Origin of the sequence: Methylocapsa aurea, assembly GCF_000746085.1 — a bacterium.
GTDB classification, from domain to species: Bacteria; Pseudomonadota; Alphaproteobacteria; order Rhizobiales; family Beijerinckiaceae; genus Methylocapsa; species Methylocapsa aurea.
Window position 1 is genome coordinate 1 of record NZ_JQKO01000013.1, and the last position, 56,623, is coordinate 56,623.

56 protein-coding genes (1 of these 56 cut by a window edge) are annotated in these 56,623 nt (G+C 62.2%); 38 read left to right on the top strand and 18 right to left on the bottom strand.

Annotated features, from left to right (window positions below):
- The 10 genes from yidC to DL86_RS10225 form a co-directional block, all read left to right on the top strand.
- The coding region (gene yidC / locus DL86_RS10180) for a membrane protein insertase YidC (protein ID WP_036260934.1) at window positions 1-477 on the top strand (477 nt) is incomplete at its 5' end.
- 55 nt (window positions 478-532) lie between these two features.
- Window positions 533-1,192: a ribosome biogenesis GTP-binding protein YihA/YsxC gene (gene yihA / locus DL86_RS10185; protein ID WP_036261125.1), complete on the top strand. Its 660-nt coding sequence runs from the start codon at window positions 533-535 to the stop codon at window positions 1,190-1,192.
- A gap of 146 nt (window positions 1,193-1,338) precedes the next feature.
- On the top strand, window positions 1,339-2,223 hold the full coding sequence (gene argB / locus DL86_RS10190; protein WP_036260935.1) for an acetylglutamate kinase: 885 nt from the start codon (window positions 1,339-1,341) through the stop codon (window positions 2,221-2,223).
- Between the two features lie 107 nt (window positions 2,224-2,330).
- Entirely contained in the window at window positions 2,331-3,083 is a 753-nt protein-coding gene (locus DL86_RS10195; protein ID WP_084572846.1) for a pyrimidine 5'-nucleotidase, read from the top strand.
- A gap of 137 nt (window positions 3,084-3,220) precedes the next feature.
- Window positions 3,221-4,078 (top strand): 2,3,4,5-tetrahydropyridine-2,6-dicarboxylate N-succinyltransferase, encoded by an 858-nt coding sequence (gene dapD, locus DL86_RS10200; RefSeq protein ID WP_036261130.1) that lies wholly within the window; start codon window positions 3,221-3,223, stop codon window positions 4,076-4,078.
- On the top strand, window positions 4,078-4,557 hold the full coding sequence (locus tag DL86_RS10205) for a hypothetical protein (protein WP_036260936.1): 480 nt from the start codon (window positions 4,078-4,080) through the stop codon (window positions 4,555-4,557). The genes dapD and DL86_RS10205 overlap by 1 nt, the downstream gene beginning before the upstream one ends.
- A gap of 173 nt (window positions 4,558-4,730) precedes the next feature.
- Window positions 4,731-5,630 (top strand): chorismate mutase, encoded by a 900-nt coding sequence (locus tag DL86_RS10210; protein ID WP_051953148.1) that lies wholly within the window; start codon window positions 4,731-4,733, stop codon window positions 5,628-5,630.
- 25 nt (window positions 5,631-5,655) lie between these two features.
- Window positions 5,656-6,777 (top strand): pyridoxal phosphate-dependent aminotransferase, encoded by a 1,122-nt coding sequence (locus DL86_RS10215; protein ID WP_036260937.1) that lies wholly within the window; start codon window positions 5,656-5,658, stop codon window positions 6,775-6,777.
- Window positions 6,770-7,717, top strand: a complete 948-nt coding sequence (locus DL86_RS10220; protein WP_036260938.1) for a prephenate/arogenate dehydrogenase family protein — start codon at window positions 6,770-6,772, stop codon at window positions 7,715-7,717. Before DL86_RS10215 ends, DL86_RS10220 begins: the two co-directional genes overlap by 8 nt.
- 154 nt (window positions 7,718-7,871) lie before the next feature.
- A complete protein-coding gene (locus DL86_RS10225) occupies window positions 7,872-8,186 on the top strand; it encodes a hypothetical protein (protein WP_036260939.1) in 315 nt (104 codons plus the stop codon).
- A gap of 259 nt (window positions 8,187-8,445) precedes the next feature.
- On the opposite strand, the gene DL86_RS10230 is transcribed toward DL86_RS10225, so the two are convergent.
- Complete coding sequence (locus DL86_RS10230; protein ID WP_036260940.1) at window positions 8,446-9,264, bottom strand: transglutaminase-like domain-containing protein; 819 nt, start codon at window positions 9,262-9,264, stop codon at window positions 8,446-8,448.
- A 511-nt stretch (window positions 9,265-9,775) separates the two neighbouring features.
- Here DL86_RS10230 and mgtA point away from each other — a divergent pair.
- From mgtA to DL86_RS10260, 6 genes are all read left to right on the top strand, one after another.
- A complete protein-coding gene (gene mgtA, locus DL86_RS10235) occupies window positions 9,776-12,385 on the top strand; it encodes a magnesium-translocating P-type ATPase (RefSeq protein ID WP_245276335.1) in 2,610 nt (869 codons plus the stop codon).
- A 96-nt stretch (window positions 12,386-12,481) separates the two neighbouring features.
- Window positions 12,482-12,808 (top strand): LPS translocon maturation chaperone LptM, encoded by a 327-nt coding sequence (gene lptM, locus DL86_RS10240; RefSeq protein ID WP_156964574.1) that lies wholly within the window; start codon window positions 12,482-12,484, stop codon window positions 12,806-12,808.
- 14 nt (window positions 12,809-12,822) lie between these two features.
- Window positions 12,823-14,091, top strand: coding sequence for a diaminopimelate decarboxylase (gene lysA / locus DL86_RS10245; protein WP_036260943.1), 1,269 nt, complete (start codon window positions 12,823-12,825; stop codon window positions 14,089-14,091).
- 183 nt (window positions 14,092-14,274) lie between these two features.
- A complete protein-coding gene (locus DL86_RS10250) occupies window positions 14,275-16,989 on the top strand; it encodes a TIGR02302 family protein (RefSeq protein ID WP_245276336.1) in 2,715 nt (904 codons plus the stop codon).
- A 298-nt stretch (window positions 16,990-17,287) separates the two neighbouring features.
- Window positions 17,288-17,476 carry a twin transmembrane helix small protein gene (locus DL86_RS10255; RefSeq protein WP_036261140.1) on the top strand — a complete coding sequence of 63 codons (189 nt, stop codon included), beginning with the start codon at window positions 17,288-17,290 and terminating at the stop codon, window positions 17,474-17,476.
- Window positions 17,477-17,495: 19 nt separating this feature from the next.
- A complete protein-coding gene (locus DL86_RS10260) occupies window positions 17,496-18,083 on the top strand; it encodes a cob(I)yrinic acid a,c-diamide adenosyltransferase (protein WP_036260945.1) in 588 nt (195 codons plus the stop codon).
- Window positions 18,084-18,238: 155 nt separating this feature from the next.
- Here the strand turns inward: DL86_RS10260 and DL86_RS10265 are convergent, their stop codons facing one another.
- The gene (locus tag DL86_RS10265; protein WP_342585864.1) at window positions 18,239-19,861 is read right to left on the bottom strand and encodes a peptide ABC transporter substrate-binding protein; all 1,623 of its coding nucleotides are present in this window, start codon (window positions 19,859-19,861) and stop codon (window positions 18,239-18,241) included.
- 10 nt (window positions 19,862-19,871) lie between these two features.
- Window positions 19,872-20,693, bottom strand: coding sequence for a carbon-nitrogen hydrolase family protein (locus DL86_RS10270; protein WP_036260947.1), 822 nt, complete (start codon window positions 20,691-20,693; stop codon window positions 19,872-19,874).
- A 308-nt stretch (window positions 20,694-21,001) separates the two neighbouring features.
- On the opposite strand from DL86_RS10270, the gene DL86_RS10275 reads away from it, so the two are divergent.
- Window positions 21,002-22,237, top strand: a complete 1,236-nt coding sequence (locus DL86_RS10275; RefSeq protein WP_084572830.1) for a M4 family metallopeptidase — start codon at window positions 21,002-21,004, stop codon at window positions 22,235-22,237.
- Entirely contained in the window at window positions 22,234-22,512 is a 279-nt protein-coding gene (locus DL86_RS10280; RefSeq protein ID WP_036260949.1) for a protealysin inhibitor emfourin, read from the top strand. The genes DL86_RS10275 and DL86_RS10280 overlap by 4 nt, the downstream gene beginning before the upstream one ends.
- A gap of 193 nt (window positions 22,513-22,705) precedes the next feature.
- On the opposite strand, the gene DL86_RS10285 is transcribed toward DL86_RS10280, so the two are convergent.
- On the bottom strand, window positions 22,706-23,389 hold the full coding sequence (locus DL86_RS10285; protein WP_084572831.1) for an alpha-ketoglutarate-dependent dioxygenase AlkB family protein: 684 nt from the start codon (window positions 23,387-23,389) through the stop codon (window positions 22,706-22,708).
- Window positions 23,390-23,466: 77 nt separating this feature from the next.
- Entirely contained in the window at window positions 23,467-24,087 is a 621-nt protein-coding gene (locus tag DL86_RS10290; RefSeq protein ID WP_036260952.1) for a 2,3-bisphosphoglycerate-dependent phosphoglycerate mutase, read from the bottom strand.
- Window positions 24,088-24,200: 113 nt separating this feature from the next.
- Here DL86_RS10290 and DL86_RS10295 point away from each other — a divergent pair, with 113 nt between their 5' ends.
- Genes DL86_RS10295 through DL86_RS10305 form a run of 3 tightly spaced genes read left to right on the top strand, consistent with a single transcriptional unit; the run spans window position 24,201 to window position 27,232 of the window.
- On the top strand, window positions 24,201-25,388 hold the full coding sequence (locus tag DL86_RS10295) for an acetyl-CoA C-acyltransferase (RefSeq protein WP_036261146.1): 1,188 nt from the start codon (window positions 24,201-24,203) through the stop codon (window positions 25,386-25,388).
- A gap of 53 nt (window positions 25,389-25,441) precedes the next feature.
- The gene (locus DL86_RS19235; protein ID WP_084572832.1) at window positions 25,442-25,822 is read left to right on the top strand and encodes a DUF6460 domain-containing protein; all 381 of its coding nucleotides are present in this window, start codon (window positions 25,442-25,444) and stop codon (window positions 25,820-25,822) included.
- A gap of 33 nt (window positions 25,823-25,855) precedes the next feature.
- On the top strand, window positions 25,856-27,232 hold the full coding sequence (locus DL86_RS10305; RefSeq protein ID WP_036260954.1) for an MATE family efflux transporter: 1,377 nt from the start codon (window positions 25,856-25,858) through the stop codon (window positions 27,230-27,232).
- Here the strand turns inward: DL86_RS10305 and DL86_RS10310 are convergent.
- On the bottom strand, window positions 27,151-28,269 hold the full coding sequence (locus tag DL86_RS10310; protein ID WP_280948992.1) for a quinone-dependent dihydroorotate dehydrogenase: 1,119 nt from the start codon (window positions 28,267-28,269) through the stop codon (window positions 27,151-27,153). The two genes, DL86_RS10305 and DL86_RS10310, sit on opposite strands and share 82 nt — an antisense overlap.
- Before the next feature lie 478 nt (window positions 28,270-28,747).
- On the opposite strand from DL86_RS10310, the gene DL86_RS18690 reads away from it, so the two are divergent.
- Entirely contained in the window at window positions 28,748-29,338 is a 591-nt protein-coding gene (locus DL86_RS18690) for a 4'-phosphopantetheinyl transferase family protein (protein WP_162180419.1), read from the top strand.
- 85 nt (window positions 29,339-29,423) lie between these two features.
- On the opposite strand, the gene DL86_RS10320 is transcribed toward DL86_RS18690, so the two are convergent.
- The 4 genes from DL86_RS10320 to DL86_RS10335 all read right to left on the bottom strand — a co-directional run bounded on the left by DL86_RS10320 (window position 29,424) and on the right by DL86_RS10335 (window position 32,096).
- Window positions 29,424-29,705, bottom strand: a complete 282-nt coding sequence (locus tag DL86_RS10320; protein ID WP_051953152.1) for a YodC family protein — start codon at window positions 29,703-29,705, stop codon at window positions 29,424-29,426.
- 165 nt (window positions 29,706-29,870) lie between these two features.
- Window positions 29,871-30,785, bottom strand: a complete 915-nt coding sequence (gene hemF / locus DL86_RS10325) for an oxygen-dependent coproporphyrinogen oxidase (protein ID WP_036260956.1) — start codon at window positions 30,783-30,785, stop codon at window positions 29,871-29,873.
- Window positions 30,786-30,974: 189 nt separating this feature from the next.
- The gene (locus DL86_RS10330; protein ID WP_156964575.1) at window positions 30,975-31,580 is read right to left on the bottom strand and encodes a hypothetical protein; all 606 of its coding nucleotides are present in this window, start codon (window positions 31,578-31,580) and stop codon (window positions 30,975-30,977) included.
- A 63-nt stretch (window positions 31,581-31,643) separates the two neighbouring features.
- Window positions 31,644-32,096: a tRNA (cytidine(34)-2'-O)-methyltransferase gene (locus DL86_RS10335; protein WP_036261156.1), complete on the bottom strand. Its 453-nt coding sequence runs from the start codon at window positions 32,094-32,096 to the stop codon at window positions 31,644-31,646.
- A gap of 260 nt (window positions 32,097-32,356) precedes the next feature.
- On the opposite strand from DL86_RS10335, the gene petA reads away from it, so the two are divergent.
- The 6 genes from petA to DL86_RS10365 all read left to right on the top strand — a co-directional run bounded on the left by petA (window position 32,357) and on the right by DL86_RS10365 (window position 38,187).
- Window positions 32,357-32,878: a ubiquinol-cytochrome c reductase iron-sulfur subunit gene (gene petA, locus DL86_RS10340; protein ID WP_036260960.1), complete on the top strand. Its 522-nt coding sequence runs from the start codon at window positions 32,357-32,359 to the stop codon at window positions 32,876-32,878.
- A 64-nt stretch (window positions 32,879-32,942) separates the two neighbouring features.
- Window positions 32,943-34,217 (top strand): cytochrome b, encoded by a 1,275-nt coding sequence (locus DL86_RS10345; RefSeq protein ID WP_036260962.1) that lies wholly within the window; start codon window positions 32,943-32,945, stop codon window positions 34,215-34,217.
- A 34-nt stretch (window positions 34,218-34,251) separates the two neighbouring features.
- A complete protein-coding gene (locus DL86_RS10350; protein ID WP_036260963.1) occupies window positions 34,252-35,139 on the top strand; it encodes a cytochrome c1 in 888 nt (295 codons plus the stop codon).
- Between the two features lie 159 nt (window positions 35,140-35,298).
- On the top strand, window positions 35,299-37,023 hold the full coding sequence (locus DL86_RS10355; RefSeq protein ID WP_036261158.1) for a lysine--tRNA ligase: 1,725 nt from the start codon (window positions 35,299-35,301) through the stop codon (window positions 37,021-37,023).
- A gap of 24 nt (window positions 37,024-37,047) precedes the next feature.
- A complete protein-coding gene (locus DL86_RS10360; RefSeq protein ID WP_036260965.1) occupies window positions 37,048-37,692 on the top strand; it encodes an alpha/beta hydrolase in 645 nt (214 codons plus the stop codon).
- Window positions 37,693-37,842: 150 nt separating this feature from the next.
- On the top strand, window positions 37,843-38,187 hold the full coding sequence (locus DL86_RS10365; protein WP_036260967.1) for a DUF952 domain-containing protein: 345 nt from the start codon (window positions 37,843-37,845) through the stop codon (window positions 38,185-38,187).
- Window positions 38,188-38,332: 145 nt separating this feature from the next.
- Here the strand turns inward: DL86_RS10365 and DL86_RS19795 are convergent, their stop codons facing one another.
- Window positions 38,333-38,599 (bottom strand): hypothetical protein, encoded by a 267-nt coding sequence (locus DL86_RS19795; RefSeq protein WP_156964576.1) that lies wholly within the window; start codon window positions 38,597-38,599, stop codon window positions 38,333-38,335.
- Between the two features lie 87 nt (window positions 38,600-38,686).
- Between DL86_RS19795 and DL86_RS10370 the strand changes: the two genes are divergently transcribed.
- The 5 genes from DL86_RS10370 to DL86_RS10390 all read left to right on the top strand — a co-directional run bounded on the left by DL86_RS10370 (window position 38,687) and on the right by DL86_RS10390 (window position 42,192).
- Window positions 38,687-39,241, top strand: a complete 555-nt coding sequence (locus DL86_RS10370; protein ID WP_036260968.1) for a histidine phosphatase family protein — start codon at window positions 38,687-38,689, stop codon at window positions 39,239-39,241.
- A gap of 93 nt (window positions 39,242-39,334) precedes the next feature.
- Window positions 39,335-40,126: an NAD kinase gene (locus DL86_RS10375; protein ID WP_036260970.1), complete on the top strand. Its 792-nt coding sequence runs from the start codon at window positions 39,335-39,337 to the stop codon at window positions 40,124-40,126.
- A 3-nt stretch (window positions 40,127-40,129) separates the two neighbouring features.
- The gene (locus DL86_RS10380; RefSeq protein ID WP_051953157.1) at window positions 40,130-40,744 is read left to right on the top strand and encodes an NUDIX domain-containing protein; all 615 of its coding nucleotides are present in this window, start codon (window positions 40,130-40,132) and stop codon (window positions 40,742-40,744) included.
- A 15-nt stretch (window positions 40,745-40,759) separates the two neighbouring features.
- Window positions 40,760-41,266 (top strand): MaoC family dehydratase, encoded by a 507-nt coding sequence (locus DL86_RS10385; protein ID WP_051953159.1) that lies wholly within the window; start codon window positions 40,760-40,762, stop codon window positions 41,264-41,266.
- A gap of 38 nt (window positions 41,267-41,304) precedes the next feature.
- A complete protein-coding gene (locus DL86_RS10390) occupies window positions 41,305-42,192 on the top strand; it encodes an HpcH/HpaI aldolase/citrate lyase family protein (RefSeq protein ID WP_036260973.1) in 888 nt (295 codons plus the stop codon).
- A 31-nt stretch (window positions 42,193-42,223) separates the two neighbouring features.
- Here DL86_RS10390 and DL86_RS10395 read toward each other — a convergent pair whose 3' ends face one another.
- Both DL86_RS10395 and DL86_RS10400 read right to left on the bottom strand, forming a co-directional pair.
- Complete coding sequence (locus DL86_RS10395) at window positions 42,224-42,586, bottom strand: HesB/IscA family protein (protein WP_036260976.1); 363 nt, start codon at window positions 42,584-42,586, stop codon at window positions 42,224-42,226.
- A 119-nt stretch (window positions 42,587-42,705) separates the two neighbouring features.
- Entirely contained in the window at window positions 42,706-43,665 is a 960-nt protein-coding gene (locus DL86_RS10400) for an AraC family transcriptional regulator (RefSeq protein ID WP_036260978.1), read from the bottom strand.
- Window positions 43,666-43,819: 154 nt separating this feature from the next.
- Here DL86_RS10400 and DL86_RS10405 point away from each other — a divergent pair, with 154 nt between their 5' ends.
- Both DL86_RS10405 and DL86_RS18695 read left to right on the top strand, forming a co-directional pair.
- A complete protein-coding gene (locus DL86_RS10405) occupies window positions 43,820-44,227 on the top strand; it encodes an MAPEG family protein (protein ID WP_036260980.1) in 408 nt (135 codons plus the stop codon).
- A 170-nt stretch (window positions 44,228-44,397) separates the two neighbouring features.
- A complete protein-coding gene (locus DL86_RS18695; protein WP_051953161.1) occupies window positions 44,398-45,054 on the top strand; it encodes a glutathione S-transferase family protein in 657 nt (218 codons plus the stop codon).
- A 23-nt stretch (window positions 45,055-45,077) separates the two neighbouring features.
- On the opposite strand, the gene mfd is transcribed toward DL86_RS18695, so the two are convergent.
- Entirely contained in the window at window positions 45,078-48,596 is a 3,519-nt protein-coding gene (mfd, locus tag DL86_RS10415; RefSeq protein WP_036260982.1) for a transcription-repair coupling factor, read from the bottom strand.
- A gap of 63 nt (window positions 48,597-48,659) precedes the next feature.
- The gene (locus DL86_RS10420) at window positions 48,660-48,956 is read right to left on the bottom strand and encodes an FAD assembly factor SdhE (protein ID WP_036260985.1); all 297 of its coding nucleotides are present in this window, start codon (window positions 48,954-48,956) and stop codon (window positions 48,660-48,662) included.
- A 297-nt stretch (window positions 48,957-49,253) separates the two neighbouring features.
- Here DL86_RS10420 and recG point away from each other — a divergent pair, with 297 nt between their 5' ends.
- Window positions 49,254-51,353, top strand: coding sequence for an ATP-dependent DNA helicase RecG (gene recG / locus DL86_RS10425; RefSeq protein ID WP_036260986.1), 2,100 nt, complete (start codon window positions 49,254-49,256; stop codon window positions 51,351-51,353).
- Between the two features lie 51 nt (window positions 51,354-51,404).
- Here the strand turns inward: recG and DL86_RS10430 are convergent, their stop codons facing one another.
- The 3 genes from DL86_RS10430 to DL86_RS10440 form a co-directional block, all read right to left on the bottom strand.
- Window positions 51,405-52,145 carry a class I SAM-dependent methyltransferase gene (locus DL86_RS10430; protein WP_036260989.1) on the bottom strand — a complete coding sequence of 247 codons (741 nt, stop codon included), beginning with the start codon at window positions 52,143-52,145 and terminating at the stop codon, window positions 51,405-51,407.
- Window positions 52,146-52,215: 70 nt separating this feature from the next.
- Entirely contained in the window at window positions 52,216-52,683 is a 468-nt protein-coding gene (locus DL86_RS10435; protein WP_036261165.1) for a DNA polymerase III subunit chi, read from the bottom strand.
- A gap of 32 nt (window positions 52,684-52,715) precedes the next feature.
- Window positions 52,716-54,365: a leucyl aminopeptidase gene (locus DL86_RS10440; RefSeq protein WP_036260992.1), complete on the bottom strand. Its 1,650-nt coding sequence runs from the start codon at window positions 54,363-54,365 to the stop codon at window positions 52,716-52,718.
- 602 nt (window positions 54,366-54,967) lie between these two features.
- Between DL86_RS10440 and lptG the strand changes: the two genes are divergently transcribed.
- Window positions 54,968-56,053 (top strand): LPS export ABC transporter permease LptG, encoded by a 1,086-nt coding sequence (gene lptG / locus DL86_RS10450; protein WP_036260997.1) that lies wholly within the window; start codon window positions 54,968-54,970, stop codon window positions 56,051-56,053.
- A 143-nt stretch (window positions 56,054-56,196) separates the two neighbouring features.
- Window positions 56,197-56,623: the beginning of an LPS-assembly protein LptD gene (locus tag DL86_RS10455; protein WP_051953163.1), read on the top strand. It continues 2,225 nt past the right edge of the window; the window shows 427 of its 2,652 coding nt (coding positions 1-427); its start codon is at window positions 56,197-56,199; its stop codon lies off the right edge, out of view.

Consider the following 56,623-nt stretch of genomic DNA (forward strand, 5'->3'; position numbering starts at 1 on the left):
GGCTGCCTGCCGATCCTGATCCAGCTGCCGGTGTTTTTCGCGCTCTACAAGGTCTTGTTCATCACCATCGAAATGCGGCAGGCGCCGTTTTTCGGCTGGATCAAGGATCTCTCGAAGCCCGACCCGACCAATGTCTTCACCCTGTTCGGCCTGCTGCCGTTCGATCCGACCGCGCTGCCGGTGTTCGGCTCGTTCCTGGCGCTCGGCGTCTGGCCGCTGATCATGGGCGTCACGATGTTCATCCAGATGAAGACCAATCCGGAGCCGGCCGACGAGCTGCAACGGAAGGTCTTCACCTGGATGCCGGTGGTCTTCACCTTCACCCTCGGCAGCTTCCCCTCCGGCCTCGTCATCTACTGGACCTGGAACAATATCCTCTCCGTCCTCCAGCAGACCATGATCATGAAACAGGCCGGCGTCAAAATCGAACTCTGGGACAATCTCGTCAATACATTCCGAAAAAAAGCCGCAAGCTGAAATGACCCAAGCCCTGGACCAGCCAGCGGGACAGCGCTTGGACCCCGCGGCGGAAATGCAGCGCGCCGGCCCCGACTACGACGAAATCGGCCGCAAGCTTTTTGCCGAGGACTGCGCATTCATGTGGGCGGCGGCGGCGATCGGGCAATTGCCGCCGCCGGGCGCGCCGGAGATCGCTTTCGCCGGGCGCTCCAATGTCGGCAAGTCCTCGCTCCTCAACGCGCTGACCAATCGCAAGGCGCTGGCGCGCACCTCGAATACGCCAGGGCGCACGCGAGAGCTCAATTTCTTCGCCCTTGGCGGCGATGCGGAGGCTTCCAAGCTTCGCCTTGTCGATATGCCCGGCTACGGCTATGCCGCAGCCTCCAAGACGAAAATCGCTTCCTGGACCGGCCTGATGCAGGATTTCTTGCGCGGCCGGGCGCGCTTGCTGCGGGTTTTCGTTCTGATCGATGGCCGCCACGGCTTGAAGCCGGTCGACCTCGAAATGCTGGATCTCCTCGATCGCTCGGCCATGTCCTATCAAATCGTTTTGACCAAGCGCGACGAGGTCAAAGGAGCCGAGCAGAACGAGCGCATCGCGGCGACGCTCAAAGCGCTGGATAAGCGCCCGGCCGCTTTCCCGGAGGCGATCTTCACCTCATCCCAAACCGGCGAGGGCATCGGCGCGCTTCGCGCGGCGATCGCAAGGCTGCTCGCCGAACGCGGAAATTGACGGCGCCAGCCCCTCCTCCGCCGCCAAAAAGACCGCGCGGCTCCGCGTTGAGCCTGTCACAACGAGCGGATAGATAGAGCAATGGATTCAAGCTGGACGTTTCAGCCCGGACGTTTCACCGTGAAGGTTTCACTGGACGAGAATCAATGAACGACGCGACTGACTCCCGCGCCCAAGCGAAGGCTCAAGAACAGGCCGCGATCTTGATGCAGGCCTTGCCGCATATGCTGCACTATGACGATGCGATCGTCGTAGTGAAATACGGTGGCCACGCCATGGGCGATGACAAGGTCGGCCGCGATTTCGCCCGCGATATGGTTCTGCTCGAACAATCCGGCGTCAATCCGGTCGTCGTTCATGGCGGCGGCCCGCAGATCGGCGCGATGCTGCGCAAGCTCGGCATCAAGTCCGAGTTTTCGGACGGTCTGCGGGTCACCGACAGGGCGACGATCGAGATCGTCGAAATGGTCCTCGCCGGTTCGATCAACAAGCAGATCGTCGGCTTCATCAATGCCGAGGGCGGCCGGGCGATCGGCCTTTGCGGCAAGGATGGCAATATGGTCATCGCCAATAAGGCCCCGCCGACCAGCGAGGCGGTCGATCTCGGCTTTGTCGGCGAACCGGCCAAAGTGGACACCACCGTGCTCGACCAAGTGCTCGGCCGCGAGCTTATTCCGGTCCTCGCGCCGATCGCGCAAGGCGACGACGGCGAGACCTATAATGTGAACGCCGACACCTTTGCCGGCGCCATCGCCGGCGCGCTCAAGGCCAAGCGACTGCTGTTCCTGACCGACGTGCCTGGCGTTCTCGATCAGAAAGGGAGCCTGATCAAGGAATTGCGCGTCGAAGAGATCCATGCCCTGATCGCCGATGGCACCATCACCGGCGGGATGATTCCAAAAGTTGAGACCTGCATCTACGCCCTAGAACAGGGTGTCGAAGGCGTCGTCATCCTCGACGGCAAGAGCCCGCATGCGGTGCTGGTCGAGCTTCTTACCGACCATGGCGCGGGAACATTGATCAAGAGGTGAGCAAAACGAAACGGTTCTTGGACGATCCATCAGAAGCGGCGCTGTCGGACGAGCGGAACGCCGCGCCAGGTCCGGAGCGCGAAGCTGCGCCGGACGCCGATTCCCCTGTGCCCGTCGATCCTTCTTCGACCGTAGAGACATACGCGCGGATCGATGCGTTCGCGCGGATCGACACTTGGGTGTTCGATCTCGACAACACCCTCTACCCGTCCGACAGCGACCTTTGGCCCAAGATCGACGCCCGCATCACCTTGTTTCTCGCCCATCTCCTCGGCCTCGACGGCATGTCGGCCCGAGCGCTGCAAAAATACTATTATCAACGCTATGGGACGACATTGCGGGGCCTGATGCAGGAACACGCCGTCAGCGCCGAGGAATTCCTGGAATTCACTCATGACATCGACCGCTCTTCCCTCCTGCCCAATCTCGCGCTCGCAAGCGCCATCACGGCGCTGCCGGGGCGCAAGCTGATCCTGACCAATGGATCGCGCGATCACGCTCTGCGCACCGCGCATGCGCTTGGCCTCCATGCCATGTTCGAGGATATTTTCGACATCGCCGCCGCCGATTTCGTGCCCAAGCCGGAGGCCGCGACCTATGAGCGGTTCTTCGACAAACACGCGGTCGATCCGCGGCGGGCGGTGATGTTCGAGGATCTCGCCCGAAATCTGATCGTTCCGCACCAGAGGGGAATGACGACGGCCCTTGTCGTACCCAAACCCGGCCAGAAGGATCATCGCGAAGCCTTCGAGATCTCCGGCGACGTCGCGCCGCCCCATGTCGATTTCGTCACCAGCGACCTCGAAGCCTTTCTGATCGAGATCATGGCCAATATGCCGATCGACGAAAGCAATGGGTGAATGCCGAAAGCCCCGCCGAAACAGTTACGCTGGAGCGTTGCTGGCGCATTGATTACTTTGATCGAAACCCTTAACCCATGGATCGTCCGCAGAAGGCCGATCCGCCCCAACAAATCCGCCGAACGAAAGACCAGCCGATGACGCATACCGCCCTCGAAACCATCATCGACGCCGCCTTCGAGGATCGCGCCGCCATCAATGCGCAGACCCAGGGCGACATCCGCAAGGCGGTCGAAGCGGCCCTCCATCTGTTGGACGCGGGAAAACTCCGGGTCGCCGAGAAAATTCCCAGCGCGGAGGGGCCAAATTCCTGGAAGGTCAATCAATGGCTGAAGAAGGCCGTGCTTTTGTCTTTCCGCCTCAACGACATGGCGGCGATTTCCGGCGGCCCCGGCGGCGCCTCCTGGTGGGACAAGGTGCCCTCCAAATTCGACGGCTGGGGACCGAAGGAGCACGCCGCGGCCGGGTTTCGGTCGGTGCCCAATTGCGTCGTGCGCCGCTCGGCCTATATTGCGCCGGGCGTCGTCCTGATGCCCTCCTTCGTCAATCTTGGCGCCTATGTCGACTCGGGAACCATGGTCGACACCTGGGTGACGGTGGGCTCCTGCGCCCAGATCGGCAAGAATGTGCATCTTTCCGGCGGGGTCGGCATCGGCGGCGTGCTCGAACCCTTGCAGGCCAATCCGACCATCATCGAGGATGATTGCTTCATCGGCGCGCGGTCGGAAATCGTCGAGGGCGTGATCGTTGGGCAAGGCGCGGTGGTCTCGATGGGCACGTTCATCTCAGCCTCGACCAAGATCGTCGACCGGACCAGCGGCGCCATACACATCGGCTACGTTCCGCCCTATTCCGTCGTGGTCTCCGGCAATCTGCCAGGCAAGCCCTTGCCCGATGGCGCGCCTGGCCCCTCGCTCTACTGCGCCGTGATCGTCAAGACCGTCGACGCGCAGACCCGCTCCAAGACCGCGATCAACGAGCTTTTGAGGGATTGATGGCGCAGCTTCCAGCGGCGGAGCGCGCGCGCTTTCTGTTTCGCACCGATCAAGGCGTGATCGATGCGAAAACATGGCGTCAAGGCACGGCGCTGCTCGGCGCCATCCTCGTCCTTCTCACCGCCATCTGGCTTGTCGTCGCGCCCTTCACGCAGCGCGACCTCGCCGCCACGCCGTTCTTCGCCTGGGCGACCATCGCCGCCTTCGTCTATCTGCTGTTTTACGCTTTCACGATTCTCCTGATCGCGATCAGCCATTATAATCTCAGCGCCAAGCGCTGGCGCGATCGCGGCCGGCCCGCGGGGCTGGCGGGACTCCTGCCGTTTTTCGCGCTTTTGAGCGGCGCGGCGCATTGGCTGCAGCCGCGCGTCGCGGAAACACTGTCCTATTGGTATGTCGCGGGGCTCGACGCCTTGCTCGTTGCGATCATCATCTGGAACGTCGCCGAACTCGGGTTTTGCGGCCGCCGCGCGGATTAGAGCGCTTTCCGATCGAATGGAATCGTTCGATCGATCAGAAATCGCTCCAGTTGCAAGAACCTGAGCATGCGCATGGAATCCGAGCGATTCCTCCCGGTCGCGCAACGCTCTAATTGCAACTTCGCCAAAAAATGCTCTAAGACAGGTCAACGCCCCTGCGAGCCAGCGCGAAAATGACAAGTTCATCCCGTCGCGAGACCTTGGCCGATCTCAGAATTGAGATCGATCGAATCGACGCGGACCTGCACCGGCTGCTGATGGAGCGCGGCGAGATCATCCACCGGCTCATCGAAGCCAAGGCCCGGCAGGGCGGAGGGTCGGCGTTCCGGCCCGGCCGCGAGGCGGACATGATGCGCGGGTTGGTCTCCCGGCACGAGGGACTGCTGCCGCTCGACACTGTCGAGAGCATTTGGCGGATCATCATCTCGACCTTTACCTTCGTTCAGGCGAATTACAGCGTTCACGCCGATATTTCGGGCGGCGACGCGGCGATGCGCGATTGCTGCCGATTTCATTTCGGCTTCACGGTTCCCTATGTGGTCCATCTGGGCGCCGCCAGCGTCATCGACGCCGTCGCCAATTCCAGCGGCGATCTTGGCATGGTGCGCGTCGAAGGCGGCGCCGCGTCGGGGCCATGGTGGCGCAAGCTCATCGATCCGCGGGCGCCGAAGATCATCGCCCGGCTGCCATTCGTCGAGCGTCCGGATCATCCGGCCGGCATGCCGCTCTTCGTGATCGCCCAGCCCCTTGCGGAGGCCGCCGTGCGCGACGTCGTGCTCTACGCCGTGACGCTGGAGCGTTGGCTGGACAATCTGCCCTCCAGTCTCGGCGCGCTCGGGGCCGAGATCGTCGGCAACGCCGCCGATGGATTTGGCCTCTCGCTTCTGGTCGCGACGAACCGAGGCGGCGGACCGGAGGCCTTGCGGCAGGCTCTCATTTCCGCCGGCGCGACCGAGCCGAGGATCGCCGAAATCGGCAGCCATGCGGCGCGTTTCGATATGTCCGAGGGCCAGCATTGCCTGGATTGCGGCGCGGCAAGTCGCGACCAGTCGGATCGAGGCGAGGCGGCGTAATCACTCTTTTTCGGAGTCTCATTGCATGACCAAAATCGAGCCCGCCGCGCGGCCGCGCCCGCTCGAAGGCGTTTTCAGCATCGATCCCTATGTCCCAGGCAAGAGCGCGGCGCCGGGCGCCGCCAAGGTTTTCAAGCTGTCTTCGAACGAGACGCCGCTTGGTCCATCGCCCCGCGCGCGGGAAGCCTTTCGCGCCTTCGGCGACCGGCTAGACATCTATCCGGACGGTTCGGCGAGCGCTCTGCGCGCGGCGATCGGGGCAAGGTTCGGGGTCGACCCGGAAAAAATCGTCTGCGGCGCGGGATCGGATGAAATCATCCATCTTCTGGCGAGCGCCTATATCGGCCCTGGCGACGAAGGCATTTTCACGGAGCACGGTTTTCTCGTCTATAAGATCGCCATTCTCGCGGCTGGCGGCGTTCCCGTCGTCGCGCCAGAGAAGAACCTTACGACCGATGTCGACGCCATTCTGGCCAAGGTCGGCCCGAAGACCAAGATGGTCTTCATCGCCAATCCGAACAATCCGACAGGAACCTATCTGCCCATCGCCGAAGTCGAGCGGCTCAAGGCGAGCCTGCCTTCCGACGTCGTCCTTGTGCTTGACGCGGCCTATGCCGAATATGTGACCCGCGCCGATTATTCGGCCGGCCTGGAGCTTGTCTCGGCAAGCGAAAACGTGGTCATGACCCGGACCTTTTCCAAAATCCATGGTCTGGCCGGCGTCCGGCTCGGCTGGTGCTATGCGCCGCTCGACATCTGCGCCGCGATCAATCGGATACGCCCGCCGTTCAACACCAATGGCGCCGCGCTCGCGGCCGGGATCGCCTCGCTGCAAGACGCCGATCATATCGCCAAGGCGATCGCCCATAACGCGGAATGGCTCGCCTGGCTGACGAGAGAAATCGGCGCGCTTGGGATCGAGATAACCCCCAGCGTCGGCAATTTTCTCCTGCTCCATTTCAAGGACGAAGCCGAGGCGCAGGCCGCCGATCAATTTCTCACCGCGCGCGGGCTGATCCTGCGCGCGGTCGGGTCCTACGGCCTGCCGCATTGCCTGCGCCTCACCGTCGGATCCGAGGAAGCCAATCGCCTCGTCTCCGCCAGCCTTCGGGATTTCGTCCAGTTAGGAAACCCCGCGCGTGCCTGATGGTCTTGGGGCTCCGCTGAGCGAGCCATTGTTTGAACGGGCAGCGCTCATCGGCATCGGACTCATCGGCTCGTCCCTGGCCCATGCGTGCCGCCGCAAAGGGCTCGCCCGCGCCATCGTCGCCGCCGACGCATCCCCCGCCGTCCGCGAAACGGTGCGCAAGCTTGCGATCGCCGACGAGGTCGCGGAAACCGCCGCCGCGGGAGTGGAGGGCGCCGATCTCGTCATTCTCTGCGCGCCGGTCGGGGCGATGGGCGCAATCGCCGAAGAAATCGCGCCCCATCTCAAGCCTGGCGCGATTGTCTCCGACGTCGGTTCGGTCAAGGCGTCGATCATTGGCGCGGTCGCGCCGCATCTGCCCTTGGGCGTTCACTTTATTCCCGGCCATCCCGTGGCTGGCACCGAGCAGTCCGGCCCGACCGCCGGGTTCGCCACCCTCTTTCTCAATCGCTGGACAATTCTGACCCCTCCGGAGGGAACCGATCCGAAGGCGCTCGCGCGGCTTTCGGCCTTCTGGACCGCGGCCGGGGCCAATGTCGAAGTCATGGCGCCGGCGCACCATGATCTGGTGCTCGCGATCACCAGCCATGTGCCCCATCTCATCGCCTATAATATCGTTGGCACAGCCGCCGATCTCGAAGAAGTGACCCGATCGGAAGTCATCAAATTCTCCGCCGGAGGGTTTCGCGACTTCACCCGCATCGCCGCATCGGATCCAACAATGTGGCGCGACGTTTTCCTCAACAACAAAGAGGCGGTGCTCGAAATGCTCGGCCGCTTCAACGAGGACCTGACCGCGCTTCAGCGGATGATCCGGCGCGATGACGGTCAAGGCCTGTTTGATCTGTTCACCCGCACAAGGGCGATCCGGCGCGGCATCATCGAACAAGGGCAGGAAACCGCCGCCCCCGACTTCGGCCGCCGGACTGGGGAGAACTAACGCCGGCTTTGGCGCGAAGCCAAACCGATGGCGGAGATATATGATGCTCCGGCGCGCGCGATGGTATATTCAAGAAGGCGGCACGCGTTCGTTGAAATTCCGATTGCTCGGCGCATCTCTCGGCGGATAGACGCCGAATGAAAGTTGGCGCATCATGACCGAAAAGACGATCGACCTCGACGGTCGACGCGGCATGGCGGCGCAGAAGGCGACCCAAATCCGCCGTCTGATCGCGGCTGTCGAGGCGGACCATGTTGCGCTCCGCGCGCGACAGGATGAACTGGAGCATTTTCTTGGGGCTGCTCCCGCCGCGCATTGGCAGGACGCCGTCGCCAAGGCCCGCTACCTGCTGACCCTGTTCGCGCAGACGCCCGCTGCGGAAGATCCAAGGCGGGTCAAGCTGATCGCGGATGTCCTGGCCGATTTCGAACGCCTGCTTGCAGAACCGGAACACCCGCCGATCGGGTGATGCTATGCTCGCAGCCAGCGAGCCTCCTTGAAGGAGAATGACGATGGCCAAAGGTCAAGTTCGCGGCAACCGGGAAGCCAAGAAGCCCAAGAAAGAGAAACCGAAGGAAACGGCCGCCGCCCCCTCGCTCTTGAAGATCGCGACTCCGCCCAAGAAAAAATAAAGCGAAAATAGCGCGATAAGTACCGGGAGAAGCCTGCCAGAGCGCCCCAGCAGGAGGGGCGAGAATTATTCGCGTCGTCCGGATCCAGCCCCCGGCTTACGCCGGCCCCTCCGCAATCTCGTCTGTCCAGACCCGGAAGCTGGTCAGCGTGTTGGGGCCGAAGGTCGTGGCGATGGCGACGTCGGCGGCGTCGCGTCCCCTCGCCAGCAGCACCCTTCCGATGCGCGGCGTATTGTTCCTCGCATCGAATGTATGCCAACGGCCGCCAAGATAGGCCTCGAACCAAGCCGCGAAATCGCCCGGCGGAAAGGGCGGCGGCGTGCCGACGTCGCCAAGATAGCCTGTGCAATAGCGCGCCGGAATGTTCAAGGCCCGGCAGAAGGCGACGGCCAAATGCGCATAGTCGCGACAGACGCCGCGCCCTTCCTGATAGGCCTCGGAAGCGGTGCGCGTCACCCGCGCATGTTCGTAGCCAAATGCGATGCGCTGGTGCACGTAATCGCAGATCGCCTGGACCCGCGCCCAGCCCGGCGCGGTATGGCCAAACAAGGTCCAAGCTAGATCCAGCATCCGATCGCTGTCGCAGAACCGGCTCGCGAGAAGAAAGACGATGGCCTCCTCCGGAAGCTTCTCGACCGCGATCTGGGCCGCGTCGAGCGCGATCTCATCAGGCAGGCCGGAATCCGTCACGATAGCGTCAGTCGACAGGCTCATATGGCCCGCCGGGGCGACAATGCGGCTGCACCAATTGCCAAACCCGTCGCGATAGCAGGAAATCGGAACCGAGGGGATGATCACGATATGATCAGGCGCCGCGAGGTCGGCCACGCGGGAGTAATGGATATTCAACATCGCAATCAGGGGCGTGGGTTGCGGAAATTCATATTGCAATTCATAGCCGACCCGAAGTTTCACTAATGCTCTCCGCGCGCCTGGGAAGCCCGCCCATAGCCGTTGATTTCTGCATCGGGCGGCTGACAACGTATTTTGGCATTCATATCACTTGGAGCGCTCAAAAGAACTGGCAATAATTCAGCCCGACGACTCACTAAATACTTTGCGCCGGACCACCGAGACATTGATCTGCGCTGCTGCCTGGCGCCAGTCTAGCGCTGGAGCGCTTTCCGATCGAATGGAGTCATTCGATCGATCAGAAATCGCCCCAGTGTTAAAAAGTCTGAGCATATTCTCGCCGAACAGATCGAACCAATCTGTTCGGAATATGCTCTAGAGCGCTTTTAGTTTCGGCGGAATCAGAAAGCAGCTCTAGGTCTTTGTTTTGTCGCATTTTCTTAACGCGACCCGGTATCCACTTCGCTCGAAAATGCTCTAGACGAGCGCGACATTGGAGAAGACACGTATGAATCGTCCAAGCTTCTTAGATCGCTTGAACTTTCAACATGAGGACTCCGATCGCCACGCACGCATGCGCGATGCCGACATTAGTCTCTCGCGCGAAATTCTCGAGTTAAGCCGGGCGGACCAGAAAGCGATCTGGACAATGCTCCGCGCCTCCCCAGACGGGCTCGACGCCGCCGAGGCGAAAGCAAGACTGGCTTTGGTCGGTCCCAACATCATAGCCAAGGAGGGCCGCCCCAGCGTTGTGAAGGAAATATGGGGGTGCGCCAAGAGCCCCTTGAACGCCTTGCTGCTCTCTCTCGCCGTCGTGTCCTATTTCCTTGGCGACTTCCGCGCTGCTGTCGTCATTGCGATCATGGTCGTCCTGGCGGTCACGACGGCGTTCATCCAGGAGCATCGCTCCAATAACGCCGCCGCGAAACTCCGCGCCATGGTGAAGACGACGGCCAGCGTCAAACGGCGCGGCGCCGCAATCCCCGCCGGAGAGGACCTATCTCAGGGCTTCAGCGAAATAGCGATGGATCGTCTGGTTCCCGGCGATATCGTCCGGCTCTCCGCCGGCGACATGATCCCAGCCGATCTGCGGCTCCTCAGCGCCAAGGACCTTTTCATCAACCAGGCGGCGCTGACCGGCGAGGCCATGCCATCGGAAAAATCGACGGCGTTCCATGTTGGGGAGATCGACGATCCTTTCGACCTGCCAAACCTTTGCTTCATGGGCGGCAGCGTCGTCAGCGGTTTTGGGACTGGAGTGATAGCGCATACAGGCGCGAAAACCTATTTCGGCCAGCTTGCCGACAAGATCGCCGGACAGCGCGAGGAGACAAGCTTCGACAAGGGAATCAACCGCTTCACCTGGCTGATGATCCGGTTCATGCTCGTGATGGTTCCCGCGGTCTTTCTGATCAATGGCTTCATGAAAGGCGATTGGCTCGAGGCGCTTTTATTCGCCGTGGCCGTCGCCGTCGGCCTGACGCCGGAAATGCTGCCGATGATCGTCACCGTGAATCTCGCCAAGGGCGCGATCGCCATGTCGAAAAAGCGGGTCATCGTAAAGCGCCTCCACGCGATCCAGAATTTCGGCGCGATGGATATTTTGTGCACGGACAAGACCGGCACGCTGACGCAGGACCGCATTATTCTCAAATGGCATCTCGACATTCGCGGCAATGACTGCGAACGGGTGCTGGAATTTGCTTATCTGAATAGCCATTATCAGTCCGGCTTGAAGAATCTGCTCGATGTGGCGGTGCTGCAGCATGTCGAGATCGGCAAGAACCTTCACTTGCAGCATCAATACCAGAATATCGACGAGATTCCCTTCGACTTCGCGCGGCGGCGCCTGTCCGTCATTCTGTCGCGGGAGGACGGCACGCATGTCCTCATCTGCAAGGGCGCGGTCGAGGAGGTTTTTGCTGTCTGCGACCGCTATGAGCTCGGCGAAGAGCTTGGAGCCTTGGATGCCAGCCATCTCGTCCAAGCGCAGGCGGAGACGCGCGAGCTCAACGAGGACGGGTTTCGAGTCGTCGCTGTCGCGTATAAGGAAATTGCCGCACTCAAGCCAAGCTATAGCGTCGATGACGAATGCGACCTGACGCTGCTTGGCTATATAGCCTTTCTCGATCCGCCGAAGGAGACCGCCGGCGCCGCCATCGCCGCCCTCAATCGGTCCGGCGTGATGGTCAAGATCGTCACCGGCGACAATGAAGTCATCACCCGCAAGATCTGCCGCGAGGTTGGTCTCAAAGTTGAACGCGTCGTGCTCGGTCCGGAGATCGAAAAGATGAGCGACGCCGCCTTGGCGGATCTCGCGACATCGGTTGCGGTCTTCGCCAAGGTCTCGCCGGCGCAGAAAGCCCGGGTCATCGCCGCCCTTCACGCCAAGGGCCATGTCGTCGGGTTTCTCGGCGACGGCATCAATGACAGCCCGGCCCTAAAAGCCGCCGATGTCGGCGTGTCGGTCGACACCGCCGTCGACATCGCCAAGGAAGCGGCGGACATCATCCTGCTCGAGAAGAATCTGCTGGTTCTTCAAGAAGGCGTTATCGAGGGGCGCAAAGTCTTCGCCAATATCACCAAATATATCAAGATGGGCGCAAGCTCCAACTTCGGCAATATGTTCAGCGTGCTTGGCGCCAGCGTCTTCCTGCCGTTTCTGCCGATGCTGCCGATCCAGGTTCTCACCAACAACCTGCTCTACGATTTCTCACAAACGGCGATCCCCACCGACAATGTCGACGAGGACTATCTCGCAGCGCCGCGGAAATGGGACATCGGCAATATTTTCAAGTTCATGGCGTTCATTGGGCCGATCAGCTCGATCTTCGACTACGCCACCTTCTTCACCATGCTCTATGTGTTCGACAGCTGGACCAATCCAACCTTGTTTCAAACCGGCTGGTTCGTCGAATCCTTGCTGACGCAAACGCTCATCATCCATATCATCCGCACAGCCAAGGTCCCTTTCGTCCAAAGCCGGGCCAGCCCGGCCCTCATCGCGACGTCGCTGATCATCTGCGCGATCGGCGTCGCGCTGCCCTATACCCCGCTCGGGGAAGCCCTAAAATTCACGCCCTTGCCGCCGCTTTATTGGCCGATCGTCGCGGCGTTCCTGTTGAGCTACGCAACGCTGACCCATCTCGTTAAAACCTGGTTTGTCCGCCGCTGGGGCATGTGACGCCTAGAGCATATTCTGAGCACCCACGCCAATGATCGGACATTTCGTTTCCATCCGCGCCTCGTCTATAGTGGCCTCCCCTCCTGGAGCCGGTTCGTGACTTTCTGTTTGCGCTCAAACCTTTACGCCGCCGCGGTTGTCGCCGCGCTCGCCTTGTCTCTGTCCGGCTGCGGACGGCGCGGAGCGCTTGAGCCGCCGCCTGGCGCTCCCCACTCGAATGCGCCCCTCACAGGCCGGCCGGATGAATATCGCGCCCCCACAAATTTTGTGGATTTTCCGAGAGCAAACATGGTGGGGGCCGCAGGGACGACGGGCGCAGCAGGGGCGCCGCCGCTGCCGCCGGACCCGGAGGAGCCCGACAAGCCTAGCGCGCCCGTGGCAAAGCCGCCCCCAAAGCCCTTTCTGCTCGATCCCTTGCTCTGACGCAGTATCAGCCAATGCATCATTTTGAGACGAAAGACGGCGTCCTGCATGTCGAGGATGTCGATATTTCCGTCCTCGCGGCCGAGGTCAAAACTCCCTTCTATTGCTATTCGAGCGCCACGCTCACGCGCCACTATGAGGTCTTCAAGGCGGCGTTCGCGGATGTTCCCAGCCTCGTCTGCTATGCCGTGAAGGCCAATTCCAACCAGGCCGTGCTGACGACCCTGGCGCGGCTCGGCGCGGGCATGGACGTCGTGTCCGAGGGCGAATTGCGGCGGGCGCTGGCGGCGGGGGCGCCGGCCGAAAAGGTCACCTTTTCAGGCGTCGGCAAGACGCAGGCGGAAATGGCCTTCGCGCTCGATCAGGGAATTTTCTGCTTCAATGTCGAATCGGAGCCCGAGCTTCGCGCCTTGTCCCTCCTCGCAACCGCCAAGAACACGGTCGCGCCCATCGCCATTCGCGTCAATCCGGACGTCGATGCGAAAACCCATGCAAAAATCTCAACCGGCAAGGCCGAGAATAAGTTCGGCATCCCGCTCACGCGCGCGCGTGAGGTCTATGCCGAAGCCGCCAGCCTGCCCGGTCTCAAAGTTGCTGGCGTCGATCTTCATATCGGCTCGCAGATCACCGATCTTGGCCCTTTCGACGACGCTTTCAGCCTCACCGCCGAGTTTGTGCGCCTACTGCGCGCGGATGGCCACGACATCGCGCATATCGACCTCGGCGGCGGCCTCGGCATTCCCTATCGCGAGGGCGATGACCCGGACAGCTATCACCCGGAGCGCTATGCGGATGTCGTCAGGGCCCAGCTTGGCGGCCTCGGCTGTCAGCTTGTTTTCGAGCCGGGCCGGCTGATTGTCGGCAACGCCGGGATTCTTGTGACACAGGTTGTTTTCGTCAAGCGGGGCGAGGCCAAGACTTTCGTCATCGTCGACGCGGCCATGAACGACATGGTCCGCCCGACCCTCTATGACGCGCATCACGACGTCCAGTCCGTCCGCCCCGCGCCTGGCGCGCCGACGATCACCGCCGATATTGTCGGACCGGTCTGCGAAACCGGCGATTATCTGGCGCTGGCGCGAAAGATGCCCGAGCCGGCGCCAGGCGATTTCCTGGCGATCATGTCGGCTGGCGCCTATGGCGCGGTTCAGGCCAGCACCTATAATTCAAGGCTGCTCGCGCCCGAAGTTCTTGTCAATGGCGCAAGCTACGCCATCGTGCGCCCGCGTCGAACCTACGAAGAATTGATCGGGCTCGACAAGATTCCGGCTTGGTTGGACTAGATATGTCGAACGCGCGCTGGCGCGCGACCGCCATCGTGCTAGCTTTGCCATATCGCGCTCGAGCATTTTCAAGCGAAGCGGCAACCGGTTCGCGTTAAGAAAATGCGATAAACAAAGACCGACAGTTGCTTTCTCATTCCATCGGATCTGAAAGCGCTCTAGCATTTCCAAAATGCGAATGGCTTGACCGCCGCGCTTCTGGAGACAGATTTGCTGAGACTGGGACGCCCAAAGCCTTCAAGGCGAAATGGCCCTTCGCGTGACGCCGAAGCTGGCGGGGCGCCGATCTTTGGCGCGTCGGCGGCAAATTCGCGGCTGGAGCGGCTTGTCGCGAAAGCCTATGCGGTGCTCCTCTTCGAGCGGTCATGGCGCCTTATCGCGCCGCCGCTGTTCGTACTTGGCTTTTTTGTCTGCCTCTCATGGACCGGCCTATGGCTGGCGGCCCCGCATTGGGCGCGCGCCTTAGGGAGCCTTTTCCTCGCCGTCGGCGTCATTCTGGCGCTGCTCCCGCTGCGCAAATTCCGTCTCCCCTCGCGGAGCGAGGCCCTGGCCCGGATCGATCGCATCTCCGGCCTCGGCCATCGTCCGGCCGCGGTTCTGGAGGACCGGCTCGGCAATGGCGGCGCCGATCCCGCCACGCGCGCCCTATGGAGCCTGCATCGCCGCCGCGCCGAGCAAATAGTCGCCGCGCTGCGGACCGGCCTCCCCTCGCCGCGCATGGTCGATCTCGATCGATACGCCTTGCGCGCCGCCATCCTTATCGGCCTTGTCGCGACCGGCTTCATCGCCGGCCCAGAGAGATACGCGCGCCTCGCTGCGGCCTTCGATTGGCGCTTCGACGGCTTTCATGGCGAAGACGCCCGCCTCGACGCCTGGATCGATCCGCCGGCCTATACTGGCAAGACGCCGATCGTCCTGAATCCTCGCGCGACCGGCCAGGACGCGGCGCACAAAATCGAGGCGCCGACCGGCTCCGTTGTCATTATTCGCTCGTCCGCCGGCAAGGCGACCCTCGAGGCGACCGGCGCTTTAGTCCCGGCCGCGCAGGACAAGGAGACGGCGGCTGCGACCTTGGCCGTTCCGGCCGCGACCCCGCCAAAAGGCGATAATGAAACGCGGCTGGTTCTGCGCGGCGACGCTTCTCTCGCGCTCGCCGCCGGCGGGCGGTCCGCCGCCTTTGATTTACGCGCCATTCCCGACGCCCCCCCGACGATCGCCCTCGCCGATGCGCCTAAGGTCAACGCACGGGGATCCCTCGCGCTCGCCTATGAGATCGCTGACGATTACGGCGTCGTTAACGCGGAGGCGCTCTTCGCCAATCCCTTGCTTGAAAATGGAAAGCCCTCGAAGCGTTCTCTCGTGGACCCGCCGCGGGTCGCGCTCGCCTTACCCTCCGCGGGCGAGCGCTCCGGCGAGGCTGACGCGACCATCGATCTTTCCGAACATCCCTGGGCCGGCGCGCGCGTCGAGATGACTCTCGTCGCGCGCGATGAGGGCGGCAATGAAGGCAAGAGCGCTTCGATCGAAATCGTCTTGCCGCAAAAGCCCTTCGCCAAGCCTCTTGCCCGCGCCCTCGCCGAACAGCGCCGCAATCTGATTCTCGCGCCCAGCGACGCGGCCCGGGTGGCGACCGCGATCAAGGCGCTGATGATCGCGCCCGAGGCTTTCGGCACAAGCGCTGGCGTCTATCTCGGACTGCGCGCCGCCTCGAATCAGCTGGCGGCGGCCCGCCACGACAGCGATCTCGTCGAGGTCGCCGACCTCCTCTGGGCGATGGCGCTCCGAATCGAGAATGGCGATCTCTCCGAGGCCGAGCGCGATCTTCGCGCCGCCGAGCAACAATTGCGAGAGGCGCTGCAGCGCAATGCGCCGGAGGAGGAAATCAGCAAGCTCAGTGAAAATCTCCGCGCCGCCATGGATAAGTTTTTGCGCGAATTCGCCGCGCAGCAGCAGCAGAACCAGACCGGGCAGAGCGATCCCGCGGCCGGGAAGAGCCGGAACCGCGCGGTCAATCCGAAAGAGCTTCAAGCCATGCTCGATCAAATGCAGGAGATGGCGCGTTCGGGCAATGTCGCCGATGCGCAGAAAATGCTCGAGCGCCTGCAAAACATTCTCGAAAATCTGCAAATGGCGCGGCCCCGCAAGAGCAATCCGCAAGCCCGCGAGATGAGCCGCGCCCTCGACGAACTAGACCAGATGACCAAGGAGCAGCAGGACCTTCGCGACGAAACCCATCAAAGCCGCGAAGCTCAAAAAAGGCGGCAGCGGCGCCAGTTTGGGCTGCCGAACCAACCCGGTTTAGGCGAACTGCTGAACCAGGACAGCGGCGACGATCAGGACCCGGAAAGCGGCGAAAATGGAGCCGATGTCCAAATCAGCGAAGCCGAACTCGCCAAGCGCCAGCAGGCGTTGCGTGATCGCCTCGAAAAAGCGCAAAAGCGCTTGAAGCAGGCGGGACAGGCGGGCGCTGGCCTCGACGATGCGCATGGCGCGATGAAGGAGGCCGAAAAAGCGCTTGGTCAAGGTCCAGGCGGCGGCGACGAGGCGCTGGATGCGCAGGGCCGCGCCCTCGAGGCCCTGCGGCGAGGGACGCAGGAGCTCGCGGAAAACATGCGCGGGCAAGGCGAGGGCGAAGCTTCCGGCGAGGCCGACGGCGAAGGGGAAGACGGAGAGGGTCAAGGCCCAAACGGCCAGTTCGGCGAGGAAGGCGCCGATCCGCTTGGGCGTCCGAGCGGCCGCGAACGGGCGTTCAATCCGGGAGCGCGTTTCAACCCGTTGGGCGTTCCGGCGGCGCAGCGCGCCCAGCGCGTGCTCGAGGAATTGCGCCGCCGGCTCGGCGAGCCTGCGCGCCCGCGCGACGAAATGGATTATCTGGAGCGCCTTCTTCGGCGCTACTAAGGCGCCGGCGCTGTTTCCTGTCTGACCAAAAGGAAGCCGCCAAAACGTGATCTTGTCCAAGAAATTGCGGCATTCTTGGATAAGATCACGCTCATCACAAAGAGACAGAGAGCACAATCGATTCCGCAAAAAAGATAAATATGCTTTAAGTTCCAAATAGTTGGAGCATGTTCCCGTCGGAAAAGTCAGTCAACTTTTTCGGAGCACGCTTCAGCATCGAGTCCGCCGGAAACGACCGCTCTCTGGCGCTGCGCCAAACTCCGCCGGCGCCCCTACCCTCATCGAGGATCGCAACAACATGCACTCCGCCAGCAATCTTCTAGTCGCCATCGCCGTCGGCGCCGTCGTGATCGTTCTCATTGCGGGCCTCGTCAACCTGCTTCGCGGCGGCAGCCCTAACCTGTCGCAACAGCTGATGCGTTGGCGAATCGGTCTCCAGTTCCTCGCCATTTTGATCATTATCGGCGTATTGTGGTATCGCGCCTGAAGCTTCGGATCACACCGCCATGGTCGTCTTGAACAAGATCTATACCCGCACCGGGGATGCCGGGACCACTGCGCTCGGCACCGGCGAACGGCGCGCCAAGAACGATCTTCGCTTCGAAGCGATCGGCGCGATCGACGAGGCCAATAGCATGGTCGGCCTCGCCCGCGTCGCGACGGCGAACGATCCCGACTGCGCCAGGGTCGACGCCATGTTGCTTTGCGTGCAGAATGACTTGTTCGATTTTGGCGCCGATCTCTGCATGCCGCAGGCGGATGGGACGCCGGATCGCGACGCGCTGCGGATCGTCCAATCGCAAGTGGATCGCATCGAGCGCAAAATCGACGAATTGAATCGCGAACTTGCGCCTTTGCTGAGTTTCGTTCTGCCCGGAGGATCGGCGGCGGCGGCGGCCCTGCATCTGGCGCGCACCGCGACCCGCCGCGCCGAGCGGCTGATCGTCGCCTTGGCCAACGCGCCGGGCGAGCAGGTCGGAGAACCCGCCCTCAAATACATCAACCGGCTGTCGGATTTCCTGTTTGTCGCGGCGCGCTATGTAAACCGCAAAGGCGAAGGCGATATTTTATGGGTGCCTGGCCAAAACCGCTAATGCGTTGGGCGCAGGAGCGGCGCTATTTGTCTTGGCGCGGACCTTAGAGCGCTTTCGGTTTCGGCGGAATCAGAAAGCAGCTATAGCTCGTTATTTTGTCGTACTTTCTTAACGCGAACCGGTATCCACTTCGCTCGAAAATGCTTTAATTCCACCTAAGGCGCGATCGAAATATAGCGGCCATGATGGGCGTCGAGCGCATTCTGCTCCCATCCCCGCAATTTCGGCGACACCAGATTGGTCGATCGATAGGTCATCAGCACCAGATAGGGCTGTTCGTCGAGAATCAAGGCCTCGGCCTGATGCAGGATGGCGCTGCGGCGCTCGGGCGAAAGCTCGCGCCGCGCCGCATGCATCAAGGCATCGTAGGCCTCGTTGGCGAAGCTCGCAACATTGAGCCCCTTGTTGTCGCTCTCGCCAAGAAATAGGAAATTCTGCGCATCGGGAAAATCGGCGAACCAGCCCGACCGAGCGACATCGAAAGGGCTTTTCTCCCGTAAGAAGGCGTAATGGCTAGCGGCGTCGACGCCAAGCAGCCGGGTCTCAACCCCCAGCGCTTTCCACATATCGGCGATCGCCACGGCCGTCGCCCGATGATTTCCCCCCGCGTTGAAGCGCAGCTCCACTTCGAGCGTTTGGCCTCCCTCGCCAAAGCCCGCTTCGGCCAGCAAGCGCTTGGCCTCGTCCTCCCGCTCGAAAAGGCTTAACTGCCTCCATGCGACGGAGGCGGGCGCGCCATAGCTCGAAATGCCCGGCGGCACGAAGCCATAGCTCGGCTCCATGGCGCCGCCCCAGATGCGCTCGGCGAGGAACTCGCGATCGATCGCCATCGAGAGGGCCTGACGCACCCTGCGGTCTGCGAAGGGCTCGCGGCGGGTGTCGAAGGCGTAGAAATACCCGCCAAGACTCTGGGTGACTTTGAACGCCTGGGCGAGATGCTTGCGCACGAAGGGGATCTGTTCGGCCTGGACATCGTCATAAGAGTCGATTTCGCCGGCCATGAAGCGGCGCAGCGCGGCGGCGCGGTCCTCCAAGGGCGTGACGATTTCCGCGTCGAGAGCGACATGGGCCGCGTCGTGAAAATGTGGATTCTTGACGAGGACCAGCCGGTCGTTGGGCGTGAACTCCTTCAGCATGAATGGGCCATTGGCGACCACATGGGCTGGGCGCACAAAATCCGACCCATAGGCTTCGATCGACTTGCGATGCAGCGGCAGGGCGGTGAAATGGGCCAGCTCCGCGATGAAATAGGGCGTCGGCTGTTCGAGCGTGATTTCGAGCGCGGCGTCGCTTAGCGCGCGCGCGCCCAAGCTCTCTACCGGCTCCTCGCCCTTGTTGATCTTTTCGGCATTCTTCAACGTGTAGAGAATATTGGCGTAGGGAGCGCCGGTCGCCGGATTCATCAGACGGCGGAAGGCGAAGACGAAGTCCTCCGGCGCGACGCGATCGCCATTCGACCATTTCGCATCGCCGCGAAGCTTGAAAACATAGACCGTGGCGTCGGCGTTCGCGCTCCAGCTCTCCGCGACGCCGGGGATGAGTTCGCCGCGCGCGTCGCGGCTGACGAGGCCCTCGAACAATTCAGAGAGGACATTGCTTTCGATCAGGGTCGTGGCCTTGTGCGGATCGAGCGATCCAGGATCGCCAAGCGCGCCGCGCCGCCAAACCATCGCCGCCTCGATGGGGCTCGCGAGCAGGAGGCTTGCGAAAAGGCTGGCGATAGCGGCGCGATGGATGAGGCGACGCGCCGCCTCAAAATGAAAAATCCAGCGCATCATGTTCGAAGGCTCAAGCAAACCCGACCTTGTGCCGCGCGACTGGAATTTGTTCGCGCACTTTCTTGACCATCGCGCGATCGATCCGCGTCGAGACGATCCCCGTCCCGTCGGAGGCCTTGGCGGTGACATGGCCCCAGGGATCGACGACGAGGGAATGGCCATATGTATGCCGGGTTTGATTGCCGGCGACATGGGCCCCGGTCTGCGCGGCGGCGCAGAAATAGGTCTGCGTCTCGATCGCCCGCGCCCGGCAGAGAACCTCCCAATGGTCCTTCCCGGTCTGCAGGGTGAAAGCCGCCGGCAAGGCGATCATTTCCGCGCCTTTGGCGACCAGGGCCTGAAACAGCTCCGGAAACCTGATGTCATAGCAGATCGAACAGCCGACGATCATATCATCGCAAAGATAGGTCACGACCGCTTTGCCCGGCGCGAAGGCCGCGCTCTCGCGATATTCCGTTCCATCGGGCGCGGTAATGTCGAACATATGGATCTTCCGATAGCGCGCGATTTCCGCGCCGTCGCGATCGAAGACCACAGTCGTATTGTGGATGCGCTCGCTCTCTTCGGCCTTTTCCAGGATCGATCCGGCGTGGATGAACACCTTGCGCTTGCGCGCAAGTTCTTGCATCGCGCGATAGGCTGGCCCGTCGGGAAAGGTCTCGGCCGCCGCCATCTTGTCCGCCCGATCCCCGCCGAGAAAATCGAAACATTCCGGCAGGCCGATCCAATCCGGATTTTCCTGCGCGACGGCCAGCTCGATCAGCCTGACGGCGGCGGCGATATTTTGCGCCTTGTCGCTGATCGAATTCATCTGGATCAGGGATATTTTCATTCAGCGCTCCCGCATGGGACAGTTCTCTTGGAACATGCTCCAACCTTTGAAATCCGAGCGGTTCCTTCCTGATCGGATCAACCGATCAGGAGGCGCTCGCAGCGCACGGATCGCGCAGCGTCCCCCTGGCTTCACGTTAGCCGCGCCCTATGTTCATTGCTATTGGCGTTTTTCGCTCCGCCGCACGCCGCGCAGCTCAAGCCGGGGGGACGAGAGCCGGAAGCGCAATCTGCAAATACCGGCGCCAGACCGGGCATTAAGGGAACCTTGCTCCGAACGCAGTTTCCAACGAAAATAGGAGGAAAGTCATGCGACAAAATCGTTTCGATTTGAGACAGGCGCGCTGTCCCTGCTGTTTTATCGTTCCGCCGGAAATGTTGCGCCGCCTCGCGACGAGCGGCGATCCGGAACTCGCCGCCGCCGCCGGCCACACCATGAGCCTTACCAATGGCATGCGGGCTTTTCGCGCACAGCTCAGCACGGGCGCGCCCTCGCCAATGGCCAGACGGCGCCAGGGCCGCCGCCGCCAGATTTTCGACTGCAAGAACTTTACTGACCTCCCCGGCGATCTCGTCCGGTCCGAAACCGGCTCCGACCCCAGCCCGGACGTAACCGTGAACGAGGCGTTCGACTATTCCGGCACGACATGGGACTTCTACAAGACCGTCTTTGGACGCGAGTCCATTGATGGGAATGGGCAGACGCTGGTCTCCTCCGTCCATTACAGCCAGAACTATGACAATGCGTTCTGGAATGGGCAGCAGATGGTTTACGGCGATGGCGACGGCGTCGTCTTCCGCCGCTTCACGATCTCGCTGGACGTCATCGCCCATGAGTTGACTCATGGGATCACCCAGTTCACCGCCCAATTGCCCTATCAGGACCAATCCGGCGCGCTCAATGAATCGATGTCCGATGTCTTCGGCTCGATGATCAAGCAATGGGCGCTCGGCCAGAACGCCGCCGAAGCCGACTGGCTGATCGGGGCCGGCCTCCTGACGCCCGCCGTGAATGGAAGAGCCTTGCGGGACATGGCCCATCCCGGCACCGCCTATGACGATCCAAGGCTCGGCAAGGACCGGCAGCCAGGGCATATGAGGGATTTCATTGAAACCGAGCTGGATAATGGCGGCGTCCATCTCAACTCCGGAATCCCCAACCGGGCTTTTGTGCTCGCCGCCAAGGCGATCGGCGGAAACTCCTGGGAGAAGGCGGGACGGGTCTGGTACGTCACATTGACGGAGCGGCTGACCTCCAGCGCCGATTTCCCCAAATGCGCGGCCGAGACCATTTCCGTCGCGCGCGATCTCTTCCCCGACGATCCGACGATCGCGGCCAAGATCGCGCAGGCTTGGGCCGACGTTGGGCTCGAATCGCCGATGGCGGTCGCGGCCTATATGCCGGCGGCGGGCGGCGCTCGCGCTTCCCTGGAGGCGGCTGGTTTACGGACCGCCGCCGCGGCAAGCGAGACGCCAGCGGCGGCAAAGCCCCATCATGGCGCGCGAAAGAAGAAGGCCGAGAACCATCGGCCGCATGCCCGATGAAAATCATTGTTGAACGCTCGGGCGGTTTTGCGGGCGCCATCTTGCGCGGAGAACGCGATGGCGCCGCCTTGTCGCCGGAGCAGCGACAGGCGCTGGAGCGGATGCTCGACGAGGCCCCCCCACGCGTCCCTCCCGGCACCGGTCCTGAGCTGCAGGCGGACCGGTTCGTCTACAAAGTCGAAATGCAGGACGAGACCGGCGTCCGCGTCATGACCGTTCCCGAAGCGCGGATGCCGCCCTGCCTTGCGGGCATCGCCGCCCGTTCAAAAGATTAACGCATGGTCTGAAAGGATCATGAGTCAACAGAGTTGGACAGATGCGTAAGTTCATCCGCCCTTTTGAGCCTTACAAAGGCAAGATCACGGTGCTTTTAGATGGAAACATCCAAAAGCATGAAACGTGATCTATTGTTGAGAAGAGAGCGGGATTTAACGCGAAAAACCGGAGTCTGCTTTTTCGCATCCCGCTCTAAGGTCGCGTCACGCGCCGCAAGGTGAGGTTGATCCTCCCGCCGCCCGGCAGAAGCGCGGATGCGCCGCCAAGAATTTTATCGACGCCGTGAAACAGAAGTCGCGCCGAGCCCCCCAGCGCCAGAACGTCGCCGGAGTGAAGGCGCAGCCGGCTGGCGGGATCCGCGCGCTTTAGCCCGCCGTAGCGGAAGACGCATGCATCGCCGAGCGAGATCGAAACCACCGGAGCGGCGAACTCCTCCTCGTCGCGATCCTGGTGGAGGCCCATCCGCGCCGAGACATCGTAGAAATTGATGAGACAGGCCTCCGGCGGATGCGGGTATTGGGCAATCTCCCGCCAGACGTCTAGGACGCGCGCGGGGATCGCCGGCCAAGCCTGTCCGGTCACCGGATGCGTCGGCTGATAGCGATAGCCGCCGTCTTGATCCGACACCCAGCCAAGCGGGCCGCAATTGGTCATCTTGACCGAAAAGGGGCGGCCGCTGCGCGGCATTCTTGGCGTGAACCAGGGGGCCTGCGCAATCACCGCGGCGATATCGTCGGCAAGGGCGCGTTGCGCGGCCGCGTCGAGATAGGCCGGGAAATGTGCGAGCCCCGGCGGCAAATGCGCGGCAGGCTCCGTCGGAGCTCTTCCCGGTTCAGCGGAATGACAAAACAGGTTTAGTTCTTGTGTTCGTCGCATTTTCTTAACGCGAACCCATGTCTTTTTTTAACGCGAACCCGCATCCGCTTCGCTCGCCGGCGGAGCCAGACGAGCCGTCACGGGATCAGAACATCCTTGGTTTCGACGGTCGAGTCGGGCTTCAGCCGATAGACGAGCGGAATCCCGGTCGCAATCTCCATCGAGGGAATGGTTTGCGGGCTCAGCTGGTCGAGCACCATCGCAAGGGCTCGGAGCGAATTTCCATGCGCCGAGACAAGAACGCGCTCGCCGCGCAGCACCGCCGGGAGAATGGTCTGGCAATAATAGGGAAGCACCCTGGCCACGGTATCCTTCAAGCTCTCGCCGCCTGGAGGTTGGATGTCGTAGGAACGGCGCCAGAGGTGAACCTGCTTCTCGCCCCATTTCTGCCTCGCTTCATCTTTGTTGAGGCCGCAAAGCTCGCCATAGTCGCGCTCGTTTAGAGCCTGATCCCGCAGGGTCGGAAGATCCGGCGCGCCGAGTTCGGAGAGCATGATTTGCAAGGAGTGCTGGGCGCGCATCAAATCGGATGTAAAAGCGCGGTCGAAGGCGAGGCCGCGCGCCTTGAGGCTGCGCCCCGCCCACCGCGCCTCCTCAACGCCTTTTTCGGTGAGACCTGGATCCTTCCAGCCAGTGAACAGGTTTTTCAGATTCCATTCGCTTTGGCCGTGGCGCACGAGTACGAGAATGCGGTCCATATCTCATCCTTGTCGAGTGTCGAGGCGCCGCCGCCCGGCAGCCGCCGCCTGCCTTTGTTATATAGCCCCCGTTCATGGCGCAACGCTGGCGCCCGGGAGATTGGGATAAAGCCATGCCCGAGCAGGATCCGATCGTCATCGTCGCCGCCGCACGCACGCCGATCGGCGGCTTTCAAGGCGATTTCAAAGGTCTCGCGGCCACCGACCTCGGCGCCGCCGCGATAAAGGCGGCGGTGGCCCGGTCCGGCTTGAGGCCCGAAGATATCGATGAAGTGATTCTTGGCTGCGTCCTGTCCGCCGGACAGGGCCAGGCCCCCGCGCGTCAGGCGGCGCTCAAGGCAGGCCTGCCAGAGGCAGCGGGTTGCGTGACGATCAATAAAATGTGCGGCTCGGGCATGAAGGCCATCATGTTCGGGCATGACCTGCTGCGCGCCGACAGCGCCGCGATCGTGCTGGCCGGCGGCATGGAGAGCATGACCAACGCGCCCTACCTCCTCGATCGCGCCAGGGCCGGCTATCGCATGGGGCATGGCAGGATCATAGACCATATGTTCCTCGACGGGCTCGAGGACGCCTATGGCCAGCGCCTGCCGATGGGCGCCTTCGCCGAGGACTGCGCCGAGGCCTTTCAATTTACCCGCGCCGCCCAGGACGCTTTCGCGCTTTGTTCGCTGGAGCGGGCGCAAAAGGCGATCGCGGATGGCAGTTTCGAGGCCGAAATTGCGCAGGTTTCCGCGCCCGCCGGCAAGATCGACCGGATGATCGCCGAGGACGAACAGCCGCTTAAGGCGCGGATCGACAAGATTTCCACGCTGAAGCCGGCCTTTAGGGACGGCGGAACCGTGACCGCGGCGAATTCGAGTTCGATTTCGGATGGCGCAGCGGCGCTCGTCCTCATGCGCCGTTCGGACGCGGAGCGGCGCGGCGCGTCGGCGCTGGCGATCATCCGCGCCCATGCGACCCATGCACAGGCCCCGGATCAATTCGCCACCGCCCCTATCGGCGCATTGCGCAAGCTGATGGACAAGACCGGCTGGTCCTTGCCGGACGTCGACCTATTCGAAATCAATGAGGCCTTCGCCGTCGTGACGATGGCGGCGATGCGCGAACTTGCGCTCCCGCATGAGAAGGTCAATGTGCATGGGGGCGCCTGCGCGCTTGGCCATCCCATTGGCGCTTCAGGCGCTCGGATCGTCGCGACGCTCCTGGCGGCATTGAAGAAATATGGCTTGAAACGCGGCGCCGCCGCCCTTTGCATCGGCGGCGGCGAGGCGACGGCGCTCGCCATCGAGATGACTTGAAGCGCGCTGTCGCCTAAACTTTCCAGTCAGCCAGATTCTCCACGAGGTTTTCCATGAGCGACGATCACCGGTCCGCGCCAGACGCGCCTCCCCATTGGCCAGGCGCGTCCAGCGGGCCAACCGAGCCGCATTGGCGCCAGGACGAATCGCGAGCGCGAAAAGACGAGCCTCCCCTCAACCGTTTCCTCGGCGGCTCGCCCGGCTCGGTCTTCCTGCGCCTCCTCTTCGTATCCCTGATCGTCGGCGCCTTCCTGATGTGGTTCGACATCCGGCCGCAGGATATTTTTCGCGGGGTGATCGACCTCATCAATCGCATCTGGGCGCTCGGTTTCGACGCCATCCGGGAGGTCGCGAACTATATCATCGTCGGGGCCGCGATCGTCGTTCCCGTGTGGCTGGCGCTGCGGCTCCTGAACATGCGCGATGGCCGCTGAATTTGACTGACTTTAACTTGGGCCGTCTCTGACGTGGGCGCTGAACCGACCGTCAACCCCGTCGAGGTCAGCCATTCGCGCGTGATCCGGCTCGCGCTGCCGATGACGCTCGCGCATTTGTCGACGCCCTTGCTCGGCGTCGCCGATGCGGCGATCATCGGCCGGCTCGGCGAGGCCCATCTTCTCGGCGCGATCGCCGCGGCGGCGGTCATTTTCGATTTTATCTTCTGGAGCTTCGGTTTCCTGCGCATGGGAACTGCGGGGCTCACCGCGCAGGCGCTGGGCGCAGGCGACCGCGCCGAGCAGCGCGCCACTTTTCTACGCGCCCTGATCATTGGCTTTTGCATTGGAATCGGCCTGATCTGCCTGCAAGCGGCGATCGCGGGCGCGGCTTTCGCCGCGCTTGACGCCAGCCCGGAAGTGACCCACGCGGCGCGGCTCTATTTCGATGTCCGGATCTGGTCGGCGCCTTTCGTTCTTGTCAATTACGCCGTGCTCGGCGCGATCACCGGACGCGGCAGGACCGATGTGGCGCTCGCGCTTCAGGTCGGAATCAATCTCGTCAACATCGCCTTCAACTTAGCCTTCGTTTATGGCCTCGGGCTCGGCGTGCAAGGCTCCGCAGCCGGAACGCTTTTGGCCGAGGCCTTGGGCGCCCTCGCCGGCTTCTTGGTCGTCCGGCGCATCTATGGCGATCTCTTCCCAATCGACCGCGGCCTCATTTTCGAGCACGAAAAACTTGCCCGAATGTTTGCGGTCAATGGCGACATCATGATCCGCACAATGGCGCTTCTCTTCGCCTTCGCCTTCTTCACCGCGCAAGGCGCGAAGGGCGGCGACGCCACGCTCGCCGCCAACGCCATTTTGCTCAATCTGTTTCTCGTCGCCGCCTATTTCCTCGATGGCTTCGCGACCGCCGCCGAGCAGATGTGCGGCCAATCCTTCGGCGCCCGCGACGGCGCCGGCTTCGCCAAGGCGGTGCGCCTCACCGCCTTCTGGTGCCTCGCTTTTTCCGCCGCCGTGTCGCTGGCGGCGCTCGCGGGCGGCGGCGCGTTCATCGATTTTCTGACGACCAGCCCCGAAGTGCGCGCCCTCGCGCGCGAATATCTCTTGTTCGCCGCGCTGACGCCGCTCGCCGGGGCGCTCGCTTTCGAATTCGACGGGGTCTTCATCGGCGCGACATGGACGCGCGACATGCGCAATATGATGCTCGTCTCGCTCGCGCTCTATATCGGCGGCTTTTTTCTGCTGCGGCCTTTCGGCAATGCCGGGCTTTGGTCGGCCCTGCTGATCTTTCTTCTCGCTCGCGGCCTCACGCAAGCATGGCGTTACCGGATGCTGTCCGCCGCCGCCTTCCCACTGGCCCAATCTCCCGCGCCGGAGCCGATCGCATCGACAAGCCGGGGATAGGATTTCTGCTCGATCAGGCGGAGGAGGCCGCGCTTGATCTCAGCGATCAGGCCGGAGCCCTTGAACGCCAGCGCCGAATAGAATTGCACGAGACTCGCACCCGCCTCGATCTTGGCGAAGGCGGCATGAGCGCTATCGACGCCGCCGACGCCAATCAAGGGAAACTGGTTCTCGACCCGCAGATAGGCGGCGGCCAGCATTTGCGTCGAAAGCGGAAACAGCGGGAGGCCCGAAAGCCCTCCCTCCTGCCGCGCCAAAACGGTTTCGATGAGCGTCGGCGGCCGCGAGAGGGTCGTATTGGACACGATCAGGCCATCGATTTTCCGCGCGCGCGCGCATCTGACTATGGCGTCGAGGCCGTTGAGCGAGAGGTCCGGCGCGATCTTCACCAGCACCGGCTTGCGGCCGAAAGCCTCGGCCGCCTTGTCGCGGGCGGCGAGCGCGCGGGCGAGAAGATCATCCAGCGCTTCGGCTGCCTGCAAGTCCCGCAATCCCGGCGTATTGGGCGAGGAAATATTGATCGCGAAATAATCCGCGACATCGGCAAAGGCCTCGATACCGCGCACATAGTCGCCCGCCCGATCGGCCGAGTCCTTATTCGCGCCAATGTTCACGCCGACAAATCCCAGCTTCGCCGCAAGCGCGCGCTTGGCGAGGCGCGCGTGAACCGCGCCATGGCCCTCGCTGTTGAAGCCAAAGCGATTGATCACGCCCTGGTCCCGCGCGAGGCGAAACAGGCGCGGGCGCGGATTGCCGGCCTGCGACAGCGGCGTGATTGTTCCGACCTCCGCAAAGCCAAAGCCCAGTCGCAGCATGGGGTCGACGACTTCGCCATTCTTGTCGAAGCCTGCCGCGAGCCCCAGCGGGTTTCGAAAGAGAAGTCCAAAAGCGCTGACCGCGAGGCGCGGATCGTCCGGCGGGGGAGAGGCAAGCGGAAGACTGGCGAGCGCCTTGATGGTCAACCCATGCGCCATCTCGGGATCGACGCGGAACAGGAGCGGACGGGCGAGCGCGCCCAACAGATTGGCCCAGCCCACCTGAAACTCAATTTTCGGAATTGCCGAAACTCCTTTGAATCATCGTGAAGCCCGATCTATCACTAGAGCCGGATGATTTTGGACGGAATCGCAAGGCGATCTCGTCCAAAATCTGAATCCGCCTCTCATCAAAGAGTTAGAGCATGATGTCGTCCGAAAACCGGTTTCCACTTTTCGGCATCATGCTCTAGAGCGCTTTCCGATCGAATGCAGTCATTCGATCGATCATAAATCGCTCCAGTGTTAAAGCGTCGGAGCATATTCCGAACAGATCGAACCAATCTGTTCGGAATATGCTCTAATGTCCCTTGGCCCCTTCAAAATCGCCGTCGCGCCCATGCGAGAAACAGCATTCCAAAAGCCCGCACCTCAATGCCCGCTTGGCCTGGCGGGTCCGGCGCAGCGCATCGGGACCACGGACAGCGCCAACCTCTGGCTCGTAGGCGTCTCCAACGAAGATGGCCCCCCGCCCGGCCAAATGAGCCTTCTTTCCCAGGACGAAAGGGATCGCGCCGACAGGTTCCACTTCGCCGTGGATCGGACCCGTTTTATCCTGGCTCGCGCCGCCTTGCGAACCCTGGTCGGGCAAGCCGCCGGCCAGGCGCCGGAGGAGATCGAATTTTCAACCGGGCCTTATGGCAAGCCCGGCCTCAAGGGCAGGCCAGACCTCCATTTCAATGTCTCCCACTCCGGCGCGCTGGCGCTGATTGGGATTTCATCCGAGCGTCCGATCGGAGTCGACATCGAAATCATCCGAGAAAATATGGACGAACTCGCTTTGGCGCGGACTTTTTTTTGTGAAGACGAATTTGCTTTTCTCAGTGCGCTTGATGCGCCGGCGCGGCTGCGCGCCTTCTACAAAATATGGACCTGCAAGGAAGCGGTCCTGAAAGCGTTCGGGGTCGGGATCTCCACCAATTTGAAGGATTTTTCCGTCGAATTGACGCAAGACGGAGTCAAGATTCACCCTACATCCGCCTGTTTCACGCCAGCTCTCGCCATGACCCGGATCGAGCCGATCGAAGTCCCGGCGGGATATGCCGGGACCCTTGCCTTGGCGGGGCTTTAGTCCGCAAGCTCGATTTGCGGGACCAGCGAACGAATCGCGCTGCGACATCCGCGGGGGGGGCGCCGTCCGGTTTGAGAAGGGAGCGTCAGCCGTCGCCGTGACGTTTCTTCTTGCCGTCTCGCTTCTTGCCCCTGGAGTCGTCATCATCCTCGTCGTCATCATTGTCTTCGTCGTCGAGGATGGTGATGGATTCGAGGCTGATGGCGGGAAGCGTGCTGGTTTTCACTTCATCGCTTAGCTCCGCGTACCACAAGCAATGCACGCCCTCTCCTCCGACGGCGACGACCGTCATCGCCGGCCCCCCGGATTTCAACTGAACAATGTCGCCGGGTTTGAAATCCGTCGGTTGGCTGCTCGATTCGGTCATGGATTCGCCTCTCGCTCTTGGCTGAGTGTCTTGTGGCCGATGTTTGGCGGCGCACGGCCAAGCAATAGCCAGAAAGCGCGCCGATCCTCAGGAACAGCCTGTGTTTAGGCAAGGAGTATGACAGGCGCGTATCGGCATCGCGCCAAAAGTCGGGTCACGCCCTGTTCAGGGCCACATCACCAGCGGCGGCAGAGACGACAGGATTGCCTCGACATTGCCGCCGGTCTTCAGGCCGAAGATCGTGCCTCGATCATAGAGCAGGTTGAATTCAACATAACGGCCGCGCCGCACCAATTGCTCCTCGCGATCGGCCGACGTCCAGACAAGCGCCATATTGCGACGCACAAGTTCGGGATAGATCGAAAGGAAACCCATCCCGACGGCGCGAGTGAAAGCGAAATTTTTAGCAAAGACCGGATCGTCGCCTGCTGGACAATCGAGATAATCGTAAAAAATCCCGCCGATCCCGCGCGGCTCCGAGCGATGCTTCAAATAGAAATATTCATCACACCATTGCTTATATTTCTCGTAGTCGGCGGCGGGGTTCTGGGCGTCGTTGCAGGCGCGCTTCATCGCGGCGTGGAAATCCTGGGCGTCGGGATCGCTTTGCGCGCGGCGGCTGTCGAGCACCGGGGTCAGGTCGGCGCCGCCGCCGAACCATGCCCTGCTGGTTTCCACATAACGCGTGTTCATATGCACGACCGGAACATTCGGGTTCCACGGGTGAGCGATCAAGGAGACCCCCGAGGCCCAGAAGCGCGGATCCTCTTCCGCTCCGGGAATCTGCTTGGCGAATTCCGGCGGGAAGGCCCCGAAAACCGTTGACGTATGAACCGCCATTTTCTCGAAGACGCGGCCAGCAAGCAAAGCCATGCGGCCGCCGCCGCCATCGCCCCCGGTCTCGTTCGTCCTGCGCCAGAGCTTTGTCGAGAAGCGCCCGGCCGCCATGTCCGGCTTGGCGAAGGGGCCCTCCGCCTCCTCCTCCAAAAGCTCGAAGGCGGCGATGATTTTTTCCTGCAGCGCCACAAACCAGGCGCTGGCCTCGTCTTTGCGGCGGTCGCTGATCGTTGGGTCAGGCATTCAATGGCGCTTTCGAGGCTCGAGCCGGGTTGGCGGCGGATGATTTGCGCCGCGAGAATATGTCGGTAAACAAGGATTGAGATTGCGGCAAATCAACCCGCTGTCTGGACCATTCGGCAAATTTCGATCATTCGAATGCGCGCGCCTTCTAGCTGAGTCGTAGCCGCAGGAGCGCCGTTTCCAAAACCCCTATTTCATCGCGACCAAGCTGTTTCCGGCCGGCGAAATGGCTTTGAACGCCGGCGCCAAATTCCTCACGATCACGGTCTTCACATTGGCCCCGAGCGCGGTGAGCTTCATTTTATAGCAGTCGCGCGGATCGCCATTTTCCAGGACCTCTCCGCGCGCGGCCATCTCGGCGCGCTGGCGCCGCACCGAGTCCAGAAGCGCGGGACTTGATTCGATCGTTGTCAGGCCCTCGGCGCTCAATCCGTAGTCGAGGGCGATGTCGGTGCGCATTTTGGCCGAAGCGCGGTCGTAGTCGCACAGATTGTCAAGCTGGCCAACGCTCATCAGACGGACGAACGCGTCGGAACTGAGGCTATGGATCTTGTCCAAGACCGGCTTTTGCTCATCAACGGGCACATTATCCATTTCGAGCCCCAGCGCCACGGCGCTTGGAGTGAAATCGACCTTGAAGCCCGCGAATTCGAGCGAGGATGGCGGCGAGGCCCGCTGGAGCAACCGCTGAGCCGCGGTTTCGATGTCCGAGAATGCGCCCAGGATCAAGGTCAAAAAAACGAGACCGAACGCGATTTGCAAGAATCCCTTGAAATAATCGATGGCTTTCGACATGACGCCCTCCTTCAAGCAATGCAGGAAGGATACGAAAATTTAACCCGGGCCGGCTGTGCGCGCTCACACGAGATCCAATTGCCGCAGAGCTTCCCCCGCGACCATGGCGGCAGCGACGGCGACGTTCAGCGACCGCATCGGCTCTTTCAACGGGATGACGAGGCGCGCGTCCGCCGCCGCATGGATGTCGGCCGGCACCCCGGCCGATTCGCGGCCGAGGAGCAAAATGTCGCCATCGCCAAAGCTGAAACGCGTGTAGGCGAGGCTCGCCTTGGTCGAGAGCAAGAGCAGGCGGCGGCCGCGCGCGCGCCGCCATGCCTCGAAAGCGGTCCAAGACGGGTAGCGCGCTAGGTCGACATGCGAAAGATAATCCATGCCGGCGCGGCGGAAATGCCGGTCGCTCACGGGGAAACCGGCCGGTTCGATGATCGCGGCGGCCAGGCCAAGGCAGGCGCACATGCGCAAAATTGTTCCGGTGTTTTGCGGAATGTCCGGCTGAAAGAGCGCGAGCATCAGCGGCGGCGTAGCTTGGTCAGGCGGCATGTTTGCGATAGGACCCATCGGATGAACGTCGAGAGCGGAGGAATTTCAACGATGGGCGCATCACATTCGCGCGGCGCGGCTCGCCGGCTCATGGCCTGCCCGCCCATGGCTGCGCGGCGGCGGCGGGGCGGCGAAGCGCCCTATCGCGCGGCAATGCGCACAAAATAAAGCATATTGATTCTTTTACGCCGCTTGAATAGTTCGTAAGGGCGTCGCTCCAATTCGAGGGTTCAATGGTAGCCAGCACGATAACGGACGAACCGACCCGAAGGGATTTTCTGTTTATCGCGACGGGCGCCGTCGGCGTTGTCGGCGCCGCCGCCGCTGTCTGGCCTTTCCTCAGCCAGATGAGCCCCGATGCGACGACCTTGGCGGCCGCGTCCATCGAAGTCGACATCGGCAATATCGCGCCGGGTCAGATCGTCACCGTCAAATGGCGCGGCAAGCCGGTCTTCATATCGCACCGGACGCCAGCGGAAATCGAAGCCGCCCGCGCAACTCCCTTGAGCGAACTGCCCGATCCGGCCACCGACGAATCGCGCGCGCCCAATCCCGAGTGGCTGATCGTCGTCGGCATTTGCACCCATCTCGGCTGCGTGCCGATCGGCAACGAAGGTCCCTATAACGGCTATTTTTGCCCTTGTCATGGCTCGGTCTATGACGCCTCCGGGCGCATCCGGCAAGGTCCGGCTCCCTCCAACCTTGCTATTCCACCCTATAAGTTCGCAGGCGACGCCAAAGTCACGATAGGCTAGCCTTCAGCCGCGCTGGTTTATACGCCGAGCTCGCCGACCCAATCCCCCGAGCAGAGACGAGAGCATGAGCGGACATCCGACCTACGTCCCGACACACCCTGCGGCCCAATGGCTTGAACGCCGTTTGCCGATCCTCGGCCTGCTGCACTCCTCCTTTGTCGTTTTCCCCAATCCGCGCAATTTGAACTACTGGTGGACCTTCGGCGGCATCCTGTCCTTCATGCTCGCGGCGCAGATCGCTACAGGCGTGGTTCTCGTCATGCATTACACGCCGCAGGCCAGCCTGGCGTTTGCATCGGTCGAGCATATCATGCGCGACGTGAACTATGGCTGGCTGTTCCGCTACGCGCATGCGAACGGCGCCTCGATGTTCTTCGTCGCGCTCTACATCCACATGTTTCGGGGCATGTATTACGGCTCTTACAAGGAGCCGCGCGAGGTGCTCTGGCTGCTCGGCATCCTCATCTACCTCTTGACGATAGCAACCGCCTTCATGGGCTATGTCCTGCCTTGGGGCCAGATGAGCTTCTGGGGCGCGACCGTCATCACCAGCCTGTTTTCGGCGGTGCCCTTTGTCGGCGATTCCATCACGACATGGCTGTGGGGCGGCTACGCCGTCGACAACGCGACCCTCAATCGCTTCTTCTCGCTCCATTATCTGCTGCCCTTCATGATCGCCGGCGTAGTGGTGTTGCATATCTGGGCCTTGCATGTTCCCGGCTCTAACAACCCAACCGGGCTGGAGCCGAAGACCGCCAAGGATACGCTGCCGTTCCATCCCTATTTCACGGTCAAGGATGGTTTCGCGCTGGCCTGTTTCCTGATCTTTTTTTCCTGGTTTATTTTCTACGTTCCGAACTATCTCAACCACGCCGACAATTACATCGAGGCTAATCCGTTGCAGACGCCGGCCCATATCGTGCCGGAATGGTATTATTTGCCATTCTACGCGATTTTGCGCTCGATCCCCTCGAAGCTCGGCGGCACGATCGCCATGTTCGCCGCAGTGTTGATCTTTGCTTTTCTCCCCTGGCTCGATAGCTCGCGGATCAAATCGGCGGTCTATCGTCCCCTCTACAAGATCGCATTCTGGGCTTTCGTCGTTTGCGCCGTGCTTCTTGGCTATGTCGGCGCGCAGCCGCCGGAGGGCGTTTATGTCCTGGCCGCGCGTCTCCTCACCGCTTATTATTTCCTCCACTTTCTGGTGATTTTGCCCCTGCTTGGCATCTACGAGAAGCCACGGCCCCTTCCCGCCTCGATCGCCGATTCGGTGCTCGGCCCGCCAAAAGAGGCGATTCACGCGGACGCCAACCCGGCCCACCCTAGGAAGAGCGGCTGAAGCCCAACGGCGGATGTCCACAAGGAAAGCGTTCATGAGCTTGTTTCCCAGGAAAATGCGCGTTGGCGCCGGAGTGGCCCTCGCCCTCATCGCGATGCTTGTTCTGGCCGCCAGCGGGACGAAGGGGCTCGCCTCGGACGACGCCGCGACAAACGCCCCGGCCGGATCGCATGATGTGAAAACGCCCAAGCGTCAGGCTTGGAGCTTTTATGGCCCCTTCGGCAAGTTCGATCAGGCGCAGCTTCAACGCGGCTTGCAGGTCTTTCGCGAGGTTTGCGCAACCTGCCATTCGCTGAAATCGATCGCCTTCCGCGATCTGGCCGCTCCAGGCGGCCCCGACTTCTCGGAAGCGCAGGCAAAAGCGCTCGCCGCCGACTATAAGATCAAGGACGGCCCCAACGACGCCGGAGATATGTTCGAACGGCCTGGACGGCTGTCCGATTATTTCCCCTGGAATTTTCCCAATGCGCAGGCGGCGCGGGCGGCCTTCGGCGCTCTGCCCCCAGACCTCTCGGTGATCGCCAAGGCCCGGACCTACCACCGCGGCTTTCCGCTGTTTCTGGTCGACCCGATCATTCAATATCAAGAGCATGGCGCCGATTATATCTATGCGCTGCTGACCGGCTATGCGCGCTCCGAGGATCCGAACTGGAACGAATATTTCCCGGGTCACAAGATCGCCATGCCCAATCCGCTGAGCGATGGTGCCGTCGATTACGCCGATGGCTCGCCCAAGACGGTCCGCCAATACGCCAAGGATGTTTCCGCCTTTCTGATGTGGACGGCCGAACCCAAGCTCGAGGAGCGCAAGGCCATCGGCTTCCGCGTCCTTGTCTTCCTTTGCGTGTTTGCAGGGCTTTTATACTTCGTGAAGCGGAAGATCTGGGCGCGCGTCCACGACGACGCCGGCGGGACGCATTGAAAGCGCGCAGCCGGCGCCGCGCTCCTTTGGGATGATGCTCTAGCGGCGCGCGACCCCGCCGAACCAATTGACGCGATGGCTTGCGCTTCCTATCGTTCGCGCCGTCGCTCGCCGTCCTTGATGGAGCCGGGCTATTTTCCGCCTTTCCAAGGAAACGCCATGTCTTCGGCCGCAACGCCTTCCGCCGCACAGCCGGCCGCGGCGCAGCTTTCACTTCTCAATTTCGCAGGGCAAGCCAATGCTTGGCCGTTTGAGGAGGCGCGCAAGATCCTTCGCCGGGTCGAGGCCAAAGGCCAGACCGAAGTGCTCTTCGAAACCGGATATGGCCCTTCCGGCCTGCCCCATATCGGAACCTTCGGCGAGGTCGCCCGCACGACCATGGTGCGGCACGCCTTCCGGGTGCTGACGCAGGATGAGATTAAAACCCGCCTGATCGCTTTTTCGGACGATATGGACGGACTGCGCAAGGTCCCCGACAATATTCCCAACAGGGAGATGATCGCCGCCCATCTCGGCAAGCCCCTGACCGAGGTGCCCGATCCTTTTGGCGCGCATGCGAGTTTCGGCGCGCATAATAATGCGCGGTTGCGCGCCTTTCTCGACCAGTTCGGGTTCGAATATGAATTCGCCTCCGCAACTGACTACTATAATTCGGGGCGGTTCGACGCCGCGCTGCTCCACCTCCTCGCCCATTACGACGAGGTGATGGCGATCATGCTGCCGACCTTCCGCGAGGAGAGAGCGGCGACCTATTCGCCTTTCCTTCCGATCCATCCGCAAACCCGCATCGTCATGCAGGTTCCCATCGAGGCGATCGACGTCGCCGCCGGGACGCTCGCTTGGCGCGATCCGGCAACCGACGAGCGGTTCGTGACGCCGGTGACCGGCGGCAAATGCAAGCTGCAATGGAAGCCGGATTGGGCGATGCGCTGGTATGCGCTTGGAATCGACTATGAAATGGCCGGCAAGGACTTGATCGATTCCGTCAAGCTGTCGGGCCAGATCGTCCGGGCGCTCGGCGGCGCGCCGCCGGAAGGGTTCAACTATGAATTGTTCCTCGACGAAAAGGGACAAAAAATTTCAAAGTCGAAAGGCAATGGCCTGACCATCGAGGACTGGCTCACCTACGCCAGCCCCGAAAGTCTTTCGCTTTTCATGTATCAGAAGCCGACCGCCGCAAAGCGGCTCTATTTCGACGCCATTCCCCGCGCCGTCGACGATTATCTGACTTTTCTCGACGCCTATCCGAGGCAGGAGATCAAGGAGCGTCTGGGCAATCCGGTCTGGCACATCCATTCGGGCGCGCCGCCCGAGCCCGAAATTCTGCGCCATGAAGGCGGCTCCGGAACCGTGATCACATTTGGCATGCTCTTGAACCTCGCCGCCGTCGCCAATAGCGAGGATCCGCAAGTGCTCTGGGCCTTTCTGCGCCGCTACGCGCCAGGCGTTTCGGGCGCCACGCACCCTCGCCTTGACCGGCTGGTGTCCTATGCGGTGCGCTATTTCCGCGATTTCGTGCGTCCGGCGAAGGCCTATCGCGCGCCGGACGATGTCGAACGCGAGGCTCTGCTCGAGCTGTCCGCGATGCTCGGCGCCCTTCCCCAAACAGCAACTGCCGAAGAGATTCAAACCGCGCTCTACGACATCGCCCGAGAAATTCCCCGCTATCAGGATATGAAAGCAAAGGGCGCCAGCCCGGAGCGTCCCGGCGTTTCGAACGATTGGTTCACCATGCTTTACGCCGTGCTGCTCGGCGAAAGCCGCGGCCCGCGTTTTGGCTCGTTCGTGGCGCTCTATGGGATCGCGGAGACCCGTAAGCTGATCGCCGATGCGCTCCAAGGCGATCTCGTGCGCGAGCATGAGACGTTTCTGGCGCAACGATAAACCGGGTCCAAGGGGGAACAGAGCATGGATTTTTTGGACCCGCTTGAGTTTAGCGCCGATTGGGCGCGCGCGCAGGCCGCATTGATCTTCATGCATGGGCATGGGCAAACCCGCGACGATTGCCAGGAGTTCGCCGAAAAAATCGGCTGCGATGGAATCCGCTTTCTATTTCCGCGCGCTGAAAGCGGCGGCTGGTTTCCGAAGAGCTTTCTCGAACCCGTCGAGGAGAATCAGCCCCAACTCGGGCAGTCGCTCGCGCATTATGGCGCCATCCTCGATAGCGTTCGCGGCCGTGGGCTCGCGCTGGACCGCATCATTCTCGGCGGCTTTTCCCAAGGCGCCTGCCTCACCGCGGAGTTCCTGGTGCGCAATCCGCGATCCTATGGCGGCGCGCTGATCCTGAGCGGCGGCTTGATGGACATTGGCGCCATCGGGCGCAGGCCCGGCTCCGGGCTCCTCGGCGTCCCGGTCTATGTCAGCGCCAGCGAGAGCGACGAACAAGCGCCGGTCGAGCGCGCCCGCGCCACGATCAAGACGCTGCAGGCCGGCGGCGCGCTGATCCGATCGCATATTTTTACCGACCGGCCGCATGTCATCGGGGACGAGGAAATCGTCGAGGCGCGCAAGCTACTGGCCGAGGTGAAGCAAGCCGCCGAGACGGCTGCCTAGATCACGATGCTTTTAGATGGAAACATCCGAAAGCATGAAACGTGATCTATTGTTGAGAAGAGAGTGGGATTTGACGCGAAAAACCGGAGTCCACTTTTTCGCATCCCGCTCTAACTCACCGAGAATTTGCGCCAAGGAGCGAAATTGATAATGGCATTGATTTACAAGATTGCTCCAGCGGCGCTGTGGCGCAAAGCTCAGGACAAAGGCCGCTTCGAAGGCGCGCCTGTCGATATCGCCGACGGCTTCATTCATTTCTCCACCGCCGAACAGGCGCAAGAGACCGCCGCAAAATATTTCGCCGGGCAGGACGACCTCGTCCTCATCGCCGTGGACCCGGAAATCCTCGGCGAAGAACTCCGCTTCGAGCCCTCGCGCGGCGGCGCGCTTTTCCCGCATCTTCACGGGCCATTGCCCCATGACGCCGTGGTTTGGGTGAAACCACTCCCGCTCCAGCCGGACGGCGGCCATGATTTCGCTGGCCTTCTCGACTAGCCGAAAAAGAATGGCGCAGCTATCGCTAAGTATAGGACAAGTGCGCGATCGCACCTTTTTTGATTTAATAGGATAGTAAGGTCTCCTCTTGTAAACATAATTTGAAGCGCCTTCCCTTAGATGAACTTATCCGGCGTCTAAGAATTCACTCAAGATGCGTATCTTGATGCTGATCTCGGCACGACGCCGCTGCTTTCTTGGATCGCGCTGCAAGGGAGGTTTTCATGTCTGAAACCTGGGGAGTGATATCATTCTGGGTGCGCTTGTGGACCTTCTGCTGGCTGGTGATCGGCAGATTCGCCGGGATCATGTTGGGCAAACTGGTCAGGCAGGCTCCATATACTTTCATGTGGAAAAGAAGGCAGTAACCGCCGCTCTCCGTTCCTGAGCCGCGCCTATCAACGCGAAACAAGTTGCGGCGCCGGCGCCGGCGCCGCCTCGGCAATCGCTCTATTCCACTTGCGCTTCGGATCATGCGCAACGACCGGACCTACCCGCGATGACCTGCGACAAGATCATGCTGATCCGGCACTCGGAAAGGCCGAGCCCAGACAAGAAATTTCGCGGCGTGTCGTTAGATGGCCGCAAGAACAAGGAGGGGCTCACCGTCCGCGGCTGGCAACGCGCCGGCGCCCTCGTTCGTTTTTTCGCGCCGATCGACAATCGGTTCGCTCACCCGGCCCTGGCGACGCCCAAGGCGCTGTTCGCTTGCAAAGCGGGGCCGCTCGCGCCGAGCCTTCGGCCACAGCACACTTTGTGGCCGCTCGCCGAACTGCTTCAGCTTGACATTGACGTCGACTATTACGAAGGCGAGGAGCCAGCCCTCGTCGAGAAAGCAATGGCCAGTCCCGGCCCCGCCTTGATCGCCTGGAAACATCTCACCATGCATAAGATCGCCAACGCGATCCTCGGCGACCAGACGACCGCGCCGCAATATTGGCCTTTCGAGCGCGTCGATCTGGTGTGGATTTTTGACCGGCGCGGCGACGGCTGGACTTTTGCGCAAGCTCCGCAACTCCTCCTCGCCGGCGATCGCGCCGATGTGGTTGCATAGAGACATTATGCTCCAGCCCCCGCCCCGCAGGGCGGGTTTACGGCGGGGATCGCTTGCGGCTATGTCAAGGCTCTGCTGCTGGAGCTCGAAAACATGGCCGCTGGCAAGGGCGCAAAACATCGCTTTGAGCGCATCGCTTTCCTGTCTTCCGGCGCGCCGGAGGCCAACGCAGCGCAAGCGGAACTCATCGAGCGTTACGGCAACGTCGATCCGGACGCCGCCGACGTCATCGTCGCGCTCGGCGGCGACGGCCTCATGTTGCAGTCGCTGCATCGCTTCATGGGAACGAATAAGCCGATCTATGGGATGAACCGAGGCTCCGTCGGCTTTCTCATGAATGAATTTCGCGGCGCGAAGCTCGAGCAGCGCCTTGACCAGGCGGAAGCCTCGGTGGTGCATCCCTTGCTGATGAGCGCGACCGACACGCAGGGCAAAACCACCAAGGCCAGGGCGATCAATGAAGTTTCGCTGCTGCGCCAATCCTATCAAGCTGCAAAGATGCGCATCTTGATCGACGGCAAGGAGCGGCTCGGCGAACTCATCGCCGACGGCCTCCTCGTCGCGACGCCGGTCGGTTCAACCGCCTATAATCTTTCGGTGCATGGCCCAATTCTGCCCCTCGACGCGACGATGATGGTTTTAACGCCGATCTCGGCGTTCCGGCCGCGGCTCTGGCGCGGCGCGCTGTTGCCCGACAAGGCGCATGTCACGATCGACATTCTCGAAGCCGACAAGCGTCCCGTCGCCGCCGTCGCAGATAATTTGGAGCTGAGCCACGTCGTCAACGTGACGGTCGAGATGGATCATGCGACCGATCTCGTTCTCCTCCATGATCCGGGCCATTCGCTGAACGAGCGCATCTTGCGCGAACAGTTCGGATATTGAAGCATGAGCGAGAAGATCCGCATCCTCGCACGGCAAACCCTTTCGCGGGGACACGGCCTGTTGGAAAAAATCACGCTTGAGCGCAGGCGCTTCGACGGCCGCCTGCAAAACCTATGGCGAGAGGTTTATGATGCCGGCGACGGCGCCGCGATTCTCCTTTATGACCGGAGCCGCTCGACGGTGGTCCTGGTGCGCCAGTTCCGGCTGCCTGCCTTTCTCGGAGCCGGAAAGGAAAGCCTCATCGAAGTCTGCGCCGGCAGGCTTGAAGGCGAGAACGCCGAGCGCCGCATCATGCAGGAGGCCGAGGAGGAAACCGGCTTTGCGATCCGCCATCCGCGCCGGCTCTTCGAGGCCTATATGAGTCCGGGAAGTTTTGCCGAAAAGCTCACTTTTTTCGTCGCGGAATATGCGGCGCGCGACCGGACCGGCCAGGGCGGCGGGATTGAAGCCGAGGGCGAGGATATCGAAATTCTGGAGCCAACGCTCGATGAAGCGCTTTTGATGATCGAGCGCGGCGAAATCATCGACGCCAAGACGATTCTGCTGCTGCAATACGCCAAGCTCGCCGGCCTCATGCGCGAGGGCGCGCCTGAACGCGAGCCTGACGCCGATGGATGAAGCCGAGTTGGGCCGATGAGCGATCGGAGCCAAACCGAAGAGACGCCGGAGCCGCGCCGCCATCCGCGCGGCGGGCTCTATTTTGAGGATTTCATCGTCGGCGCGAGGATCGAGCATCGCTTGTCCAAAACCGTCACTCAGATGGACAATATGCTGTTCTCCAACATGACGCTCAATCCACAGCCGCTCCATATCGACGCGCATTTTTGCGCGACGGAAACGCAATGGGGTCGGCCCTTGATAAACTCTCTCTACACGCTCGGCCTGATGATCGGCATTTCGGTGAACGATCTGACGCTCGGCACCACGATCGCCAATCTTGGAATGACCGAGGTCAAGTTTCCAGCGCCCTTGTTCGAAGGCGACACGCTGCATGCGACAAGCGAGGTTATGGCAAAGCGCCTGTCGAAATCGAGGGCCGACGCCGGCATTGTCGAATTGCTTCACCGCGCCTATCAGCAGGAGGGAAAGCTCGTCGCCGAGTGCCGCCGCCAAGCTCTTATGAAAGTCAGGCCTTCGTGACGGAGCGGCTTTCCTAAACCTCGCCAAGCAGGATCGCCATGCGCTCGCAGCTTTTCGTTCCGGCCGATAGCGAAAAGAAACTCGAGAAAGGGTTGGCGAGCGGCGCCGATTGCCTGTTTCTCGACCTTGAAGATTCAGTGGCGCTGGGCGCCAAACCCAAGGCGCGGCGCCTCGCCGCCGAGTTTCTCGCAGAGGCGCAGCGCAGGTCCCCCCGTCCGCTGCTCTATGTGCGCGTCAATGGATTGGAAAGCGGCCTGATCGAAACCGATCTCGAGGCCGTGGCGGAGGGCGCCCCCGACGGCGTCGTTCTCCCCAAATGCGTCAATGGCGCAGCGCTCCAGCATCTTGGCGCCATGCTCGCCGTGAAGGAGGCGCAAGCCGACCTCGCCGATGGCGCGATTAAAATCATCCCCATTGTCACGGAGACAGCGGCTGCGCTCTTCAACATGGGAACTTATGCGGGCGCCAGCCAACGCCTCGCCGGCCTGACATGGGGCGCCGAGGATCTCGCCGCTTGCCTTGGCGCCGAGGAAAACCGCGATGAGGACGGCGCCTATAGAGGCCCCTATGCGCTCGCCCGAAACCTCACCCTGCTGGCGGCGAGCGCGGCCGATGTCCCGGCGATCGACACGGTCTATCTAAACTTTCGCGATCTCGCCGGGTTTCGCTTGGAATGCGCGGCGGCGCGGCGCGACGGCTTTATCGGAAAGATGGCGATTCATCCGGCCCAGGTCGAAATCATCAACGAGGTTTTCACGCCATCAGAAGCAAGCATCGCCAGGGCGCACGCCGTCGTCGCCGCTTTCGCGGCCGACCCGGAAGCCGGCGTCGTCAGCCTGGAAGGCGAGATGCTCGACGCGCCGCATTTGAAACGCGCTAGGCGGCTGCTGGAGCGTTTTTCCAATAAGAGCTGGAGCGCGTCCTAGTCAAAGGGGGAAGATGGACATGCGACTTGGCTCAAGGCTGGCCGGCGGGCGTGATCGACACGGATTCTCCGCAGCCGCACGCGCCAGTCTGGTTCGGATTCTGGAACTGGAAGCTCGACGCGAATTTGCTTGCCTCGAAATCCAGCTTGGTGCCAAGCAGAAACATCAGATCCGCTGGCGCAATCAGAATTTTCACGCCTTGGTCTTCGACCACTTCATCGCCGGCTTGAATTTCATCCGCGAGATCAAGCGTATAGGACATCCCGGCGCAGCCGCCATTCTTCACGCCGACCTTAATGCCGGCGACGGGCCGGCCAGCCGCTTCAATCAGATGGCGCGCCCGCGCGGCCGCGGCTTCGCTCAAGGAGACGACCGCAAATTGTGAATTTGGCATAAGCCCTCCGTTCGCCCGGATCCCGTCCTGGACGCTATCCCTATACATAGGCGGCCGATAGCGATTGTTTAGAGCATGATGCCGAAAAGTGGAAATCGGCTTTCGGACGACATCATGCTCTAGCTTCGCTGGCTGGCGCGCCACTTGGCGGGGCTGGCGCCGACGAGCGCCTTGAAGGCCCGGCTAAAGGCGGCGACATCCTGATACCCGACATCAGCCGCGATTGCCGCAAGGCCGCGATCCGTTTCACGTAAGATGCGGCAGGCCACATTCATGCGCCAGCTCGCTACATAAGACATCGCGGTCTGTCCTGTCGTCTCGCGAAACCTCGCGGCGAAACGCGACGGCGACATGGCTATGGCTTCGGCCAATGACGCTACCGTCCAAGGCGCGCCCGGACACTGATGGATCTGCGAAAGCGCCTTTCCGATCCTGGGGTCATCAAGGGCTTTGAACCAGCCGGGACCCTCCGCTCCCTCTCGCTGCCGGTACGATCTGATCGCCTCGGCGCAGAACACCTCCAGCAACCTTGACGCGGTGAAGCTGCCGCGGCGGCCGTGCGCCAGCTCCATCCCCAGCATTTCGGCCGCGCGCATCAGCATCGGATTGGCGTCAGGTCCGCCCGTCTTGACTTTCAGCACCGGCGGCAGAGCCGCCAGCATGGGATTGAGGGGCGCGCTCCGCAAGAGAAAGACGCCACAGACGAGTTCGGTCCCGATGGATTTGGTCGTCGCCTTCCCTGAACCTTGGCCTTTCAGGATGTGCGCCAGCGAAATGGGCTTGGCCTTCGATCCGAACGACATGCGATGGGGCGCGCCGCTTGGGCAGATCGCGACCTCCTCCGCCTCTACGTGGGCGGGCTCACGGCCGTTATGGCGCAAATGGAACTCGCCGCGCCGCACGAGATGGAATGGCAGGACGCGGACGTCCAATCCAACGCCGATCATCTGCCGCAGCATTGCTTCACCGGGAACGTCGATGGCCCAAGGCGGCTCATAGGCCTCATGCAGCAGCACGCTGCCGGAGATCCGCAAATCCTCGAGCGCATCGTTGAATGGGCTAGACGTCGCAATTGGCATAGTATCTATTTTGATTCAAAGTGATCGTTTCTGCAATAAATTTGCTAGTATTCGATATATAAGCGATCAAACTCTGCGGCTACCCTCAAGCCACGGTCGAACGTTCGTCCACAACGGATATCGAACAAAGCGGCCTGGACGAAAGGAAAAAGTCATGGCCGCGACTTCGCCAGAATTGCTCTACACGACGCTCAGCGCAGGCTTTACCGGCCTTATTTGGATTCCGATCATCGTGAACCGGATGCGCGAGATGGGAGCCTGGAAAGCGCTGATGAACCCGATGCCTGACCTGCGCCCCCGCGCCGATTGGGCCTATAGGTTAACGAATGCGCACAGGAACGCGGTCGAAAACCTCGTTGTGTTCGCGCCGCTGGCGATTGTCGTGCATGTGCTGGGGCTCGGCACGATTCTTACGGCGGCAGCGGCCTCGATGTTTTTCTACGCCCGCATCGCTCACGCAGCGATCTATGCGTTTGGAATCCCGTTGTTGCGCACGGCCGCCTTCGCCATTGGATTTGGTTGCCAAATGGTCATGGCGGGGCGCGTCCTCGGCTGGCTCTAGAGCATGTTCTTAAAAAAGTTGACCGACTTTTTCGATATTTAGACATCGGATATATCCGCTGCCTCATAAGAACATGCTCCGACTCTTTGAAATCGTAGCGATTCCTATTCGATCAGATGATTCCATCTGATCGGGAAGGGCTCTAGTCTCACCGAATCGGGCGGCAACGCATGACCATTACCTTTTACTATCTTTCCGGCTCGCCCTTCTCATGGAAGGTCTGGCTGGCGTTGGAGCGAAAGCAACTCGCATATGACTTGCGCACCTTGTCGGCCGACGCCGGGGATCTGAAGCGGCCGGAGTTCACGGCCATCAATCCGCGCGGCAAAGTCCCGGCGATCATCGATGACAATTTCGCGCTCTATGAATCTGGCGCGATCGTTGAGTATCTCGAGGATAAATATCCGCAGTCCGGCAAGCCATTATGGCCCTCTGAGATTCGCAGCCGCGGGCTCGCCCGGCGCCTCGCTGGCGAGGCCGACAGCTACGTCTATCCGCTGGTGCGCAAGCTTGTCGTCGAATTGATCACGCCACGCGAGGAAAGTCCGGACGCTGCAATCATTGAAGAGATCAAGTCCATGCTCGCCGGTGAATTCATGCTGCTCGAGTGCTCGTTTGTAGGCCCTTTCGCGGCTGGCGCGGAGCCCTCGGCCGCCGATTTCGCGCTCTATCCGCTTGCCGCCATTATCGGGCGCATCGAAGCCAGACAACCCGGCTACAGAGTTGGCGTCGTGGTTCCCGAGGGCATTCGCCTATGGATGACGCGGATCGAGGCATTGCCCTATTTCGCCAAGACCACGCCGCCCCATTGGCTCCAGGGCGGTTAAGGCCTTGGCTCAAGACACCTCCCTCACGCCGCTTTCTTCGTCGCAATGGCTGCGAGCGCGCGGAGAATCGTTCGGGTTCCCTCCAATCGCGCCGCCGTCTCCTCAAAATCGCGGATGAAGACAATCTTCATGTCGGGCCGCACCTTGGCGTCGCGGCCCTGCTCGGCGACATAACGCACGAGCCCCGCCGGATTGGCGAAGGAATTGTCGCGGAACGAGATGATGACGCCCTTTGGACCCGCATCGACCTTCTCGACATGGGCCTGGCGGCAGAGAACCTTGATCGCCATAAGCTTCATCAATTGCTCGACCTCGCCCGGCAGAGGCCCGAACCGGTCGATCATCTCCGCCGCGAAGCTCTCGATCTCGGCGTCGGTTTCGAGCCCGGCGAGGCGGCGATAGAGACCGAGCCGCAATTGCAGATCGGCGACATAATCTTCCGGGATCGACACCGGAGCGCCGAGCGTGATCGCCGGCGACCAGGCGTCTTCGGCGGGCTCCTCGATGCCCGCTTTCAAGGCCTCGACGGCCTCGTGCAGCATCTGCTGGTACAGCTCGTAGCCGACTTCCTTGATGTGGCCGGACTGTTCATCGCCCAACAGGTTCCCGGCGCCGCGAATGTCGAGATCGTGGCTGGCGAGCTGGAAACCGGCGCCGAGCGTATCAAGAGAATTCAGCACTTTGAGGCGCCGCTCCGCCTGCGGCGTCATACTGCGATTGGCCGGCACGGTGAACAGCGCATAGGCGCGGATTTTCGAGCGGCCGACGCGGCCGCGCAATTGATAGAGCTGGGCGAGGCCGAACATGTCGGCGCGATGCACGATGAGCGTATTGGCGGTTGGAATATCGAGCCCGGATTCAACAATCGCCGTCGAGAGCAGGACATCATATTGGCCATCATAGAAGGCCGCCATCTTGTCTTCGAGTTCGGTCGCCGCCATCTGCCCATGCGCGACGATGAATTTCACTTCCGGCACATTCTGGCGCAGGAAGGCGGCCGCGTCGTCGATATCTTCGATGCGCGGACAGACATAGAAGCTTTGGCCGCCGCGATAGCGCTCGCGCAGCAAAGCCTCGCGCACCAGCAACTCATCGAATGGCGAGATGAAGGTGCGGACCGCGAGGCGGTCGACTGGCGGCGTCGCGATGATCGAGAGTTCGCGCACGCCGGTCAGGGCGAGCTGCAAGGTCCGTGGAATCGGGGTCGCCGACAGAGTGAGGATATGAACCTCCGCCCGCAATTCCTTCAGCCGCTCCTTGTGCTTGACGCCGAAATGCTGCTCCTCGTCGATCACGACGAGACCGAGATCCTTGAAGGTCACGCCCTTGCCAAGCACGGCGTGGGTGCCGACGACGATATCGACTTCACCAGAAGCGGCGCCCGCCTTGGCCGCCTTGAGATCGGCGACGCTGACCATCCGCGACATTTGCGCGACCGTGACCGGCAGATGGGCGAAGCGCGTCGCGAAATTCTTGTAATGCTGGCGCGCCAGAAGCGTCGTCGGCACGATCACCGCGACCTGCTTGCCCTCGATCGCGGCGGCGAAGGCGGCGCGCAAGGCCACCTCGGTCTTGCCGAATCCGACATCGCCGCAGACGAGGCGATCCATCGGCCGGCCGGAGGCCATGTCTTCGAGGACAGCGTCGATCGTCGCCTGCTGGTCTTCCGTCTCATCATAGGGAAATCCGGCGCAGAATTCGGCGTAAAGGCCTTCGGGCGGAGCCAGTTTCGGCGCGGCCCGCGTCTCGCGCGCGGCGGCGATCTTGATGAGGCCGGCCGCCATTTCGAGAATGCGCTTGCGCATCCGCGCCTTGCGCTTCTGCCAGGCGCCGCCGCCCAATTTATCGAGCGCGACCTCGGTATCCTCCGAGCCATAGCGCGACAAAAGCTCGAGATTTTCGACCGGCAGGAACAGCTTGTCGCCATCGGCATAATGGAGCTCGAGGCAGTCATGCGGCGCGCCCGCCGCCTGGATCGCCTGCAACCCGACAAAGCGCCCGATGCCATGATCGACATGGACAACGATGTCGCCGGCCGACAGCGCCCCGACTTCGCTAAGGAAGTCCTGGGCGCGCCGCGCCTTCTTGCGGCCGCGCAGCAGCCGGTCGCCGAGAATATCCTGTTCGGCGATCACCGCGAGATCGCCGGTCTCGAATCCTTGTTCGAGCCCAATCACCGCCACGGCGATATTGGATTGCGGCAGCGCCAATGCCTGCGCCAGGGAGGAGACCGGCGCCGCCCCCGTCAGGCCATGTTCGGCTAAAACATGGGAGAGCCGTTCGCGCGAGCCGTCCGACCAGCCGGCGAGGATGACGCGCTTATTATCCGCCCGCAGCGCCTTGGCGTGTTCGACGGCGGCGTTGAAGACATTGGCGTTCTCATCGGCGCGCTCGGGCGCGAAGGAGCGGCCCGGCTTTGACCCGCAGTCGACGATAAGGCCGCGCGCATCGTCAGGCCGCGCGAAAGGCGTCACCCGGACGAGGCTCGCGCCGTTGATGCGCTGGCGCCATTCAGCTTCGGACAGATAGAGCCGATCGGGGCCGAGCGGCTTGTAGCCGGAATGATTGGGATCGGCGTCATGGGCGCTTTTGCGCGCCTCGAAATAGTCCTTGATCAGCGCGAGACGCTCGGTGGCGGCCTCTTCGACCAATGGATCGAGGATCAAAGGCGCGCGCCCGGCATAATCGAACAGCGTGTCGAGCCTGTCGTAAAAAAGCGGCAGCCAATGTTCGAGCCCCGGGTGGCGGCGGCCTTCGCTGACCGCTTCATAGAGGCCATCGCCGCGCGTCTGCGCGCCAAAGCAGGTCACATAGCCCTGGCGAAAGCGGCGCATCGTCTCGCTGGTCAGTTGCGCCTCGCTCATTGGCACGAGATCAAGGCCGCGCATCTGGCCAACCGTGCGCTGCGACTCCGGATCGAAGGCGCGAATCGATTCCAGCGCATCGCCGAAAAAATCGAGCCGCACCGGCTGCGCCATTCCCGGCGCGAAGAGATCGACGATGCCGCCGCGCACCGCATATTCGCCGGTGTCGCGCACCGTCGAAGCGCGCGCGAAGCCATTTGTCTCGAGCCATTGCGCGAGGCCGTCCATATCGACCACATTGCCCGGCGCCGCCGAAAATGTGTCGCCGGCGATCTGCTGCAAAGGCGCCACGCGCTGGACCAGCGCGTTGATCGTGGTCGAGAGGATCCGCGGCCGCTCCATCGACGAGCGGGATCGCGCGAGACGCGAAAGAACCGTCATCCGCCGCGCGCAAATGGAGGCGTTGGGAGAGACCCGGTCGTAGGGCTGACAATCCCAGGACGGAAAATCGAGGATCTCGACGTCCGGCGCGGCGAAGCCTAGCGCCTCGCCAAAGGCGCGCGCGCGCTGGCTATCGCGGGCCACATGCACAAGAACAACTGCGCGATTTTCCGCCTCGCGGGCGAGCGCGCGCGTCAGGTCGGCGACGCAGAAGGCGTCGAACCCGTCCGTCACGGAAGAAAGCGTCAGCGAGCCGCCTTTGCCAAGCTCGGCGATGGCGCGTTTGAGATCAGTCACGATGCGGCGTCAATTCGAATGCTGTTCCCAACAAGGAAAGAGTTTAAGACCGCGCGGCGTCGCTCAAAGGCGCAGGGGCGCGGCATGGGCGTGGAAGGCGCGAATCTTTCGGAAGACCGGCGTATCATATTGGCCGGGCGTCGGCGCCTCGCCGGTCAGCCAGCTGAAGATGTCGCGGTCTTGCGCTTCCATCAAGGCTTCGTAATCGTCAAGTTCGGATTCATCAAGTTTGGCGATCTCGACATCGACAAAGCGGCCGAGGATGAGATCCACTTCGCGCATCCCGCGATGCCAGGACCGGAACAGGACGCGGCGGCGGCGGGCGTCGAGTCCCGCGCTCGTCGCTTGCGAGCCAGACATGAATGATGCTCCAACGCCGGCGCGGCCGGCTTGATCAACGCGAAGGCTTGGGCAAAAGCGCCTTGCCGGAGCTATATAGCGCGCCGGGTTGCGCCTGTCAGCCTTGCTGGCGCATGATCCGCTAGAGCATGATGCCGAAAAGTGGAAACCGATTTTCGGACGACATCATGCTCTAACTCTTTGATAAGAGGCGGATTCAGACTTTGGACGAGATCGCGTTGCGATTCCGTCCAAAGTCATCCGGCTCTAAGAGGCGCGTTTCGTCAAAATGCTCCAGCCCGATAGATTTGCACCCCGATGCGGCCCTTCCTTCTTAATCCCCTCTTCGCCTCCGCCGCGAACCTGCCGGGGATCGGGCCCAAGACCGGCAAGCTCCTCGATAGGCTTCTCGCGGGACCGGCCGCCGAAGCGCGCATCGTCGATCTCCTGTTCCATCTGCCTTATGCGACGATCGACCGGCGCAGCCGGCCGAAGATCGCCGATGCGCCGATCGGGAGCGTGGCGACATTGGAGGGGCTCGTCGTCGAGCACCGCCCGCCAGGGCCGCGCTCCAAGGCGCCCTATCGGGTTCTTGTCGAGGACGAAACCGGCGACGTTCTGCTGGTCTTTTTCCTCGCCAATCACCAGTGGATCGAAAAGAGCCTGCCGCTTGGCGCGAAGCGCTGGATTTCCGGCAAGCTCGAACTTTGGGAGGGCCATCGCCAGATGGTCCATCCCGATCGCGTGCTCGATGCCGAAGGCCTCGCCAAAATGGCCCCTGTCGAGCCGGTCTATGCGCTGACCGAGGGGCTTTTTCCAAAAGTTCTCGGCAAAGCCATGGAGGCCGCCCTCGCCCGAATTCCGGCTCTTCCCGAATGGCATGAGGGGACCTCGCCGACCATTCCCGCCCTCCTTACATTCGCCGAGGCGCTCCGCGCGGCGCATCGCCCGCAAGCCCCCGAGGAGATCGCGCCCGAGGCGCCCGCCAGGATGCGGCTCGCGCTCGATGAATTGCTCGCGGGTCAACTGGCGCTGGCGCTTATGCGGGCGAAGATCCGGCGCACTCCCGGCCGCGCAAGCCTTGGCGATGGACGCATTTCCGAAAGGATCATGGCCGCCCTGCCCTTCGCGCTGACCGCTTCGCAGCAAAGGGTCCTGACCGAAATCCGCGCCGATCTTTCCGGCGAGAACCGCATGCTGCGCCTGCTGCAGGGCGATGTCGGCGCAGGCAAGACGCTCGTCGCTCTGCTTGCCCTCGCGACTTGCGTCGAAGCCGGCCGACAGGGCGCGCTGATGGCGCCGACCGAGATTTTAGCCCGCCAACATTTCGCGGCGCTGAGCGGCTTCGCGGAGGCCGCCGGATTGCGGCTCGGCCTGCTCACCGGCCGCGACAAAAGCTCCGAGCGGAGTAAAACGCTCGATGGGCTGGCCCGCGGCGACATCGACATCGCGATCGGCACCCATGCGCTGTTTCAGGAAAGCGTCGTCTTCCATGACCTTGGCCTCGCCATCGTCGACGAACAGCATCGCTTCGGCGTGCACCAGCGCCTCGCTCTTAGCGACAAGGGCGCAGCCGCCGATATTCTCGTCATGACCGCGACGCCGATCCCCCGCAGTCTGGTGCTGACCTATTTCGGCGACATGGACATTTCGGTCCTGACGGAAAAGCCCGCAGGCCGCAAGCCGATCGAGACTCGCGCGCTGCCGATCGAGCGGATCGACGAACTCGTCACAAGATTGCAGCGCGCGATTGCCGAAGGCGCCCGCGCCTTCTGGGTCTGTCCGCTCGTCGAGGAAAGCGAAGCCCTCGATGTCGCCGCCGCGCAAGAACGCGCCGCCCATCTTCGCGGAATTTTCGGCGACAAGGTCGGCCTCGTCCATGGCAAGATGAAAAGCCGCGATAAGGACGCCGCGATGGCCGCCTTCGCTTCCGGCGCGACGCAAATATTGGTGGCGACGACGGTGATCGAAGTCGGCGTCGACATTCCGCAGGCCTCCGTCATGGTGATCGAACATGCCGAGCGGTTCGGTCTGGCGCAATTGCATCAATTGCGCGGGCGAGTCGGGCGCGGCGCCGGCCAATCCTTCTGCCTGCTGCTCTACAAGGGACCGCTTGGCGAGACCGCCAAGGCCCGCATCGCGATCATGCGCGAGACGGAGGACGGATTTCGCATCGCCGAAGAAGATCTGCGCCTGCGTGGAGAAGGCGAAGTTCTGGGCTCCAGGCAATCCGGACTGCCGGGGTTCCGCCTCGCCGATCCCGCGGCGCATGCGCCTTTGTTGGCGATGGTGCGGAGCCAAGCGCAGCGGATCGTTCAAGACAACCCGCGGCTCGAAGGCGAACGCGGCGACGCCTTGCGTCTGCTGCTCAATATTTTCGAGCGCGGCGAAGCAATCAGGCTGTTGAGCGCAGGGTGAGGCGTGGGCGCTTGGGGCGTCCGGCGTCACATGTCGCCCTAAACCGCGCGTTCACGCCGCATCGGCGCGGCCGAGCAGCGCCCGCCAATGGCGGCGCCCGACATCCGCCGTCGCCGTGATGTCCTCAATAGCAAGCGGCTTCAGGCCTTGACGTTTGGCTTCTTCGAAGATCGACGGCGGCAGCGGCCAGGGCGGGCCTTCGACCTCGCTGTCTTCGTCCCGCGCGCGCGAAATGACGAGGAGTTTTCCGCCCGGCGCCAGCAGCGAGGCGAGCGCGCCGAGCGCCGCCGGCAAGAGATCCTTGGAAAGCGCCTGCAACGTATAGCATTCGTGCACAAGGTCGAAGCCTCCCCGCCAAGCATCGGGCAAGGCGAAAAGATCACCGGCGCGATAATCAACGTTCGAATTCGGAAATCGCCGCTGCGCCCAATCGACCGCCTGGGCGACGAAATCGAAGGCCACGACGCGCGCGCCGGCGGCGGCGAGACATTCGGCGTTGTCGCCAAGGCCGCAGCCGACATCGAGCGTCCGCAAACCGGAAATCCCCCGCGCTTGCGCTCCAACCCAGGCCTTCAGCAAAGGATGGGGCGCGAGATTGGCCCAAGGAACGCGCGCTGGATCATCGGAGGCGAGCGCATAGACCGCCTCGAACCACTCGCGGCGCAAGGGATCGGCTGGGCCCGTTTGCGGGATCTGATTCTTGGCCGGATCGAGCGCGTCGAGCGCCTTCCGCGCTTCAGCGCGGCGCGCCGCGAACTCTGGCGAAGCCGGATCGAAGGAAACTTTGTTCAAAAAGGCGTTCCTCTTGGTTCGGCCGGCGCGGCGCCATTCCCGTTCCAGAAAGAACTCGGGGACGGTTTTCTCAAGCCTTCTTCTCCCAACGGCCGTTCTCGCCTTGCTGCCAATAGGTCAGCGCAAGGCCCATGTCCTTCAATTGTTTCCACTGCGCCCGCGCCTCGGTTAGCTCGTCCTCATTAGCGCCATCAAAGACTGCGATCGCCCGGACATAGGCGGAAGCGCCCGGCTCGGCCACCGCCTCCGCCATCGAAGCGCCCTCGACGAAAATCCGGATCGCGGCGCCATTGGGGTTTTCGACGCCGGTCGAGAGATAGACCGGCTGAAGCTCGGCGTCGCCGTCGCGCGCCCGGCCATGGGCGAGAAAACTCGCGTCGGAATAGGTCCAGAGCCATTGATCGAGGGCGTCGAGCCGCTCCTCGCTCCGCGCCTGGACGACGACGCGCCACCCCTTCTCGAGCGACTTCTCGATGAGGCCGGGAAGGACATTTTCGAGCGGCTGGCGCTGAAGATGGTAGAACCAAATTTCGGGCATGGCCTCGATCATCCTAGCGGCCGCCGATGGCTTCACCCCTCGTAATATTCGGCGACGAACCGGTCGAGAAGACGCACGCCAAAGCCCGAACCCCAGCTCTGATTAATGTCGCTTCCCGGCGAACTCATGCCGGTTCCCGCAATATCGAGATGCGCCCAAGGCGTCCCGTTCACAAAGCGCTGAAGGAATTGCGCAGCGGTGATCGAGCCCGCGTGCCGCCCGCCCGTGTTCTTCATATCGGCAAATTTGGAATCAATTAGCTTATCGTAGGCCGGCCCAAGCGGCAGCCGCCAGAGCTTTTCACCGGTCGCTTTCCCAGAGGCGAGCAGCTTTTCGGCCAATTCGTCATTATTGGCGAAAAGCCCCGCGTGGTCCTGGCCAAGCGCGACGAGGATCGCGCCGGTCAGCGTGGCCAGATCGACAATGAATTTAGGCTTGAACTTGTCCTGCACATACCAAAGCACGTCGGCGAGCACGAGGCGGCCTTCAGCGTCCGTGTTGATGACCTCGATCGTCTGGCCGGACATGGATTTCACGATGTCGCCAGGACGCTGGGCCTGCGGGCCCGGCATGTTTTCGACAAGGCCGATGGCGCCGACGACATCGACCTTGGCCTTGCGCATCGCAAGCGCCCGCATGAGGCCGACGACGCAGGCGGCGCCGGCCATGTCGCCCTTCATGTCTTCCATGCCGGCCGCCGGCTTGATGGATATGCCGCCCGTGTCGAAACAGACGCCTTTGCCGACGAAAGCGATGGGGTGCGCCTTGGACTTGGAGTGGTCCTTGGCGCCCTCCTTGACCGATTTTCCACCGCGCCAGCGCATGATGACGACGCGGCTTTCGCGGATCGATCCGTGTCCAACGCCAAGAAGCGCGCCCATGCCAAGTTCGCGCATGGCCGGCTCATCGAGAATCTCGACCTCGACGCCAAGCTTTTCGAGCTCTTTCGCGCGCTTGGCGAATTCCTCCGGAAAAAGGATGTTGGCCGGTTCATTGACCAGCGAACGGGCCGTTAGGACGCCCTCGGCGACGGCCTCGCGCGCCTTGGCTTCGCGGCGGGCGGCGGAAGGCTCGTCCACCGCCAGAAGGATCTCCGAGGGACCATTATCCTCGGCATCCTCTTTTTTTCGGGTCTTATAGGCGTCAAAACGATAGTCGCGCAGTTGCATCCCCAGCATGAACTCGGCGACGGCTCCCGCCGGGTCCTCCGGGGGACGCGGCAAATCGAACGCGACAAGAGCGCTGGCGCCGGGGCCGAGCTTGCCGATGACGAAGCCGCCGAGATTGGCGTAATCGGTGGGCGCCGGGGGCGCATCCCCTGCCTTTTTGCCGCTGTCCGCCTTGTCGCGATCGGCCTGATCCTTGTCGCCTTGCTTGTCCGGCTGGCCGACGCCGATCACGAGGAGCCTCTCGGCGGCGAAGCCCGATGGCGCGATAATGTCGAGCGCGGTGGAGGACTTTCCCTTGAACTTGGCGACGCCCGCCGCCTTTCTGATCAAGGCCTCGCCATCGGCGCCGACGAGGCGCGCCGTCTCCGCGCCGAAAGCAAAATCCTGGCCCATGAAAATGACCAAGGTCTGCGCGCCTTTGCTCTTGCCGGCGGCCCTTCTTGAAGGCTGAAGCGGTGTTTGGGCATTTAATGGCCCGAGCGCGACAAATTCGAATTTCATGGATTGCGACATCTGATCCTCTTCAACGCGATTCCCGCGACGCTTTCACAATTAGGTGAACGCGGAAAGCGCTCTTTCCCCTCCGCGCACCGCATTTTCCAGGCCAACCAGCGGCAGATCGCGTAAAAATCGGCGGTAAGTCGGGCGCGGCGGCGCCCAATTCGTCCCAACCTAGCTGCTTTTTTGCTTTCGGACCCATTTTTGCGTGGTCGCGGCCAATTGCTCGCCTCACTTCTGGCCATGAGGTCCTGGGCAAGGACGCGGTAGGCTCCGACCGTAATTATGTGCGAATATAAACGGGCGATCCGCCGAAAAATCGCCGCGACTCTTTCAGATAATAACGATGTTAGTCCGCTCATGCGGCAAAGCTCAAGCGCCTTCGCCGCTGCGATGCCGCCGGCGGAGGCCGAAGGAAAATTGCCGCTGCCGCCAGGACCGCGAAGGCGGAGCGTGGAGCCGAAGGGCGAGAGGGTAATCATGACGCTCCATGCACATATCACCCGGCAATATCGCCTGGCGCCGGTCCTTTGCGGGCGATATTGGACGCTCCGAGCGGACCGAACAGGCCAAAGCCCTGCTTCTGATCCGCGTCCAGCCCGCGGCGCGGTCGTCCGATGATCGGCTTGACTCTCGGCCGCTATTTCTCCGCCCGCTTCCTGCGGATGATCATGGCTGTGTTTCTGACAATTTTCGGCATTGTCTACATCATCGACTTCGTCGAATTGCTGCGCCGGGCGGGCGACCAGCCGGGCGTTTCGGCCGGGGTCATCGCGCTCCTGTCCTTGCTCCGCGTTCCATCGGCATCGGAACAGCTCATGCCTTTTTGTGTCCTATGCGGCACAATGGCCGCTTTTCTCGACCTCACCCGCAAGCTTGAATTGCTGGTCGCGCGGGCCGTGGGCGTTTCGGTATGGGGATTTCTGGTCCCGCCGGTCCTGATCGCCGCCCTCATCGGAATCGCCTCCGTCGGCCTCTTCAACCCGATCTCCGCGCTGATGAAACATCACGCCGACGGACTTGAAGCCCAAATTTTCGGCCTCAATGGCAAGCCGGGCGCAGGCGCAGGCCTTTGGGTCCGGCAAAACAACGTCGATGGACAAGCAATCCTCAAAGCCGACAAAGTCGACGACGGGGGCGCGCTCTTAACCTCGGTCACCGCCTATGTCTACGATCGAGCCGGAAATTTCGAAGGCGAAGTCCAAGCGCAAACCGCCACGCTCTTGCCCGGCGTTTGGCGTCTCGATCATGCCCGCATCCTCACGCCAGGCGAGGAAAGTCTCGAGGCCGGAGTCTATCTTCTCGCCACCGACCTTTTGGCCGAACAGGTCGTTCAAGGGGTGATCGCCCCGGAATCCGTGCCATTTTGGGAACTGCCCACCGTGCGCGGACAGACCGAGACCGCGGGATTCGATTCGACAGCCTATCGGCTCCAGTTTCAAACGCTGTTGGCGAGGCCTCTGCTCTTCATCGCAATGGTTTTAATCGCAGCGGCCTTTTCCTTAAGATTTTTCCGCTTTGGTGGCATAGCTAAAATGATTGGTGGTGGCGTGGGCGCCGGGTTCGTGCTTTATATCGCGACGAAAGTGGTTGGAGATCTCGGAAGCGCGGGTTTGCTGAGTGCGCCCGTGGCTGCGTGGTCGCCCGCCATCGTCGGCGGCATGCTCGGCGCGCTCGCCCTGCTGCATCAGGAGGATGGTTGATGGGGCGGCGTTTGTGCCCCGCTGACGTGATTGCTTGGGCCCGCCGCGCCGGAAGCCTCGCAAAGTCAAGCGAACCGATGCCGGAACTCAGATCCGGAAGTGGTTTGTTTGCGTCTGCGCAGGCGACGCGCCCGGGCCGGGCGATGTTCGCGCCAGCGCTTGGCGCTGTCCTCGGCGCCTTGCGTTACGGATTCCTTGCCGCAGCCCGTTGCGCATTCCTTGCCGCAGCGCTTGGCCTTTGCGTTGCCGCGACTCTGATGGCCGCTGGCCCGGCCTTCGCGCAGACGCCGGGCGATCCCCAGACGAAAAAGCCCGCGCGTCCAACGGACAAAATGTTCGTCGAGGCGACGGAGCTTCGTTACGATACGGACAAGGACACCGTGTCCGCCGAAGGAAATGCAAGGGTCTATTATAAGGACCGCGTCCTAGAGGCCGACCGCGTCATCTACAATCGCAAGACCGGCCGGGTCTATGCCGAAGGCAACGCCAAGCTCACTGAAGCCGATGGCGCTGTGCTCCACGCCGAGCGTTTCGACCTGACCGACGATTTCCGCGATGGCTTCATCGAAA

Excerpts from the sequence above, each read along its gene's own strand:
- DL86_RS10405 (WP_036260980.1), top strand. The coding sequence starts at position 43,820 with ATGGCCGCGACTTCGCCAGAATTGCTCTACACGACGCTCAGCGCAGGC.
- DL86_RS10395 (WP_036260976.1), bottom strand. The coding sequence starts at position 42,586 with ATGCCAAATTCACAATTTGCGGTCGTCTCCTTGAGCGAAGCCGCGGCC.
- DL86_RS10400 (WP_036260978.1), bottom strand. The coding sequence starts at position 43,665 with ATGCCAATTGCGACGTCTAGCCCATTCAACGATGCGCTCGAGGATTTG.
- DL86_RS10255 (WP_036261140.1), top strand. The coding sequence starts at position 17,288 with ATGCACTCCGCCAGCAATCTTCTAGTCGCCATCGCCGTCGGCGCCGTC.
- DL86_RS10375 (WP_036260970.1), top strand. The coding sequence starts at position 39,335 with ATGGCCGCTGGCAAGGGCGCAAAACATCGCTTTGAGCGCATCGCTTTC.
- lptG (WP_036260997.1), top strand. The coding sequence starts at position 54,968 with ATGATCGGCTTGACTCTCGGCCGCTATTTCTCCGCCCGCTTCCTGCGG.
- petA (WP_036260960.1), top strand. The coding sequence starts at position 32,357 with ATGGTAGCCAGCACGATAACGGACGAACCGACCCGAAGGGATTTTCTG.
- DL86_RS10215 (WP_036260937.1), top strand. The coding sequence starts at position 5,656 with ATGACCAAAATCGAGCCCGCCGCGCGGCCGCGCCCGCTCGAAGGCGTT.
- DL86_RS10420 (WP_036260985.1), bottom strand. The coding sequence starts at position 48,956 with ATGTCTGGCTCGCAAGCGACGAGCGCGGGACTCGACGCCCGCCGCCGC.
- DL86_RS10275 (WP_084572830.1), top strand. The coding sequence starts at position 21,002 with ATGCGACAAAATCGTTTCGATTTGAGACAGGCGCGCTGTCCCTGCTGT.
- DL86_RS10350 (WP_036260963.1), top strand. The coding sequence starts at position 34,252 with ATGAGCTTGTTTCCCAGGAAAATGCGCGTTGGCGCCGGAGTGGCCCTC.
- DL86_RS10320 (WP_051953152.1), bottom strand. The coding sequence starts at position 29,705 with ATGACCGAATCGAGCAGCCAACCGACGGATTTCAAACCCGGCGACATT.
- dapD (WP_036261130.1), top strand. The coding sequence starts at position 3,221 with ATGACGCATACCGCCCTCGAAACCATCATCGACGCCGCCTTCGAGGAT.
- DL86_RS10360 (WP_036260965.1), top strand. The coding sequence starts at position 37,048 with ATGGATTTTTTGGACCCGCTTGAGTTTAGCGCCGATTGGGCGCGCGCG.
- DL86_RS10345 (WP_036260962.1), top strand. The coding sequence starts at position 32,943 with ATGAGCGGACATCCGACCTACGTCCCGACACACCCTGCGGCCCAATGG.
- DL86_RS10225 (WP_036260939.1), top strand. The coding sequence starts at position 7,872 with ATGACCGAAAAGACGATCGACCTCGACGGTCGACGCGGCATGGCGGCG.
- DL86_RS10260 (WP_036260945.1), top strand. The coding sequence starts at position 17,496 with ATGGTCGTCTTGAACAAGATCTATACCCGCACCGGGGATGCCGGGACC.
- DL86_RS10265 (WP_342585864.1), bottom strand. The coding sequence starts at position 19,861 with ATGATGCGCTGGATTTTTCATTTTGAGGCGGCGCGTCGCCTCATCCAT.
- DL86_RS10285 (WP_084572831.1), bottom strand. The coding sequence starts at position 23,389 with ATGCGACGAACACAAGAACTAAACCTGTTTTGTCATTCCGCTGAACCG.
- DL86_RS10380 (WP_051953157.1), top strand. The coding sequence starts at position 40,130 with ATGAGCGAGAAGATCCGCATCCTCGCACGGCAAACCCTTTCGCGGGGA.
- DL86_RS18690 (WP_162180419.1), top strand. The coding sequence starts at position 28,748 with ATGAGCCTTCTTTCCCAGGACGAAAGGGATCGCGCCGACAGGTTCCAC.
- DL86_RS10370 (WP_036260968.1), top strand. The coding sequence starts at position 38,687 with ATGACCTGCGACAAGATCATGCTGATCCGGCACTCGGAAAGGCCGAGC.
- DL86_RS19235 (WP_084572832.1), top strand. The coding sequence starts at position 25,442 with ATGAGCGACGATCACCGGTCCGCGCCAGACGCGCCTCCCCATTGGCCA.
- yihA (WP_036261125.1), top strand. The coding sequence starts at position 533 with ATGCAGCGCGCCGGCCCCGACTACGACGAAATCGGCCGCAAGCTTTTT.
- hemF (WP_036260956.1), bottom strand. The coding sequence starts at position 30,785 with ATGCCTGACCCAACGATCAGCGACCGCCGCAAAGACGAGGCCAGCGCC.
- DL86_RS10355 (WP_036261158.1), top strand. The coding sequence starts at position 35,299 with ATGTCTTCGGCCGCAACGCCTTCCGCCGCACAGCCGGCCGCGGCGCAG.
- DL86_RS10440 (WP_036260992.1), bottom strand. The coding sequence starts at position 54,365 with ATGTCGCAATCCATGAAATTCGAATTTGTCGCGCTCGGGCCATTAAAT.
- DL86_RS10330 (WP_156964575.1), bottom strand. The coding sequence starts at position 31,580 with ATGTCGAAAGCCATCGATTATTTCAAGGGATTCTTGCAAATCGCGTTC.
- DL86_RS10290 (WP_036260952.1), bottom strand. The coding sequence starts at position 24,087 with ATGGACCGCATTCTCGTACTCGTGCGCCACGGCCAAAGCGAATGGAAT.
- DL86_RS10385 (WP_051953159.1), top strand. The coding sequence starts at position 40,760 with ATGAGCGATCGGAGCCAAACCGAAGAGACGCCGGAGCCGCGCCGCCAT.
- DL86_RS10365 (WP_036260967.1), top strand. The coding sequence starts at position 37,843 with ATGGCATTGATTTACAAGATTGCTCCAGCGGCGCTGTGGCGCAAAGCT.
- DL86_RS10210 (WP_051953148.1), top strand. The coding sequence starts at position 4,731 with ATGACAAGTTCATCCCGTCGCGAGACCTTGGCCGATCTCAGAATTGAG.
- lysA (WP_036260943.1), top strand. The coding sequence starts at position 12,823 with ATGCATCATTTTGAGACGAAAGACGGCGTCCTGCATGTCGAGGATGTC.
- mgtA (WP_245276335.1), top strand. The coding sequence starts at position 9,776 with ATGCGCGATGCCGACATTAGTCTCTCGCGCGAAATTCTCGAGTTAAGC.
- recG (WP_036260986.1), top strand. The coding sequence starts at position 49,254 with ATGCGGCCCTTCCTTCTTAATCCCCTCTTCGCCTCCGCCGCGAACCTG.
- DL86_RS10435 (WP_036261165.1), bottom strand. The coding sequence starts at position 52,683 with ATGCCCGAAATTTGGTTCTACCATCTTCAGCGCCAGCCGCTCGAAAAT.
- argB (WP_036260935.1), top strand. The coding sequence starts at position 1,339 with ATGAACGACGCGACTGACTCCCGCGCCCAAGCGAAGGCTCAAGAACAG.
- DL86_RS10205 (WP_036260936.1), top strand. The coding sequence starts at position 4,078 with ATGGCGCAGCTTCCAGCGGCGGAGCGCGCGCGCTTTCTGTTTCGCACC.
- DL86_RS18695 (WP_051953161.1), top strand. The coding sequence starts at position 44,398 with ATGACCATTACCTTTTACTATCTTTCCGGCTCGCCCTTCTCATGGAAG.
- DL86_RS10390 (WP_036260973.1), top strand. The coding sequence starts at position 41,305 with ATGCGCTCGCAGCTTTTCGTTCCGGCCGATAGCGAAAAGAAACTCGAG.
- DL86_RS10280 (WP_036260949.1), top strand. The coding sequence starts at position 22,234 with ATGAAAATCATTGTTGAACGCTCGGGCGGTTTTGCGGGCGCCATCTTG.
- DL86_RS10270 (WP_036260947.1), bottom strand. The coding sequence starts at position 20,693 with ATGAAAATATCCCTGATCCAGATGAATTCGATCAGCGACAAGGCGCAA.
- DL86_RS10295 (WP_036261146.1), top strand. The coding sequence starts at position 24,201 with ATGCCCGAGCAGGATCCGATCGTCATCGTCGCCGCCGCACGCACGCCG.